A 57,428-nucleotide genomic window follows, 5' to 3' on the forward strand; every position below is an offset into this window, starting at 1 on the left:
GGTTGGGTGGTGGGGAGGTGGAGTGGTTTCCAGGTTTCTTGGTAGGTCCAGGTGTTGATGCGGGCGTGGTCGCGTTGTTGCTGGTGCCAGGTGGAGAGTGCGGGGAGGACGGTGCCCAGCGTCGCGGACGCTTGGAGATCCAGGGTGGCGGCCACAGCGTCCACGTCCTGACGCGACACCGCCTGCCAGAACTCCGCTTCCGGAACGGTGAGTTCGGATGAACTGCGGTTCCCCGTCGCTCCGGCGGCCGTACCACCCCCGCCCCCGGTGTTCGGCCGCGCGGCCTCCAGCCAGTAGCGCTCCCGCTGGAAGGCGTACGTCGGCAGGTCTGCATGTCGCGGCGTGTGCCCGAGCCGGGTGTAGTGGTGGCGCCATACCTCCGTGCCGACGATGCCACTGACGTGCAGGTGGGCGAGAGAAGTCAGGAACCGCTCGGTGTCGTTGTCGTGGCGATGCAGGGTGCCGATCGCGGTGAGGTGGTCGCTGTGGTCGGCGATGGCGGGGATGAGGGTCGGGTGCGGGCCGACCTCGATGAACGTGTCGTGGTCCGCGGCTGTAAGGGCGCTGACGGCCTGGGTGAAGCGGACGGGTGAGCGGAGGTTGCGGTACCAGTAGTGGCTGTTCAGGTGGGTGGTGTCCAGCCAGGCGTCCTCGACCGTCGAGTAGAACGGGACCGTCGACTCACCCGGCGTGATGTCGCCCAGGACGTCGAGCAGTTCCCCTTCGATGGCTTCGGTGTGGGGGCAGTGCGAGGCGTAGTCGACGGGGATGCGGCGGGCGCGGATGTCGGTGTCGGTGTAGTGGGTGAGGAGTTCGTCGAGGGCGTCGGTGTCGCCGGAGACGGTGGTGGCCTGCGGGCTGTTGAACGCCGCGACCCACAGCCGGCCCTCCCACCGCTCACCGATCAACTCGGCTACCTGTTCGGCTGGTTGGCTGATCGAGGCCATGCCGCCGAGGCCGCGCAGTGCGGCCAGGGCGCGGCTGCGCAGCGCGACGACCTTGGCCGCATCGGGGAGGGAGAGCGCGCCGCAGACGTGCGCGGCCGCGATCTCGCCCTGGGAGTGCCCGACGACCGCGTCGGGTTCGACGCCGTACGAGCGCCACAGTGCCGCCAGTGACACCATGACCGAGAACAGCACGGGCTGGACGACGTCCGCCTGTTCCCATACCGGGTCCTCGGCGTCGCGGTGCAGCATCCCGGTCAGCGACCAGGGCACCCACTGCGCCAGTGCCTTCTCACACGCCTCGATCCGCTCCGCGAACACCGGCGAGGTACGCAGCAGGTCCAGGCCCATGCCCGCCCACTGCCCACCCTGCCCGGGGAACACGAACACCACGCCACCATCGTCACGTTGGGTGGCCGCACGGCCGTCGACCACGCACGGGTGTGACTGACCCGAAGCGACCGCTTCCAGCGCCCCCGCGAACACCCCGCGCTCCGAGGCGACGACCACCGCACGGTGCTCCAGCGCCGCCCGCCCCCGAGCCAACCCCGCACCGATGTCGGCGAGTTCCACATCGCCGACCGCTCCCCTGGCGAGGCCCGCAGCCTCGTCCCCGGCCTGAACGAAGTCGGCCAGCGCCTTCGCCTGTGCGCGCAGCCCCACCTCCGACTGCCCGGACACCACCCACGGCAATGGCAACGGCGACTCGTCATCCGCCAGAGGCGCTTCGTCGTCCGAGACGGACGCCTCCCTTACGGGCGCCTCTTCGAGAATCAGGTGTGCGTTCGTCCCGCTCACCCCGAAAGACGACACGCCGGCCCGCCGTGGCTCACCGCCCGCCACCGCCGGCCACGGCCGTGCCTCCGTCAGCAGCTGAACGGCGCCCGCCGACCAGTCCACCTGCGGCGACGGCTCGTCCACGTGCAGAGTGCGCGGCAGCACGCCGTTGCGCAGCGCCATCACCATCTTGATGACTCCGCCCACACCCGCCGCGGCCTGCGCGTGCCCGATGTTCGACTTCAAGGAGCCCAGCCACAACGGCCGCTCCGCACCATGCTCTTGCCCGTACGTGGCGAGGAGGGCCTGCGCCTCGATCGGATCTCCCAGCGTGGTGCCCGTCCCGTGCCCCTCCACCGCGTCCACGTCCCCGGCCGACAGTCCCGCAGCAGACAGGGCGTCGCGGATCACGCGTTCCTGCGCCGGCCCGCTGGGCGCTGTCAGGCCGTTCGACGCTCCGTCCTGGTTGACCGCGCTCCCGCGCACTACCGCCAGCACCCGGTGCCCCAGCCGCCGTGCGTCAGACGGCCGTTCGACGAGCAGCAGGCCCACGCCCTCGCCCATGCCGGTGCCGTCGGCCGCCGCCGCGTATGCCTTGCACCGTCCGTCCGCCGAAAGGCCCCGCTGGCGTGAGAACTGGAGGAACGTGCGCGGCGTGGACATCACGGAAACGCCGCCCGCCACGGCGAGATCACACTCGCGCGTGCGCAGCGTCTGGCAGGCCATGTGCAGAGCCACCAGGGAGGAGGAGCAGGCGGTGTCGACGGTGATCGCCGCGCCTTCGAGGCCGAGACTGTAGGCGATGCGGCCGGAGGCGATGCTGCCGGCGCTCCCGTCGCCGACGTAGCCTTCCAGTTCCGCGTCGCCGCCGCGATCGGACGCGTAGTCGTGGTACATCACGCCGGTGAAGATGCCGACCCGCGATCCGTGTGCCGAGGTCGGGTCGATTCCGGCCCGCTCGAAGGCCTCCCAGGAGGTCTCCAGCAGGAGCCGCTGCTGAGGATCCATGGCGAGGGCCTCGCGTGGGGAGATCCCGAAGAAGCCGGCATCGAAGTCCGCGGCGTCGTACAGGAAGCCGCCGTGGCGGGTGTAGGAGGTGCCCGGGTGGTCGGGGTCGGGGTCGTACAGCTCGTCCAGGTCCCACCCGCGGTCGGTCGGGAACTCCCCGATCGCGTCTCGGCCCGAGGCGACCAGTTCCCACAGCTCCTCGGGCGACCGCACCCCGCCGGGGAAGCGGCAGGCCATCCCGACGATCGCGATCGGCTCCCGGCTCGCCGTCTCCAGCTCGGTGACGCGTTCGCGCGAGCGGTGCAGATCGGCGGTGACCCATTTGAGATAGTCCAGGAGCTTTTCCTCATTCTCCACGGGAGTCCGCCTTGTCTGTCGGGTCGGTGGGGGGCTGGGCCAGGGGCGAGGAGGAGCCGGCCACGGAGTCGCGTCCGAGTTCGCCGTCGATGAAGGCGAAGAGCTCGTCGCGGGAGGCGCCGGCCAGCCTGGTGGCGGCCGTGCCCTCGACGGACTGCCGAGCGGCGGGCACCACGGCCGGTGCGGGTGCCGAGGCCGCGAGTGACAGCAGCCGAGCTGCCACCCCAGCCGCCGCCAGCTCTGCGGCGGGAATCCCGCGCAGAGCGGCCTCCAGCCGGTCCAGGGCGGTGATCGCCGACGAGATCGCAGCTCCCCGGGAACGGTCCGGGGAGCAGCTGTCGACCAGGTGCCGCACAAGGGCCGAGGGCGTGGGGTGGTCGAAGACCAGGGTGGCCGGGAGACGTACTCCGGCTGAGGTGTTGAGCAGGTTGCGCAGCTCGACAGCCATGAGCGAGTCGAAGCCGAGGTCGCGGAAGCTGCGACCGGCGTCCACCGCTTCGGGTCCGGCGGCGCCGAGGACCCGCGCCACAAGCCGGCGGACGAGCCGGGAGACGGTGGTGATGCGCTGCTTGTCGTCCAGGCCGGCCAGCGTGTCCCGCAGGGGTACGGTCTCGTCGCGGGGTTCCTTGCGCCGGCCCGCTCGGGCCGCTCCGGGGAGGTCGAGGAGCCGGCGCAGGACGGGCGGGACGTCCGCGGCCTGGCGCAGCGCGGGCAGGTCGAGGCGTGCCGGCACCAGGACGGCGCGGTTCAGGGCGAGCGCCGTGTCGAACATGCCGAGGCCGGTGTCGGCGGGGAGGGCGAGCAGGCCGTTGCGGGCCATCCGCCGCAGGTCGACGGAGCCGAGGTGCCCGGTCAGGCCGCCGCTCTGCTCCCAGAGGCCCCACGCCAGCGAGGTGGCGGGGAGGCCTTCGGTGCGCCGGTGTTGGGCGAGGGCGTCGAGGAAGGCGTTGGCGGCGGCATAGTTGGCCTGGCCGGGAGTGCCGAGGGTCGCGACGGCGGAGGAGAAGAGTACGAAGGCGGCGAGCGGCAGGCCGCGGGTGAGGTCGTGCAGGTGGAGTGCGGCATCGGCCTTGGCCCGCAGGACGTGGTCGAGCCGGTGGGGGGTGAGCGAGGTGAGCACACCGTCGTCCAGGACTCCGGCGGTGTGCACGACGGCGGTGAGCGGGTGTTCGGCGGGTACGGTGGCGACGACGGCGGCGAGAGCTGACCGGTCGGCGGCATCGCAGGCGGTGACGGTGACGGTGGCGCCGAGGGCGGCCAGTTCGGTCCGCAGCTCGGCAGCGCCGGGGGCGGCGGGGCCGCTGCGGCTGATGAGGAGCAGGTGGCGGACACCGTGCGCGGTGACGAGGTGCCGGGCGAGCAGCCCACCGAGGCTTCCGGTACCGCCGGTGACGAGAACCGTCCCGACCGGGTCCCATTCCGGCCCCCTCGCCGCGCCCACCGTGGCACGGGAGAGCCGGGGAACGCGCAGGTCACCGTCACGCAGCGCGACTTGTGGCTCGCCGGTGACCAGTGCCCGCTCCACCAGACGGGCCGGGAAGGGGTGCTCCTCAGCCGTGCCGTCGAGGTCCAGCAGCACGAGCCGACCGGGATGCTCGCTCTGTGCGGAGCGCACCAGCCCCCAGAGCGCCGCCCCGACGGGGTCGGTGACCGGCTCGTCCGGGGCACAGCTGACCGCGCCGCGCGTCAGGAGAACGAGCCGGGTCTCCGCCGGCCGGTCCTCGCTGAGCCAGGCTTGTACGAGGTCCAGCCCGTGTCGGCAGGTCTCGTGCAGGTTTGCCGCGTCAAGCGGCCGGTCGCCGCCGCCGACCGGGGCGAGGACGGACTCGGGGGCGGGCGCGCCCTCGGCGAGGGCCTGCGCCAGTGCCGCGACGGACTCGTACGGACGGTAGGGCGGCGCGGTGGTGCCCACAACGGCGATGGCGTCCGCGCCGGGCGGGGGAGCGGTGGCCGCCGGCAGTGGGAGCCAGTCGAGCTGGTAGAGCGCATCGCGCGAGCTCGCCGCGGAGCGTGCCGCCGTGTGCAGCTGCTCCGTGGAGGCGGGGCGCAGCGCCAGCGCGGCGACGGACAGAACCGGCTCCCCGGTGACCGTCGCTGCGGCGATGGTGACGGCCCCGTCCGCGGCGGGCGCGAGACGTACCCTCAGGGCGCCGCTCGCGGATGCGTGGAGCGTCACGCCGGTCCACGAGAAGGGCAGGGGGCGGGCTGGTACGTGCTCGACCAGCCCGAGGACCACGGGGTGGAGCGCGGCGTCCAGCAGCGCCGGATGCACGCGGAACGCCGAGTCGTCCCCGGGCAGGGCGACCTCGGCGAAGATCTCCGCCCCACGTCGCCACACCGCGTGCAGCCCCTGGAACGACGGCCCGTACCGGAACCCGTCCCCGACCAGTCGCGCGTAGCACTGCGCGGGATCGCCCAGTTCGCCGGGCAGCACGGGCGAGGCGCCTGGCGGAGGCCAGGCGCCGGCGAGGTCGGCGAGCGGAGTGCCGGTGGTGTCGGGCGCGGGAGCGGCGGTACCCAGGAGGCCGGTGGCGTGGTGCTGCCAGGGGGCGTCGAGGTGGGCGTTCTCAGCGCGGGAGGAGACGGTCAGCGACCGGAGGCCGGTGTCGTCGGACGGGGTGACGCGGACTTGGAGTTCGAGGGCACCGTCCTCGGGGAGGATGAGGGGAGTCTCCAGCGTGAGTTCCCGGACGTCTCCCAAGTCGCCGATGAAGAGACCGAGTTCCAGAAACGCTGTGCCGGGGACGAGGGCGACACCGTCGACGGCGTGGTCGGCGAGCCAGGGATGGGTGCGCAGGGAGAGGCGGCCGGTGTGGAGCAGGCCGCCGCCGTCGGCGAGTTCGATGACCGCGCCCAGAAGGGGGTGGTCGGCGGGACGCAGACCGGCGCTGGTGACGTCTCCGGGCCCGGCGGGCGAGCCGAACCAGTAGTGCTCCGGCTGGAAGGCGTAGGTGGGAAGGTCCACATGCCGTGGTGTGTGCCCGAGCCGGGAGTAGTGACGGCGCCAGACGTCCACACCGGCTGTGCCGCTGACATGGAGCCGGGCGAGGGAGGTGAGCAGGCGGTGGGTGTCGTTGTCGTGGCGGCGCAGGGTGCCGATCGCGGTGAGGTGGTCGCCGTGGTCGGCGATGGCGGGGGTGAGGGTGGGGTGGGGGCTGGTTTCGATGAACGTGTGATGGCCGTCGGAGGCGAGAGCGGTGATGGCCTGGGTGAAGCGGACGGGTGAGCGGAGGTTTCGGTACCAGTAGTGGCTGTTCAGGTGGGTGGTGTCCAGCCAGGCGTCCTCGACCGTCGAGTAGAACGGGACCGTCGACTCACCCGGGGTGATGTCGCCCAGGACATCGAGCAGTTCCCCTTCGATGGCTTCGGTGTGGGGGCAGTGCGAGGCGTAGTCGACGGGGATGCGTCGGGCGCGGATGTCGGTGTCGGTGTAGTGGGTGAGGAGTTCGCCGAGGGCGTCGGTGTCGCCGGAGACGGTGGTGGCCTGCGGGCTGTTGAACGCCGCGACCCACAACCGGCCCTCCCACCGCTCACCGATCAACTCCGCTACCCGTTCGGCTGGTTGGTGGACCGATGCCATACCGCCCCGGCCGCGCAGTGCGGCCAGAGCGCGGCTGCGCAGCGCGACGACCTTGGCCGCATCGGGGAGGGAGAGCGCGCCGCAGACGTGCGCGGCCGCGATCTCGCCCTGGGAGTGCCCGACGACCGCGTCGGGTTCGACGCCGTACGAGCGCCACAGTGCCGCCAGTGACACCATGATGGAGAACAGCACGGGCTGGACGACGTCCGCCTGTTCCCATACCGGGTCCTCGGCGTCGCGGTGCAGCATCCCGGTCAGCGACCAGGGCACCCACGGTGCCAGTGCCTTCTCACACGCCTCGATCCGCTCCGCGAACACCGGCGAGGTACGCAGCAGGTCCAGGCCCATGCCCGCCCACTGCCCGCCCTGCCCGGGGAACACGAACACCACACCACCGCGCCGGTCTTCCGCCCTTCCTTGGGTGACGGCCGGGTGGGGTTCGCCCGAAGCGACCGCTTCCAGTGCCCGTGCGAACTCCTCGCGTTCGGAGGCGACGATCACCGCACGGTGCTCCAGAACCGCCCGCCCGCAGGCCAACTCGGCTCCCACGACCGTGAGATCGGCTCGGGAGTCCGCCGTGACGAAGTCCCGCAAAGCCCCCGCCTGCGCCCGAAGAGCGGCCTCGGAGCGAGCCGACACCACCCACGGCACCGGCGCCCTGTCATCGACCACGGGCGCCTCGCCGTCCGTCACCGGGACTTCCTCGCCCGAACCGGGGGCCTCCTCCAGAATCGCGTGCGCGTTGGTCCCGCTGATGCCGAACGACGACACCCCCGCCCGACGTACCCGGCCCTGCGCACCCGGCCATGGCCGCGCGTCCGTGAGCAGCCGTACGGCACCCGCCGACCACTCCACCTGCCGCGACGGCTCATCCACATGCAGGGTGCGCGGCAGCATCCCGTGACGCAGCGCCATCACCGTCTTGATGACCCCACCCACGCCCGCCGCGGCCATGCTGTGTCCGATGTTGGACTTGAGCGACCCGAGCCACAACGGCTCTTCTTCCGGCCGGTCCTGACCGTAGGCGGCGAGCAGTGCCTGCGCCTCGATGGGGTCGCCAAGCGTGGTGCCCGTCCCGTGCCCCTCCACCGCGTCCACGTCGGCCGCCGAAAGGCCCGCATCGGCGAGGGCTTCGCGCACCACGCGCTCCTGTGCCGCCCCGCTGGGCGCTGTCAGGCCGTTCGACGCTCCGTCCTGATTCACCGCGCTCCCGCGCACCAAGGCGAGTACCCGGTGCCCCAACCGCCGTGCGTCCGAGAGCCGTTCGACGACCAGCAGGCCCACGCCCTCGCTCCAGGCGGTCCCGTCGGCCGCCGTCGCGTACGCCTTGCACCGGCCGTCCGCCGACAGGCCCTGCTGCCGCGAGAATTCCATGAACATGCCGGGGCCGGACATCACGGTGGCTCCGCCTGCCAGCGCGAGGTCGCACTCGCCCGTGCGCAGTGACCGGCAGGCGAGGTGCAGCGCCACCAGCGACGACGAGCACGCCGTCTCCACCGACACCGCCGGGCCCTCCAGCCCGAGGGTGTAGGCGATGCGGCCCGAGGCGACACTGGGCAGAGTGCCGGTGAGGACGTGCCCTTGCAGGTCGGTGGGGCCGTGGGCGGCGTCGTCCATGCGGGGGCCGTAGCCGAGCGGCATGAGCCCGGCGAAGACGCCTGTCCGTGATCCGTGCAGCCCCGTCGGGTCGATCCCGGCGCGTTCCAGGGCCTCCCAGGAGGTGGTGAGCAGGAGACGCTGCTGAGGGTCCATGGCGAGCGCCTCGCGCGGCGAGATGCCGAAGAAGCCGGCGTCGAACTCCCCGGCGTCGTAGAGGAATCCGCCGTGCCGGGTGTAGGAGGTCCCGGAACGCTGCGGGTCCGGGTGGAAGATCTTCTCGATGTCCCAGCCGCGATCCGTCGGAAACTCCCCGATCGCGTCCCCACCCGACGCCACCAGCTGCCACAGCTCCTCCGGCGAGCGAACCCCGCCCGGGAACCGGCAGGCCATCCCGACGATGGCGATCGGTTCGTGATCCGCACCCGCGCGGGCGGTCCCCCTGGCGGGTGCGGGAGCCACGCTCCGGCCGGAATCACCGAGCGCGAGGTCGCGCAGCCGTGCGGCGAGCGCGGCTGGGGTCGGGTGGTCGAAGATCGTCGTCACGGGCAGCCGCAACCCGGTCGAGGCGCGGAGCCGGTTGACGAGGGCGACGGCGCCGGCGGAGTCGCAGCCGAGGTCGGCGAAGGCGGCGGACGGCTGCACGGGCGCCGTCGGGCGACCGCCGTCGCGGTCGAGGAGCGTGCCGAGTTCGACGCGGATCATGCCTAGGAGAAGTTGCTCCTGCTGAGCCGGGGAGAGCGGGGCCAGCCGGTCGCGCAGGAGGGTGGCGCTCGACGCCTCGGGCGGTCGGGGGCCCGTGGCGGTGGTGAGTCGGCCGAGTGCCGCGCGGAACTCTCGTATCCCCCCGTGGCCGCGGCGCAGTGTGCCCGTCACGAGGGCGTCGGCACCGTCCGGAGTTTCGTCGGCGAGTGCTTGCAGGTCGAGAGTGAGCACCGGGTGGGGGCTGTGTTCGACGAACCGCCGGTGCCCGGATGCCAGGAGTCGCCGGGCGGCGGTCGCGAAGCGGACGGTCCGGGTGATGTTGCGGTACCAGTAGGCGGCGCCCAACTCGCTGGTGTCGAGGGGCCCTCCGGTGAGGGAGGAATGGAAGGGGACATCGGAGGTGCGCGGGCGCAGTGGGGCCAGCTCGGTGAGGATCTGTTCCCGCAGGGTGTGCATCCTGGGGGAGTGGGCGGGCAGGTCGACCGCGACCTGGCGGGTTCGGACGCCCGCCTCGGCGAGGTCGGCCGCGAGCGCGGCGACCGCCTTCGCGTCTCCCGAAACGACGGTGCTGCGCGGCCCGTTGACGGCGGCGACGGTGGGGCCGTCGTGGTGCCACCGCTCCAGGTACGGCGCCAGTTCCTCGGGTGCGGCAGTGACCGCGAGGAGGGCACCGGTACCGGAGAGGGTGGCCTGGGCCTGGCTCCACCGGGCGGCCAGCCGTGCTGCATCGGGCAGGGAGAGACCGCCCGCCACGTGGGCGGCCACGACTTCGCCGAGGCTGTGTCCGAGGACGGCGCCGGGTTCGACCCCGTGCGCGCGCCAGAGCTGGGCGAGCGACACCATGAGGGTGAACAGCGCCGGCTGTACGACGTCGGCGCGGTCCGGTGACGGGGTTCCCGGGGCGCCGAGCAGAACGTCGGTGACCGACCAGTCGACGTACGGGGCGAGCGCGGCCTCGCAGGCACGCACGCTGTCGCGGAACACCGGGGAGGCGTCCCAGAGTTCCGCTCCCATGCCGGGCCACTGGGGGCCTTGGCCGGGGAAGACGAACACCACGCCGTCCCCGGCCTCTTGAGCCGGCGTTCCCTCGCCGTACGCCTGCGCGTCGTGCACGTGTCGTCTCCTCACCGCTCGGCTCGGGTGGGCGGCCGAAATGACATGGCGAAATCCGCCGAAGGAATTCCGGGCAGGGTAAATCCCGGGACGGAGAGAGCCATCGATGGCGGCCGCGCGATCGAGTCCTGGGGTTTCTTAAGCTAATGATCACGGAGCGACTTTCGAACCCCTATCCACCCCTGGGTTACTCGGGGAGATACTTCAACCGCCGTTAAGGGGTGCTCGTACGGTAATCGATTTCGCTCTTGCCACTCCCGTGTGACGCCCGGACTCTGGCACAGTGATCGGCGAGAGCGTGACCTCGGTTGGGGAGTTCATGCCGCGGTTCGACGTCAGCCGAAATGCCAATCATACTTTTGGGAAGGGAATTCGCCATGCTGGATCTCGACGACAGGACGGCCCTGGTCACCGGTGCCTCGCGCGGCATCGGCAAGGCCATCGCCCTGAGGCTCGCCGCCGAGGGCGTCCGGGTCGCGGTGCACTACGGGAGTCAGGAGAAGGCCGCAGAGGAGACGGTGGCGGCCATCGAACGCGTGGGCGGCCGGGCCTTCCCGGTCCGGGCCGACCTCTCGAGCGAGGACGCCGTCGACACGCTCTTCGCCGGGCTTCGGGAGGGCCTGGACGGGCGACCGCTGCACATCCTGGTGAACAACGCGGCCGTCGCCGCCGCCCCCACCGACCCGGCCGTGGCGGCACAGCCCGGCCATGTCCCCGGCCTGTCGGACGTCACGCCCGAGGAGTTCGACCGCCTCTACCGGATCAACGTCCGGGCACCGTTCTTCGTGACCCAGCGCGCCCTGCCGCTGATGGCCGACGGCGGACGCATCGTCAACGTGTCCTCGGCCGTCACCCGGATCGCCTGGCCGCTGCTGCCCTACGCCATGACCAAGGGTGCGCTGGAGATGATGGCCCCTCGGCTCGCCAACGAGCTGGGCGAGCGCGGGATCACGGTCAACACGGTGTCACCCGGCATCACGGACACCGACATGAACCGCTGGGTGCACGAGATCCCGGGTGCGGAGGAGAGCATCTCCGCCCTCACGGCGCTGCGCCGGCTCGGCCGGCCGAACGACATCGCCGACATCGTCGCCTTCCTGGTCTCGCGCGACGCCCGCTGGATCACCGGTCAGCTCCTGGATGCCAGCGGCGGCATGGCCCTCGCGCCCGCCCTGATGTGAGGGCGTGGCGCGGGCGGCGCTCCGTGCCGGGTCGCTCCGGACGCCGTAGCGCGAGCGGAACGACCCGGTCGTCGGGTCGAGGGCCTTTACGTCCCCGGTTCGTCGGGTCGAGGGCTCTGTCCGCCCCCGGTCGGTCGGACCCGGGGGCCCGGCCCTTTACGCCGGATCGGCGCAGGCCGCCCGGTCCGCCCGTAGGCGGGCGGTGACGGCGTCCACCACCGCGTCGTGGTTGGCGTCGAGGAAGAAGTGCCCGCCCGGAAAGGCCAGCACTTCGGTCTCCGCCGTGCTGTGCCTGCTCCAGGCGTGGGCGTCGGCGAGGCTGGTCCTGGGGTCCGCGTCCCCGACCAGTACCGTGATCGGGCAGCCGACCGCGGCGTCCTCGGCGGCACGGTAGCGGCCGATCGCGCCGTAGTCGGCACGAAGGGCGGGCAGTGCGGCGGTCAGCAGCTCCTCGTCATGGAGCACGCGCAGGTCGGTCCCACCGAGGCTGCGCAGTTCGGCGAGCATCGCGGCGTCGCTGGCGGCCGGGCCGGAGTCGTCCCGGAACCGGGCCGGCGCCCGGCGGCCGGAGGCGAACAGCCGGGCGCAGCGGACACCCGCGTCCCGTTCCAGGCGTCTGGCCAGCTCGAAGGCGAGCACTGCGCCCATGCTGTGTCCGAACAGGGCGGTGGACGCGTCCACGCGGTGCCGGACGGCCGTGAACAGCGCATCCGTCAGCGCCTCGACCGAGTCGGCGCAGGGTTCGGCGCGACGATCCTGGCGGCCGGGGTACTGGACGGCCAGGACTTCCACCTCCGGGGCGAGGGAGCGGGCGAGGCGTACGTAGGCGCTGGCGGATCCGCCGGCGTGCGGGAAACAGAGCAGCCGGATCGGAGCTTGTGGGGCCGGTTGAAAACACCGGAGCCAGAGGGATCCGTCGTCGTCCGGGTGGGACATCGTCATATCCTCTCCATATGTGTGAATATCGCATTACGGGTGTCCGCATAACCTGAGGTCCGTCTCGTAGTTTCGCGGAGATCGACCATCCTGTCAGCCTGCGGTTCCCGGTGACTTCGCGCAGCGGCGCATTCTCGCCGTCGTGTTCTCGCCGTCGGGTCGGATGTGTGTGGTGTGCCCATGGGGATGGGCAGTATGTTGTCGAGTTGTTCTCTTGTCGTATTCGCGAGCATCCCGGTTAATCGGGGGAGGGAGACAGATGGCGGTTATGCGGGGCGTTTGCTCTCCGAGCCATGAGCGCGGGCCGGCAGGGCCCGTGCTCGTCGATCTGGGTGCGCAGTTCCACGCACTGAGAGCGGCGCTCGAAGACTGCGCGGCCGGCCGGACGCAGGTGCTGGCCGTCGAGGGAGGAGCGGGCTGCGGGAAGAGCGCGTTCCTGGCCGAAGCGCTCCGGCAGGCCGCCGCCTCGGGCTTTCTGGTCCTCCGGGCAGCCGGCTGTCCCGCGGCGAGGCAGGGTCCCTTCGGTCTGCTGTGGCAGTTGGCGAACGACCTCGCGATCCCGGACGCCCCACGCTCGCGGCTACGGGACGCCCTGGGGCACCGGACGGCATGGACGGGTGCGTTGCACAAGCCGCCGGCGTCCCCGACGGTGCAGCGGGTCTGTGCGGCCCTCCAGCAACTCACCGAGGCCGCGCCGGTCGTGATCGGCGTCGACGACCTGCACCACGCGGATGCGGAGTCCCTGCACTGCTTGTTGCAGACCGCCGGCCATCCCGGCACCGCCCGCCTCATGCTGGTCTGCACCGCGCTGCCGTCCAGCCTGGCCGTCGACCCGGCGCTGGCCGCCGAACTGCTGCGGCAACCGGCCTTCCAGCGCGTCGTCCTGGACCGTCTCTCCGTCCACGGGGTGTCCCGGCTGCGCGCGTCCCACCCTGGGCCCACGGCCGCGGCACCGCCCGCGGACGACCTCCTGACCGTCACCGGCGGCAACCCGCTGCTGGTGCGCGCCTTGTTGGAGGAATACGCCGAAGGGCAGGCCGGTGAGCAGCCGGGCGTGACGCGACACGCGCCGTACCCCGCCATCGGCGGCCGGTTCTACCAGGCCGTCCTTGCCTGCCTGACTCGCACGGTGACCGTCATCAGGCACACCGCGGGCGCCCTCTCCGTCCTCGGCGAGGCCGGCTGCGTCGAGTTGGTCGCCCGGCTGCTCGGCGTCGGGCGCGCCACGGCGGCACACGGGATGCGCGCGCTGGAGCTGACCGGCCTCACCGTCTCCGGCCGTCTCCGGCACCCCGTGGTGGAGGCTGCCGCCCTGGACGCCTTGGACCAAGGTCACCGCGCTCACCTCCACCGTCGTGCCGCAGCGCTGCTGTTCGACGTCGGTGCCGAGCCGGGCGAGGTCGCCCCGCATCTGCTCGCCGCCCGGCACGCGGCCGGGCCGTGGGCGGTGTCCGTCCTGCGCGACGCCGCCGAAGAGCTGCTGGCCCGGGACAAGGTCCCGGTCGCGATCTCCTGCCTGGAACTGGCCCTCGGGTCCTGCGCCGGGCTGGAGCAGCGCGCCGAGATCAGGCTGCGGCTCGTCGTGGCCGCCCGCCGCACCGACCTCGCCGCGGCGGAGGACCACCTGGCCGAGCTCGTCGGCGAGCTGCGCACCGGCAAGCTGACTGCGAGTCAGGTGGAAAGACTGGCCCAACTGTTACTCGGAGCGGGACGTTTGGAGGAGGCGGTGGAAGCCATGGGGCGGCTTCACCGGCTCGGTGAGTCGGGCGACCCGCGTCCCGAAACGGGTTTCCACGCGTCCGCCCTGTGGGAGTCACCGGTCCGCCCCCGCGCGGAGCGGGCACCTGCGCCCGAGGAGATTCCCCGGCCGTGGACCCCGGTGGCCGCTGTCTGGGACCTTCCCGGTGACGGGACGAGCACCTCCGCCGCCGAGGTGGCGGGGGCCATCCTGAAGAGCCTGCCGCTCACCGACACCACCCTGGTGGTCGTCGCCAACGCCGTCCGGGTGCTCTGCCGCACCGGTGGCTGCGACGCCGCCGCACTCTGGTGCAGCCGTCTGCTCGCCGAAACCGCCCGCCGCGAACTCCCCGGCTGGGAGGCGCAGTTCCTCGCTCTCCAGGCCGAACTCTCGCTCTGCCGCGGCCTGCTCGCCGACGCCGAGGAGTACGCCGGCCGGGCGTTGGCCTGCGTACCCGGCCGCAGCCGCAGCGTCTTCGTCGGCGGACCGCTGGCCAGCCGGGTGCTCGCCGCCACCGCGATGGGGCGCTACGACGACGCCACCCGGCAGCTGGACCACCCGGTCCCCGAGGCGCTCTTCCACAGTGTGTACGGGCCACCCTATCTGCGTGCCCGCGGTCACTACTACCTGGCCATGGACCGGCCCGTGGCCGCCGTCGCCGACTTCCTCAACGCCGGGCGCCTGCTGCGGCGCTGGCGGCTCGACCGGCCGGCGCTTCAACCCTGGCGCTCCGAGGCGGCGGAGGCGTTCCTGAGGCTCGGCGAGCCGAAGAAGGCCGACCAGCTGCTTCGCGAGCAACTCGCCCGGACCGCCGACGGCCACCCGCACGTGCGCGGCGTCTCGCTGCGGCTGCGCGCGCAGATCGCCGGACCCGAGGAACGGCTGGGCCTGCTGATCCAGGCCGTGGACGACCTGAAGAGCAGTGGCGATCGGCTGGCCCTGGCCAGGGCCCTGGCCGATCTCGGCGCGCACTACCAGCAGCGAGGCGAGCCGGTCAAGGCGAGCGCCGCGATCCGCCGCGCCTGGCGCCTGGCCAACGACTGCGGTGCCCGGGCGCTGTGCGACAGCATCCTGCCGCAAGGCCCCGGGCGGAAGCCGCCCCGGGAGGCGGCGGCACGGGCCAGGACCGTGCTGAGCGGTTCGGAGCTGCGGGTCGCGGAGCTCGCCGCGACCGGGCACACCAACCGCGAGATCTCCGCGAAGCTCTGCATCACCGTCAGCACCGTCGAGCAGCATCTGACCCGTGTCTACAAGAAGTTGAAGATCAGCCGCCGTCAGGATCTGCACGCCGGCTTGCGCACCGAGGCCGGCAGCCCCGCCTGAGCGAGGCCGTCGGTCCTTCACCCCCACGTCAGCGGGCGGTGACCCGCATGGGATACCCCAGCGCCGCCCGCTGCGTCCGGGGCATCGGCCGTACCCGGACCGGACGGGCCGGCGCGAGCTGCCAGCGGCCGGCGATGACAGCGAGCGCCAGGGTGCCCTCGACCGTACCGAAGACGTCGCCGATGCACTTGCGGCCGCCGCCGCCGAAGGAGAGGAACCCGCCGCGGGGGAGCCGCGGATCGGCCCAGCGGTCGGGGTCGAAGACCGTCGGCCGCGGATACAGGTCGGCCCGCTGGTGGACGGCGTAGCCGCTGAACGCGACGATGCTTCCGGCCGGCAGGGCGCGCCCTGCGAGCCGGGTGTCCTCGGTGGTGACCCGGGTGAGCAGCCAGTCCGAGGGGAACAGCCGCAGTGCCTCGCGGAACACCCGGCCGGTCAGCTCCAGCGAGGGAAGATCCGCCCAGGTCGGTGCACGGCCGTCGAGCACCCGGTCGATCTCGGCGTGCAGCCGCCGCTCGATCTCGGGGTGCCGGTACAGCAGGCGGAAGGCCCAGTCGAGGGTGGAGGCGACGGTCTCGACGCCCGCGATGGCCATCCCGACGACCTCGGTGAAGACCTCCTCGTCCGTGAGCCGGTCGCCGTCGTGCTCCGCCAGCAGGATCGACAGCAGGTCACCCCGGTCGACGCCGTCCCGGCGGTACCGGTCGATCGCCCCCAGCACGGCCGTACGCAGGTCCGCGGTCCGCCGGGCGAAGCGACGCTTGGCGGGGGTGGGTACCGACCTCAAGGCCGTGGGCGTGAGGAGGTGGGCGGTCAGGCCGCTCGTGATCGTCTGCGCGAACGGGACCGCGGCGGCCACGGCATCCGCGCAGTGCTCGGCGGTGAAGATCGTGCCGGCCAGGGAACGGGCGCTGACCGCCAGCAACTGATCGTGCAGATCCACGACTTGGCCGTGGCGCCAGCGCTGCGTCACCGCGAGCGTCTGCGAGGTCATCACCTCGGCGTAGCCGGGAAACCGGTCGGCGTGGAAGGCCGGCTGGATGAGCCGCCGCAGGCGGCGGTGCCGGGCGTGCGGACAGGACGCCAGCCCGTCGCCCACCAGATCGCGCAGCTTGCTGAACATCGGGCCGCCCTTGTCGAAGACGCGGTCCGAGGTCAGGACGTGATGGGCGAGTTCGGGGTGGCAGACCACGTGGAACGGCATCGGCCCCACCCGGACCTCCACCAGATCCCCGTGGGAGGGCAGCGACGCGAGGAACGGCAGTGGCCGGCGCAGCAGTATGGGGCCGTGCCCCAGCAGCGGGACCCGTCCGGGCGCTGCGCCCGCCACGAAGGCCGCGTCGGGCTTCCGCGTCTGCGCTCCGGTCCCGCCCGGTTCGGGCCGTCCCGCCGGAGGCTCCGGTCCGGCCCCGGCCTGGCCGGTCTCGGTCATCGTGCCTCTTCCTTCGCCGTCGTCATCGCGGGCCGCCTCACGCGTCAGGGAGGTGCTTGCGCAGCCACGGGGTGTCCTCGTAGAGCCGCAGGACCGCCGCCTCGGTGTCGTCCGCCCGTCGGCACCGGACCCCGTCCTCGTCGGTCTCGGACCCGACCGCCTCCCGGGCCGCCCGCGCCGCCTCGACGGCCGCCTCGGCGATCATGGCGGCCTCGGCGGACGCCTGCCTGGTGTGCGCTGCCGCGGCGGCCATCATGTCCGCTGTACCGGTGCCGGCGGCGGCCTCCGCGGCGGCGACCGTGGCCGCCTCGGTGATGCGGGCCGCCTGGGCTCCCGCCGCGGCGGCGTCGGCGGCGGCCGCGGACGTATCGGCGGCTGCCTCCCGCGCGCGCTCGGCGGTCGAGGCCCGGGCGGCGGACAACGCCGCCGCTCCGGCGTCCTCGGCGGCGGCGCTTGTACGCCGGGAGGCGTCGGTCAGCGCCTTTCCGAGTTCGGCGGCGGCCGCCGCGTTGTCCGTTCCGGCCGCAGCCTCGACCGCACGCTCGGTTTCGGCGGCGGCCGCCGCCATCGCGGACGCCAACGCCCGCGCCCGTCGGGCCGCGCTCAGCGCCCGCCGCGCCGGTCCCGTCCTGCTGCTGTCCTGATCGACATAGGTCACCGCGACATCACCTCCAGGGGAACGACCCCGCCGCCGGTACCGGGTCGCGGACCCTTCACGCGACTCCCGGCGGCACGGCGTCCATTGGATCGGCCGCACACATCGCTGTACAGGCGAGGCGACCCCTGACTTGGGTCACACCCCTATTCCGCGCCTACGCAACCCCAGACGATCGCGACCGTTTCGGTGTCCCTCCGCTCGCGGTGGGATCGTCGCGAGATAGCACCACCGTCAACTCGCCGAGACATAGGGTGAATGGGGTTATTCGCCTCATTGCACCGCCGGTCGGGTGGGTACGAACACGATCGTGTTGGCTGATCGTCGACGCCAACGCGCCCCACAGTCGAACCCCCCACAGGAGTTTCCATGCGCTTTCTCAAGGCGGCCGGAATCGGATCGACCGTCGCCCTCGCCACCTTCACCGCGCTGCTCACCTGCACCTCCACCGCCGGCGCCGCCGAACCGGCCCAGGCGCGCGGCGAGGCGGACCTCACGCTCGTCGCCAAGATGACCGGGCAGCACGTCGTCGACGTCAACAAGGCGCACGCCGGACGGCGTGCGCCTCCCTATGTACCGTTCCGTCCGAGTGCACCATGCGACACCAAGCGTTCAGGGCGTGAGCATCCGGTCCTGATCCACCGGGGGTGTGCCGGCGTGCCAGTCCAGGGCCTTGCCGAAGCGCACCAACTCGCCGTACAGGGCGGGTTCGACGCCTTCGGCGAAGACCAGATCGAGCACGGCCGCGGCGGCCTGGGATGATCTTTCCTCGTGGCACGCGGAGATCTGACGGATGCGCAGTGCGCCAGGCGGCAGCTGATCGGCGGCATATGGTGGCGGACGCGGACCGGGGCGCCGTGGCGGGTTGTCCCGGAACGGTACGGGCCCTGGGGTCGGGCGTGCGATCTGTTCCGCCGCTGGCAGCGGAACGGCGCCTGGCATCGGACCTTCGCTGACGAAACTCGCCGTCCGCTACGAAGCGACCGTCCTGGTCGCCGCCATCGACGAGTGGCTGTGACCAGCACCGCGGAGGGACCGTCAGCGGTGGCCCAGTACGTTGACCACCCGTCCGCTGGGGTCGCGAACGAAGAACCGCCGCACGCCCCACTCCTCGTCCTGCAAGGGGTGAATGATCTCCGCACCGCTCTCCCGCATGACCTCATAAGCCGCATCCACGTCGTCCACCTCGACGCTCATGTCGGGGGCGACAGGCGCGGACTTGTCGCTGGTCATGACGCTGACCTGCGCTGCCGGGCTGGACGGTGAGGCGAGCGTCATGATCCAGCCGTGGTTCATGACCTCCTCGAAGCCCAGCAGACCATAAAACTCCCGGCTCTTCTGCACGGCCTCCGACCGGATGTTGGGCACGACACGGCGAACGGCCATCGATGACTCCAAACGAGAACGAACCTGTCTTTGTGTCTCCCCAGGAGTACTACGGCCCGTTCGCCGCCGCACCCACTTTCGATACACGCCTCAGCCCCCTCATGACGACGGGCCTCGCCCCCTCATGACCACGGAACAACACGCGCGGCGGCGCCCATGACGGTCCAGGGCTGTGGCGTTCCGGGGAGTCGGTAACCGCCCGACCCCGTCACGCCGACCGGGCGCGGGAACCGGCGGCCGAGGCCGGTGTGCCCCTGCCCGGCGTCCGTTCCCGGGGCCCGTACCATGTCCCCGATGACCGGCACCGGACCGCACGCCCCGCGACCGCCCCAGCGGCGGCATCGCGCGCTGCTCGTGCTGGCTGTGCTGGCCGGGCTGTTCGGCATGCACGCGCTGGCCCCCGGCGGGGGCCTGGGACACGCGGACCACGCCCGGCCCGCACACGGTGTGGTCGCCGTCACCGCACCGGACGACTGTCCCGGCGGTGACGGGCACTGCGGTGGCCACCGGCCGCACCACGCCGACCCCAGCTGCGCCTCGGGCGCGGTCGGCGGCGGCCCGCAGCCGCCCGCACTGGTCCCCGACCCGGTGGCCGCCCTGGCGGCGGCCGCCTGCCCGCGCTCCGGCCCGGCCACCGCGCCCGACGGCGCCCGTGCGCCGCCCGACCTGGCCGAACTCCAGCTCCTGCGGATCTAGAGGCCGCCACGGCCGCCCGCCCTGCCGTACGCAGGTGCCGCGGTCGTGCCCACGCGTGCCCGAAATCCCTTCACAGCAGCAGGAGTTCCCGCATGACCACCCGTACCCTGACGCGCCGCGCCGCCCTCGCCACGGTCGCCGTGACCAGCGCCCTTGTCCTGGCCGCCTGCGGCAGCGGCGACAGCGACAGCGGCGGCCACACCGGCCACGGCACCTCCGCCACCCCGAGCGCGTCCGCCGCCGCGCACAACGCCCAGGACGTCGCCTTCGTGCAGGGCATGATCCCGCACCACCGGCAGGCCCTGGAGATGGCGCGGCTCGCCGACGACCGGGCCGCCTCGGTCCGGGTGAAGGACCTCGCCTCGCGTATCGAGAAGGCGCAGGACCCGGAGATCCGCACCATGACCGGCTGGCTGAAGAGCTGGGGCGAGCAGGTGCCCATGGCCGGCATGGACCACTCGGGTCACTCCGGCATGTCCGGGATGATGAGCGACGCCGACATGACGGCCCTGGAGAAGGCCACCGGCAAGGACTTCGACACGAAGTTCCTGTCCCTGATGGTCGAGCACCACCAGGGCGCCGTCGAGATGGCCACCACCGAGAAGGGGAAGGGCAAGGACAGCGCCGCCAAGGCCATGGCGGACGCCATCGTCGCCGCCCAGAACGCCGAGATCAAGGAGATGAAGCAGCTCCTCGGCACGAGCTGACCGTACGACGGGCGGGGGCCGGTGCCGCCACCGCCCCCCGCCCGCCCGTCCCTCAGCCCAGCACCTTCGCCAGGGCCGCCAGCGCGGACCGCAGCTCCTCCGCCGTGATGGTCAGCGGCGGCGCCAGCCGGATCGTGGACCCGTGGGTGTCCTTGACCAGGATCCCCTCGCGCATGAGGCGCTCGCTGATCTCACGGCCGGTGCCGAGGGCCGGGTCGACGTCCACGCCGGCCCACAGCCCGCGCGCGCGGAAGCCGGTCACGCCCCTGCCGACCAGCTCGGTCAGCCCGTCCCGAAGGATCACCCCCAGCTCCGCCGCCCGGCGCTGGAACTCACCGGTCTCCAGCAGCTCGACCACGGCCGTACCGACCGCCGCCGCGAGCGGGTTGCCGCCGAACGTCGAGCCGTGCTCGCCCGGGCGCAGCACGCCCAGCACCTCGCGCCGGGCCACCACCGCCGACACCGGCACGATGCCGCCGCCCAGCGCCTTGCCGAGCAGCAGCACGTCCGGGACGACGTCCTCGTGCTCGACGGCGAGGGTACGGCCCGTGCGGCCGAGGCCCGACTGGATCTCGTCCGCGATGAACAGGCAGCCCTTGCGGCGGGTCAGCTCCCGCACCCCGGCGAGATAGCCCTCGTCCGGGATGATCACGCCCGCCTCGCCCTGGATGGGCTCGAGCAGCACCGCCGCCGTCGTGTCGTCCACCGCCGCCTCCAGCGCGGCCAGGTCGTTGTACGGCACGATCCGGAAGCCGGGCGTGAAGGGGCCGAAGCCGGCGCGGGCCGTCTCGTCCGTGGAGAAGCTGACGATGGTCGTCGTACGGCCGTGGAAGTTCTCCGCCGCGACCACGATGGTCGCCCGGTCGGCCGGGACGCCCTTCACGTCGTACGCCCACTTGCGGGCCACCTTGATGCCGCTCTCCACCGCCTCCGCGCCGGTGTTCATCGGCAGCACCATGTCCAGGCCGGTCAGCTCCGCGAGCCGCTCGGCGAACTCGGCCAGCCGGTCGTTGTGGAAGGCGCGGGAGGTGAGGGTGAGCCGGTCGAGCTGGCGGTGGGCGGCCTCGATCAGCGCCGGGTGCCGGTGGCCGAAGTTGAGGGCGGAGTAGCCGGCCAGCATGTCGAGGTAGCGGTTGCCCTCGACGTCCTCCACCCAGGTGCCCTCGGCCCGGGCCACGACCACGGGCAGCGGGTGGTAGTTGTGCGCGAGAACCGGATCCTCCGCGCGGATCAGGTCGTCGGACGTACGGGTGCGCGCGGGTGCGGTCATCAGCGGATCTCCTGGGTGCAGCACTTGATGCCACCGCCGGCCTTGTGGAACTCCGACAGGTCGACGGGGACGGGGACGTAACCGTGGTCGGCGAGGCGTTCGGCCAGCGCCTCGGCCTTGGGGGCGATGTACACGTGCCGGCCGTCGGAGACGGAGTTCAGGCCGAACGCCATGGCGTCCTCGCGAGTGGCGAGCACCGCGTCCGGATACAGGCGCTGCAGCACCTCCCGGCTGCCCGGTGAGAACGCCTCCGGGTAGTAGCAGACGTTGTCGTCGTCGAGGACGAACAGCGCCGTGTCCAGGTGGTAGAAGTACGGGTCCACCAGCGTCAGGCCGATCACCGGGTGGCCGAGGAACTCCTGTGCCTCCCGGTGCGCCTCGCGCGTGGTGCGGAACCCGGTGCCGGCGAGCACGTACCGGCCCGTCCACACGAGGTCGCCCTCGCCCTCGGTCACCGACTCCGGGCGGTACACGTCGTAGCCCGCCGCCTTGAACCAGGTGTCGTAGTGCTCCGACTCCGGGCGCCGCTCGGGGGCGTGGAACAGGGAGCCGAAGACCCGGCCGCCGACCACGAACGCCGCGTTGGCGGCGAACACCATGTCGGGCAGGCCCGGGACCGGATCGACGGAGTCGACGGTGTGGCCGTGGGCCCGGTAGGCGCGGATCAGCGCCTGCCACTGCTCCTGGGCCAGGTCCACGTCGACCGGCTTGTCGGGATGCATCCAGGGGTTGATCGCGTACTGGACGGCGAAGTGTCTGGGTTCACAGACGAGGAAGCGCCGGGAACGCGGCACACGGCTTTCGGACACAGAGGGTTTCCTCCGCTTTCCTGTGTGTCACTGAGGGGTGACACCACGGTAGGAAGGGAGGCAGACGCGCGACAAGCGCGAAAAGCTGCGTAGATGCGCAGCATCGCTGCGTTGTTTCTCGTGGTGACGCACGAGTCCTGCGCGCTCTCCGGGTCACTCGGGGGCCGGGTGGGTGGCTCCCGCTTCCGGACTGTCCGGGAGAAGGTGGGACAGCACCATCACGCTGATCGTCTTCCGGATGAACGGCTCGGCGCGGATCCGCTCCAGCACCTCCTCGAAGTGCTCCACGTCCCGGGCCCGCACGTGCAGCAGCGCGTCGGCGCCGCCGGTCACCGTCATCGCCGCCGCGATCTCCGGATGGTTGCGGACCACCTCCGCCAGGCGCCGGGGCGGGGCCGCGCCCTCGCAGTACACCTCGACGTACGCCTCCGTGCGCCAGCCCAGCGCGGAGGGCTTGACCGTCGCCGTGAACCCGGTGATCACCCCGGTCTCGCGCAGCCGGTCCACGCGCCGCTTGACCGCCGTGGCGGACAGCCCGACGCCCGCGCCGATCTCGGCGAAACTGGTCCGGGCGTTCGCCATGAGCGCGGTGATGATCTTGCCGTCGAGGTCGTCGAAGGACGCAGCCCTGCTGTTCATGCGGGCACTGTAATCAGCCACGCCCGCGCGGGCGGCGCTACGACTGGGTGACGACCGTGGCGAGCGTCAGCAGCCCCAGCACCACCCAGCCGAACCACAGCCAGCCGTTGCTGCCGAGCGCGACCGTGTAGGCCGTCACGAGGACGAGCCCGCCGACGGTCATCGCCCCCATCGCCTTGGTGGAACCGTTCGTGGAACCGGGCATCGCGACACCCTCCTCATGGTCCGTCCCCGACCATGGTGCCCTGATTCCCGCCCGGACGGGATACGGCGGACCGGCTCAGGTGCGCAGCCCCCGCGCGCAGCCCCCCCCGCGTTCAGCCCTCGCGCGCGTTGAGCGAGGCCAGATAGGCGTTGTACGCCTCCAGCTCGTTGTCGCCGTCCCGGTCGGCGGCCCGGTCCTTGCGCTTGGCCTGCCGCTGCTCGGAGCCGTACCACTGGAACAGCAGGGCGATCAGTACCAGCACCGACGGGATCTCGCTGAACGCCCAGGCGATGCCGCCCGCCGCGCTCTGGTCGGACAGCGCATCGATGCCGAGCGAGGCGGGCGGGTGCTTGAAGGTGTCCACCATCGGCGTCGACGCCATCATCAGGGCGATGCCGAAGAACGCGTGGAACGGCATGCCCGCGAACAGCTCCAGCATCCGCATCAGATGGCCCGGCCGGTGCGGACCGGGGTCGATGCCGATGATCGGCCAGAAGAAAACGACACCGACCGCGAGGAAGTGCACCATCATCGCGATGTGCCCGGCCCTGGAGCCCATCAGGAAGTCGAACAGCGGGGAGAAGTACAAGGCGTACAGGCTCGCGATGAACAGCGGGATGGTGAACGCCGGATGGGTGATGATCCGCATGTACCGGCTGTGCAGCAGCATCAGCAGCAGCTCGCGCGGACCCTTGCGGCCCTGGCCGGTGGTCGGCAGCGCGCGCAGCGCCAGCGTGACCGGCGCGCCGAGCAGGATCAGGATCGGCGACAGCATGCTGATCACCATGTGCTGCACCATGTGCACGCTGAACATGACCATGCCGTAGTCGTTCAGCTTGGTGCACATCACCAGCGCGATGGTGAGCACGCCGACGACGTACGAGACGGTCCGCGAGAGGGGCCAGGCATCACCGCGACGCCGCAACCGCAGCACGCCCCAGCCGTACAGGGCCAGGCCGGCCACACAGGCCACGAGGAAGAACGGGTCCGCCGACCACTGGAGCCCCCGCCCCAGCGTGAACGGCGGCAGATCCGTCATCATGCCGTGGCCGCTGTGATCCATCCGATGGCTCCTGGTTCGTGCGGTTGTGCGGTGTCTGTCCACAGCTGTCTGTGTCCGCACCAAGAGTAGAACCGGCCCCGGTCACCACTGTGACCGGGGCCGGTTTGTTCTCGCCTGGACTACCGCCTCACAGGACGCACTCCGCCTCGTCGTACCGCTGCGCCGGCACCGTCTTCAGGGTCTCCACGGCCTGCGCCAGCGGCACCATCACGATGTCCGTCCCGCGCAGGGCCGTCATCTTGCCGAACTCGCCCCGGTGCACGGCCTCCACCGCGTACCAGCCGAACCGGGTCGCGAGCACCCGGTCGTACGCCGTCGGCGTGCCGCCCCGCTGGACATGCCCGAGGATCACCGGCCGGGCCTCCTTGCCGAGCCGCTGCTCCAGCTCGACCGACAGCTGCCGGGCGATCCCGGCGAAGCGCTCGTGGCCATAGACGTCCTTGCCGCCCTCGTCGAACTCCATGGAGCCGGGCCGCGGCTTGGCGCCCTCCGCGGCGACGACGATGGCGAACCGCTTGCCCGCCTCGAACCGCTCGCCGACCTTCTTCGTCAACTCCTCGATGTCGAAGGGCCGCTCGGGTACGACGATGGCGTGGGCGCCGGCCGCCATGCCGGAGTGCAGCGCGATCCAGCCGGTGTGCCGGCCCATGACCTCCACGATCAGCACGCGCTGGTGCGACTCGGCGGTGGTCTTCAGCCGGTCCAGGGCCTCGGTCGCCACGGTCACCGCGGTGTCGAAGCCGAAGGTGACGTCCGTGACGGCGATGTCGTTGTCGATGGTCTTGGGCACGCCCACGATGGGCAGCCCGTTGTCCGACAGCAGACGGGCCGCCTTCAGCGTGCCCTCACCGCCGATCGGGATGATCGCGTCGAGGCCGAGTTCCGCGACATGGCCCTTGGCCCGCTCCACCCCGTCCCGCAGATGCTCCGGGCGGACCCGGGAGGAACCGAGGATGGTGCCGCCGCGGGCCAGGATGCCGCCCACGGCGTCGAGGTCGAGCTTCAGATATTCGCACTCCAGGAGGCCCTTCCAGCCGTCCCGGAAACCGATGACCTCGTCGCCGTGGTCGGCGACGGCACGGTGCACGACGGACCGGATGACGGCGTTCAGGCCGGGGCAGTCGCCGCCGGACGTGAGGACACCAATGCGCATAGCCCGTAATACCTTCTCAACGTGGGCCGGGTAACCGGACCACGTTGTCCGGCGGATTCCGGGTCACCCTACCGGCGAGAGGGGGTGGCTCCGTAGCGGGCGTCCGCCTGCTGGACGCGCCCGCACATGTGAGCGGACGGACCGTCAGGCGGGCCCGCCACGAGCCTGCCGGACCACGGTGAAACCCCGCCGAATCCCGCCGGAAAAGCGGGTCCCGCAGGCTGCTGCGCAGCGCTATCTATGCAGGCTGCTGCGCAGCAGCTGTACGTACGCAGGCTGCTGCGCAGCTGTCCCTACGCAGGCTGCTGCGCAGCCGCGATGCGCTCGTTGCGCAGCGCCTCGTACCAGCGGTCGTCGATCGGCGGGAGTGCGTTGACGTCGAGCGCCAGCTTCAGCAGCAGGTCGGCGATCAGCGGGTTACGGGCGAGGACCGGGCCGTGCATGTACGTGCCGAAGACCGTCCCGTTGTACGCGCCCTCCGTGCCGTCCCCGGTTCCGTTGCCCTTGCCGATCTTGACCCGGGCGAAGGGGCGGGCCGTGGGACCGAGGTGGGTGACACCCTGGTGGTTCTCGAAGCCGGTCAGCGGGGGCAGCCCGAGCTGCGGGTCGATGTCGCCCAGCACGTCACCGACGCACCGCTCGCCCTCGCCGCGCACCGAGACCACGTCGAGCAGGCCGAGGCCCGGCTCCCGCTGGCCGAGGTCGTTGATGAACTCGTGGCCGAGGATCTGGTAGCCGGCGCAGACGGAGAAGACGATCGCGCCGTTCTCCACCGCCCGGTGCAGATGGCCGTCGCGACGCAGCCGCTCGGCCGCGAGCCGCTGCGGCCGGTCCTCGCCGCCGCCGATCAGGTAGATGTCGCCGGAGGTCGGGATCGGCTGGTCGCTGCGCACGTCCAGCCGGGCCACGTCCAGGCCGCGCTGCCGGGCCCGCCGCTCCACGACGAGCGCGTTGCCCTGGTCGCCGTAGGTGCTCAGCAGGTCCGGGTAGATCCACACCAGCCGCAGTTGGTTGTCGCTCATGAATGATCGCCCTTCGAAGATCAGTTGCCGACGCGGCGGCGCAGGTCCTGGAACGCGGTGTAGTTCGCGATGACCTCGATCCGGCCCGGCGGGCACATCTGCACGGCCTGGTCGATGTTGTCGCAGACCTGGAAGTGCTGGTTCGCGACCTCCAGACGGACGGCCAGGTCCAGCTTCCGGTCGCCGATGACGAAGATCGGGTGGCCGGTCAGCCGGGTGTAGTCGACGTCCCACAGCCAGGAGGTGTCGGTGCCGTCGGCGCCGCGGGCGTTCACGGACAGGATCACCGGCGCGGGCGGCGGGTCGATCAGGGAGAACGTCTCCAGCCAGCCGGCCGGGTTCTTCGCCAGCAGCAGCCGCAGATCGCGGTTCTGGAACTGGACGACGTCGTACCGCCCGGCCACTGCCTGCACCTGGTACATCCGCTCCAGGGCGACCTGCGGCGGCACCCCGAAGACGGCGGCGACGGCCGCGGAGCTGGCCGCGTTCGCCTTGTTGGCGCGGCCCGGCAGCTGGAGGTGGATCGGCCAGGCGGAGCCGTGCGGATCCAGCACGTGGTCCCCGGACAGCGCCCAGGTCGGCGTGGGCCGGCGGAAGCCGCACTGGCCGCAGTACCAGTCGTCGCCGGGGCGCTGCATCACGCCACCGCACGACGGGCAGGACCAGGCGTCCTCCTGCCACATCTGCCCGGCCGCGACCCAGATCACATTCGCGGAGGAGGACGCGGCCCACACAACCAGCGGGTCGTCGCAGTTGGCGACGACGACCGCCTTGGACCCGGCCAGGCCCTCACGCCAGTTCTCCGCGAGCATGCGGGTCTCGGCGGCGCGGTCCAGCTGGTCGCGGGAGAGGTTCAGCAGGGCGATGCACTTCGGGTCGGTGTCCCGGGCCACACCGGCCAGGTACTTCTCGTCGACCTCGATGACGCCGAACTTGGCGTCCGAGCCGCCCGCCAGCGCCGAGGTGATGCCGGCCGGCATGTTGGCGCCGAGCGCGTTGGACACGACCGGGCCCGCGGCGCGCAGCGCCTCGGCGATGAGCCGGGTGGTCGTGGTCTTGCCGTTGGTGGCGGAGACCAGGACGACGTCCAGGTTCTGGGCGAGCCGCCCGAGCAGGTCGGGGTCGAGTTTCAGTGCGACCCGGCCACCGATCACCGACCCGCTGCCGCGCCCTGCGGCGCGGGATGCCGCAGCGACCGCCTTACCCGCGGTCACGGCCAGCTTGGCCCGCGGCGAGAGCGGGTCCGAGTTGCCTGCCATCAGTTCTCGATCCTCCTTGCGTACGCGCCGCGCCTGGGGCCATCCGGCAACGTGGTGTGGGCCTCAGCCTATCGAGATCCATTCGCACACCCGAATCCCGGCCCACGTCTTCGGCGACGGGCATGAGCTGAACGAACCGTACCCTTGCCGCCATGCGACACGGATCCATTCCGGGCGCCCACGGGCGCGTCCGGCCTCTCACCCTGCTCGGCGAGGCACCGCTCGGCGAGCCGTGCCGGGACGTCACCGACTTCGGTCCCGAGCTGGCGGTCCTCGTGGAGGACCTGTTCGCCACGATGTACGCGGCGCAGGGGGTGGGCCTGGCCGCGAACCAAATCGGAGTGCCTTTGCGGGTGTTCGTGTACGACTGTCCGGACGACGAGGACGTCCGGCACCTCGGCCATGTGGTGAACCCCCGCCTGGTGCAGACCGACGGCGTGGTGATCCGGGGCCCGGAGGGCTGCCTCTCCCTGCCGGGTCTGGAGGCGGGGACCGAGCGCTACGACCACGCGGTGGTCGAGGGCTTCACGGTGACCGGGGACCCGGTCACCGTGCACGGCACCGGCTTCTTTGCCAGATGCTTGCAACACGAATGTGATCACTTGGCGGGCCGCGTGTACGCGGACCACCTCACGGGCTGGCGCAAGCGACGACTGATGAGGCAGATCTCCCGAGCCTCGTGGCACCGGGCGAGTGGTCCGGCTCGGCCTCCACACACCCGCGCCTGAAGGCACGACTCTCAGAACCCCGGACCGCCCACCCTGTCTCCCGCGGCAGCAAGGCGACCCCACAACAGGTCGGCCAGGGACCGCACCAACTCGGCGCGGGAGCAAGGGCGTTCGCCCAGCCACCAGTCACCCGCCGCATGCATCATGCCGACGATCCCGTGCCCCCACACCCGGGCCAGCTGCTGGCTCTCCGGCCCGAGGTCCACCCGCTCCTCGATGACCTGGGCCAGCTCCTCGCCCATCCTGCGCAGCAGCGGCGCGCTGTGCTTGCCGACGTCGAAGCCGTGGTCCCCGCCCGCGCCGCCCTCCGCCGGGTGCATCAGGAACCGGTACACCTGAGGTCGCGCCTCGATGGCGGCGAGGTACGTGTCGAGCGTGGACTCGACCCGCTCGCGCCGGTCGGCGGGCGCGTCCAGCGCTGCCCGCAGGGAATCGAGCAGTGCGTCGGTGTGCCGCTTGGCAAGCGCTGCGTAAAGACCGCCCTTGTCGCCGAAGTGCCGGTACAGGATCGGCTTCGTGATGCCCGCTTCCGCGGCGATGGCGTTCATCGACGCCTGCGGGCCGTCGCGCAGCACCACCCGGTCGGCGGCCTCCAGCAGCTCGCGCCGTCGGCGGTCGGCGGACCGCTGCTGATCGGTCCGCTGCGTGGTGTCCATGTGCTCTCCCCACCCGTGCTGATTCGGTGACGCCTGCGCAAACTAACACTGACTGGGCCCCTGACATCGAACGGGATGCCGAGGCGTCATCCGCGGTTGACTTTTCCTACCGATCAGTAACAGACTCCTGTTACCGTAAGTAACACCGCGCCGCGCCGCTGGAGGGGACATGGCCGAGTTCACCATGGAGCTGAACGACGAACAGAAGGAAGTCCGGGACTGGCTCCATGGCTTCGCCGCGGACGTGATCCGCCCGGCGGCGGCCGAGTGGGACGAGCGCGAGGAGACTCCCTGGCCGGTCATCCAGGAGGCCGCGAAGGTCGGCATCTACTCCCTCGACTTCTACGCGCAGCAGTACTTCGACCCCACCGGGCTCGGCATCCCGATGGCCATGGAGGAGCTGTTCTGGGGCGACGCGGGCATCGCCCTGTCCATTGTGGGCACCGGCCTGGCCGCCGTGGGCGTCCTCGCCAACGGAACCGAGGAACAGATCGGCACCTGGATCCCGCAGATGTACGGCGACCAGAACGACGTCAAGGTCGCCGCCTTCTGCTCCTCCGAGCCCGACGCCGGCTCCGACGTCGCCTCCATGCGCACGCGCGCCGTGTACGACGAGGCCAAGGACGAGTGGGTGATCAACGGCACGAAGACCTGGGCGACCAACGGCGGCATCGCCAACGTCCACGTCGTCGTCGCCGTGGTCGACCCGGAGCTGGGCTCCAAGGGCCACGCGTCCTTCATCGTCCCGCCCGGTGCGCCCGGTCTCTCCCAGGGGCAGAAGTTCAAGAAGCACGGCATCCGCGCCTCGCACACCGCCGAGGTCATCCTCGACAACGTGCGCGTCCCCGGCTCCTGCCTGCTCGGCGGCAAGGAGAAGCTGGACGAGCGGCTGGCCCGGGCCCGGGAGAGGGCGAAGGCCGGCGGTGAGCGTGTGAAGAACGCGGCGATGGCCACCTTCGAGGCCTCGCGGCCGGCCGTGGGCGCGATGGCGGTGGGCACCGCCCGGGCCGCCTACGAGGTCGCCCTCGACTACGCGAAGACCCGCGAACAGTTCGGGCGGCCGATCATCGACAACCAGGGTGTGGCCTTCCAGCTGGCCGACATGCGGACGCAGATCGACGCGGCCCGGCTGCTGGTGTGGCGTGCGTCGTGGATGGCGATCAACGGCAAGCCGTTCACCGCGGCCGAGGGGTCGATGTCGAAGCTGTTCGCGAGCGAGACGGCGAAGAAGGTCACGGCCCAGGCCATCCAGATCCTCGGCGGTAACGGCTACACCAGGGAGTACCCCGTCGAGCGCATGCACAGGGACGCGGCCATCTACACGATCTTCGAGGGCACGAGCGAGATCCAGCGGCTGGTGATCGCCCGCACCCTCTCGGGCATGCCCCTGCGCTAACGATGCCTGAGCGGCGTCAGCTGCTCGATGTCGTACTTGGCCCGCAGCGCCTCGATGGCCTCCTGGTCCGGGGGGCCGCCGTTGCCGAGGATCTCCAGCAGCTCCTCGAAATAGCGCTCGTGGTCCGGCGGCGGAGAGGCCTGGAAGAACATCTTCGCCGGGCTCTCCGTCGGGTTCGCGAAGGCGTGCGGGCAGCCCGGGGGTACGACGATGACCGTGCCCGGTGTCGCCCGCACCACCCGGCTGCCGGAACGCGACTCCCACGACCGCCAGTTGTCGGGGGTGCGGACGCGTGGCTCGAAGGCGAGCACGTCCAGTTCGCCTTCGAGGACGTAGAACAACTCCTCGCTGCGCGCGTGCACATGAGCGCCGACGTCGAAGCCCGGCGGGACCTCCACCTCGAAGGTGGAGGCCATCCGGGAGTGGGTGCCGGTGACCTTGAAGGTCACCCGCTGGGCCGGCGTCGCGACGACGCGGCCGTGGCCCGGCGGTACGTACAGTCCCTCGGTCTCCGTCATGGGCCGCTCACCAGGTCACCGGCAGTGCCTCGGGCCCACGGATCAACGCGCCCTTCTTGAAGGGGACCTGGTCCGGCGGTACGGCCAGCCTGAGGCCCGGCACGCGGTCCAGCAGGGCGTCCATCAGGAGTTCCTCCTCCAGCCGGGCCAGCATGCCGCCCGGGCAGTAGTGCGGGCCGAAGCCGAACGCCACATGCGGGTTCGGGCTGCGGGAGAGGTCGATGGTGTCCGGGGCCGGGAAGACGTCCGGGTCGCGGTTGGCGGCCAGATACGAGACGTAGACCGGATCGCCCGCGCGGATGCGGATCCCCGCGATCACCACGTCCTCCAGGGCGATCCGGGACAGGCCGACCGCGTTGCGGTGCGGGATGTAGCGCAGCAGTTCGTCGATCGCCCGGGGGCGGATCCCCGGCTCCGCGCGCAGCCGTTCCACCAGCCCGGGGCGGGTCAGCAGCAGATGGAACATCTGCCCGCTGTTGGCGGTGACCGCCTCGCCGCCGATCTGGAGGAGGACGGCGAGCCCGACGGCTTCCTCCAGCGTGATCTCGCTGCGGCCCACCGCGGCACCGAGCAGCGAGGTGACGTCCTCGCCGGTGGCGTTCTCGCGCAGCCCGATCAGGTCGGAGAAGTACGCGGCCATCTCCCGCTTGGCCTTCTCGCTGACCTCCTTGCCGTGCGAGGAGGACAGGATCACCTGGGTCCAGGTGTGCATGCCGTGCCGGTCGCCGGCCGGGACGCCCATCAGCTCGCAGATCACCGCGATCGGGAACGGGCCGAGGACCGCCGCGGTGAGATCCGCGGGCGGGCCGCCCCGCAGCAGCTCGTCCACCAGCTCGTCCAGCAGGGCGCGCGCCGTCAGCCGCACCCGCTCCACGCCCTTGGCGGTGAACGCGGCGGCCACCGAGCGGCGCAGCCGGGTGTGGTCGGGCGGATCGAGGAAGCCCACGGCGTCCCGGTCCGGGATGAAGTGCGGGGCGAGCCGGGTGACCTGCCGGTCCATGACCGCCGCACGGCTGAAGCGAGGGTCGTTGGTCACGGCGCGCACGTCGTCGTACCGGGTGACCAGCCAGGCCCAGCCCTCGCCGTTGGGCAGCTGGACGCGGGTGACCGGGCCCTCGGCCATCAGCTCGCTCAGCACCGGGTCGAACTCCGTCCCGGGGAGGTCGAGCGCCGGCCAGTGCCGGATCGGCGGCAGCGTCTCGGTGAGGGTCGCCGTCTCCTCGGTCATCGACGGTCTCCGCCCGAGCTGACCCAGCGGCCCACCGTCATCTCGGCGGTGATGCCGGGGCCGAACCCGGCGAGGAGTCCACGGGCCCGGTCCCCGGCGCCGCCCTCGTCGAACAGCCGGCGCAGCGCGTCCAGGACGACGGCGCTGGCGATGTTGCCGTACTCGGTGAGCGTGGCCCGGCTGAACCGGAACGCGTGCGGGTCGACCTGGAGGAAGGTGCTCAGGTCGTCGAGTATTCGCGGGCCGCCCGCGTGGATGATGTAGAAGTCCAGGTCGGAGGCGTCCCAGCCGTGGTCGCCTGCCAGGTCCTTCAGCGCCGGGGCGAGCGGCTCCATCGTCGTCGGCACCCGCTTGTCGAGCAGGAAGTGGAAGCCGGTCGCCCGGACGTCGTAGGCGATCCAGTCCTCCGTCTTCGGGATCAGATACGAGCCGTTGCGCTCCAGCCGGACGCCCGTACCACCGCTCCCGCGCACCACCGCCGCGGCGATGCCGTCGCCGAACAGGCCGTTGGAGAGCAGCGAGCCGACACCGAGGTCGGTGGGCTGATAGCACAGCGAGCAGAACTCGCAGGCCACGATCAGCGCGTTGGCGTTCGGGTAGGCCGAGCAGAAGTCGTGGGCCCGGTTGATCGCCGCACCGCCGGCCGCACAGCCCAGCTGGGCTATGGGGAGCTGGCGGGTGGTGCTGTCGAAGTCCATCTCGTTGATCAGCCAGGCCGTCAGCGAGGGCATCATGAAGCCCGTGCACGACACGTAGATGATCACATCGATGTCGCTGGTCAGCAGCTCCGCGTCGTCCAGCGCACACTGGATCACCGCGGGGACCCGAGCCTTGGCCTCGGCCTCGTAGAGCTTGTTGCGCTCCTCGAAGCCCGGGTGCTTCAGGGTCTCCTCGATGGGCTGCACGATGTGCCGCGTCCTGACGCCGGTGTTCTCGATCAGCCTGAGCGCCAGTGGCAGTTGGGGGTGGTCCGGGTGGCGGGAGCGCGCCAGCTCCAGCGTCTCCTCCATCGTGATCACGTGCTCCGGGACCGACACCGAGGGTCTGCACAAAGTCGCCATGAACCGTCCCTGCTTTCCGCTGTCCGGAAGGTGGTCCACACCTCTTGGGTGCTCCACCCACCGTCACCCGGGAGGACGACGATCTCGCGCTGGATTACTCCGAACCGGGGACCCCGAGGTCCGGCGCGAAGGGCGATTCATGCCGCCGGACGAGGGAAAACGCGGTGACGACCGTTACGGCGCCCCACTGCTGTGCGCGATGCACGCCACGTCGATACGGTCGGCCAGCTTCGCCAGCTCGATGGTCAGTGCGGCGACGGTGTCCTCGTCCAGCCCCTGCTCCCCGGCTTCGACAAGATGCAGCCACCGCGCCCCCACGGTCCGCAACAACTTACTCACGTCGGCCGCGGACACCTGCAAGGCACCGCGGTCGTCGACGATCAGAGGCAGGGTCACTTCGCGGTTCACAAAACGGGATGGTAGCCGCGCAGCGCTCACGCACCCTGCCAAACCGTGGTGATGTTGCAGAACTCCCGGATTCCGTGCCCGGACAGCTCACGCCCGTACCCGGACCGCTTCACACCGCCGAACGGGAACGCCGGATGCGAGGCGGTCATCCCGTTGACGTACACCGCACCGGCCTCCAGGTCCCGGGCGAACCGCTCCACCTCGTTCTCGTCCCGCGTCCACACGTTCGAACTCAGTCCGAACGGCGAGTCGTTGGCGATGAGGACCGCCTCGTCCAGGTCGTCCGCCCGGTAGAGCGTGGCCACCGGCCCGAACGCCTCCTCGCGGTGGATGCGCATCTCCCGCGTGATGCCGGCGAGGACGGTCGGCGGGTAGTACCAGCCGGGTCCGTCCGGCCGCTGCCCGCCGCACAGCACCTCGGCCCCGCTCCGCCTGGCGTCGTCCACCAGCTCTTCCAGATCGTTCCTGCCCTGCTCGCTGGCCAGCGGCCCGATCTCGGTGTCCTCCGCCAGCGGGTCGCCGATCTTGAGCGCCTTCATGCCGGCGACGAACTTCTCGGCGAACGCGTCGTAGACGTCGGTGTGCACGATGAACCGCTTGGCGGCGATGCAGGACTGCCCGTTGTTCTGCACGCGGGCGGTCACCGCGACCTGGGCCGCGCGGTCCAGGTCCGCGGAGGGCATGACGACGTACGGGTCGCTGCCACCCAGCTCCAGCACCGTCTTCTTGATCATCTCCCCGGAGGTGGAGGCGACCGCCCGGCCCGCCGGTTCGCTGCCGGTGAGGGTGGCGGCCTTCACGCGCTCGTCGCGCAGGATGTCGTCCACCGCGCCGGAACCGATCAGCAGCGTCTGGAAACAGCCCTCGCGGAAACCGGCCCGGTGGTACAGGTCCTCCAGGTACAGGGCCGTCTGGGGAACGTTGGAAGCGTGTTTGAGCAGGCCCACGTTGCCCGCCATCAGCGCGGGCGCGGCGAACCGGACGACCTGCCAGAGGGGGAAGTTCCAGGGCATCACCGCGAGCACCGGGCCGAGCGGCCGGTACCGCACCCGTACCCGCGAGGCCCCGGAGTCCTGCACATCGGCCTCGGCGGGCTCCTCGTCGGCCAGCAGCGCCTCCGCGTGCCCGGCGTACCACCGCATCGCCTTGGCGCACTTCGCGGCCTCCGCACGGGCCTGCTTGACGGGCTTGCCCATCTCGGTGGTCATGACGCGGCCGATCTCCCGCTGGTCCTCGTCCAGCAGGTCGGCGGCCTTGTCCAGCAGCTGGGCGCGGTCGGCGAACGAGGTCGTCCGGTACGTGCGGAAGGTGGCCTCGGCGAGCTGGAGCCGGCGTTCCAGCTCCTCCTCGTCCATGGGCTCGTACGTCTTGAGCGTCTCGCCGTTCGCCGGGTTCACCGTCGCGATGGGCATGGCTGACCTCCCTGGGAGCGGGCTTGTCTCGACCTTCGCGCGCGGCCCGGCAAGTCGCAACGCGACAGGTCTGCGGTCAGCCCGAGTGCTCCGCCAGCCGGTCGAGAAACGCGGCCTGCGCCGTGATGATCACCTCACGGGCCCGGTCCAGCCCGAACCACGCCACCCGGTCCAGCTCCGGGAACTCCTGGATGCGGCCGGACCGCGGTGGCCACTCCATGGTGAAGGTCCCGGGGTTGATCGTCGCCGGGTCGAGATCCGCCTCCACCGCCCACGCCGTGACGATCTTGCCGTTGCGCTGGACGACCTCGCCCAGCGGTACGGCCTCCCCGTCCGGCGGCGTCAGCCCCAGCTCCTCCTGGAACTCCCGCCGGGCCGCCTCCCAGGCCGGCTCGTCCGGCTCGTACTCGCCCTTGGGCACGGTCCACGCGCCCGCTTCCTTCTTCGCCCAGAGCGGGCCTCCCATATGGCCCAGCAACACCTCAGGCCCACGATCGGTAGGGCGGAACAACAGCAGTCCGGCACTGCGCTTCGTCGTGCGCACCGTCACGGTGTGACCTCCGGGTGGGCCGCCAGCAGGGCCTCCACGGTATCGGCTTCCTCGGGGCGCTTGTCCTCGCGGTAGCGGACCACGCGGGCGAAGCGGAGGGTGACGCCGGCCGGGTAGCGGGAGGAGCGCTGGAGGCCGTCGTAGGCGATCTCCACGACGAGTTCGGGGCGCACCCTGACCACCCAGCCGTTGTCCTCGACGGCCAGCTCCTGGAGCTTCTCGGTCTGCCAGGCGAGCATCGCGTCCGTCATGCCCTTGAAGGTCTTGCCGAGCATCGCGAAGCCGCCGTCCGGGTCGCGGGCGCCGAGGTGGAGGTTGGACAGCTTGCCGGTGCGGCGGCCGTGGCCCCACTCGGCGGCCAGCACCACCAGGTCGAGCGTGTGGACGGGCTTGACCTTCAGCCAGGACGCGCCGCGCCGGCCCGCGCTGTACGGCGCGTCCAGCGCCTTGACCACCACGCCCTCGTGGCCGCGGGCCAGGGTCTCGGCGAGGAACCGTTCCGCCTCCGGGGTGTCCGCCGGGCCCGCGGCCACCGCGCGCCGGACCCGCATCGGCTCGGGCACCAGCCGGGCAAGCTCCGCGTGCCGCTCGACGAAGGGCAGGTCGAGCAGGTCACGGCCGTCGACCGAGAGGGCGTCGAAGAAGACGGGGGAGACCGGAGTCTCCTCGGCGGCCTTCGCCACGTCCGTCCGGGAGCCGACGCGGCCCGCCGTCTCCTGGAAGGACCGGGGCCGGCCGGCGGCGTCGAAGGAGATCACCTCGCCGTCCAGGATGAACCGCTCGCCCCGCAACCCCAGCGCGGCGGCCGTCACCTCGGGCAGCCGGTCGGTGATGTCGTCCAGGGTGCGGGTGTGGATCCGTACCGTGTCGCCGTCCCGGTGGACCTGGACCCGGATGCCGTCCAGCTTCTCCTCCACCGCGCACGCGCCCAGCTTCTGCACCGCCTCGGCGACCGAGGACGCGCTGTGCGCCAGCATCGGCAGCACCGGGCGGCCCACGGTGAGCCGGAACCGCTCCAGCGCCGCCGACCCCTCGCCGAGCAGGGCCTGGGCCACCGTCTGGAGCGACCCCGCGAGCATCACCGCCCGCCGTACGTCCGCCGGGCCCGCGCCGGTGGCCTGGGCGAGGCCTTCCACGGCGACCGCGTCCAGGGCGCCCTGCCGGACCTCACCGGTGAGCAGGCCGAGCAGGAAGCGCTGCTCCTCCTCGGTCGCCGCGCCCATCAGCTCGCCGACGATCCGGGTTCGCTCCGCCTGTGAGCCGGGCCCGGACACCTTGCCCAGCTCGGTGAGCCGGGTGTCGACCTCGCGCACGGTGAGGGAGGGCTCGGCGGCCGGCCGGACCGGGCGGCTCAGCACCTTCCAGCCGACGCCGAGCCGGCCCTGCGGCAGCCGTCCGGCCAGATAGGGGATGACGATCGGCACGTCGTCCGCCTCCGCGTCCCGGAACAGCTCCGCGAGCAACGCGATCTTCCGGGACCGCGCCGCTGTCGCGGCGACCTCCCGGGACACCTGGGCCAACCGGGTCAGCAGCATGCAGTCATCGTGCCTCAGCGCTCTGCCGGGTGCGCGGTTCCGTTCCGTGCGCGTGCGTGGTGATCTGCGCGTGCATGGTGATCTGCGGGTGCATGGTGGTCGATCGCGCCCGCGCGGCGGCAGCCGCACATCGGACACAACCCCGCGCCTCTTACGGGGCGCTGCCGTCGAGGTCGGCCATCAGGAGCTCTCCGTTGATCGCCGCCCCCGCGCGGTAACCCCGGCTCGCCGCGTTGATCACCTGCTCGGCGAAGCCGCTCGCGTTGCCCGCCGCCCACAGGCCGGGCACGCTCGTCAGGCCCCGTTCGTCGATCACCGGGTAGCTGCCGAACGGCGTCTCGGTCATCTCCGCGCCCAGCCGCAGGAGCAGGTCGCCCGCGGGGACGGCGCGCGGGGCGGCGTACAGCACCTCGCGGTCGTGGACCGTGCCGTCCGCGAGCCGGACCCCGGTGAGCCGGTCGCCGGTGACCAGGAGCTGCGTCACCTCACCGGGGACGACCGCGACCCCGGCGGTGGCCAGCCGGCGCAGGTCCTGGTCGGTCAGCTCCGACTCGCCGACCTGGTGCAGGAAGAGCCGTACGTCCTTCGACCACTGGGTGACCATCAGCGCCTGGTGCACGCTGAGCGGCGAGGTGGCGAGGACGCCGGTCGGCAGGTCGCGCACCTCCCAGCCGTGGCAGTACGGGCAGTGGAGCACGTCCCGGCCGAACCGCTCGGCGAGCCCCGGGACCGGCGGCAGTTCGTCCTTCAGGCCGGTGGCGACCACCAGCTGCCGGGCCCGTACGGTCCGGCCGCCGGCCAGGACGACGGTGAAGCCCTCCTCCCGGGCCGCGTCCACCACCCGGTCCCGGACCAGCTCCACCCCGTACCGGGCGATCTCCTCGCGCCCCACGGCCAGGAACTCGGCCGGGGACATGCCGTCCCGGGAGAGATAGCCCTGCATGTGCGCGGACGGCGCGTTGCGCGGCTCGCCCGCGTCGACGACCAGGGTGCGGCGCCGGGCCCGGCCCAGCACCAGCGCGGCGGACAGACCGGCCGCGCCGCCCCCGACGACGACGACTTCGTAGTCCTCGGTCATTCCGTGGTTCTCGGTCATGGTGACCACCTCCGCCCCCGACGGTCGCCCAGGGCCTGCGGTATTGACAAACATCTTTGCCGAACCTGCAATACGGGTATGAGTACCGACGACGTTCTCGCCGAGGTGGGCCCGCGGCTGCGGCGGATCCGGAAGGAGCGGGAGGTGACCCTGTCGGCGCTGTCCGAGGCCACCGGCATCTCCGTCAGCACCCTCTCCCGGCTGGAGTCCGGCCTGCGCAGGCCCAGCCTGGAACTGCTGCTGCCCATCGCCCAGGCCCACCAGGTCCCGCTGGACGAGCTGGTCGGCGCCCCGCCGGTCGGCGACCCCCGGGTGCGGGCCAAGCCGATCGTGCGGCAGGGGCGGACGATGTACCCGCTGACCCGGCAGCCGGGCGGGCTGCAGGCCTACAAGGTGATCGAGCCGCAACGCGCGACGGAGCCCGACCCCCGCACCCACGAGGGGTACGAGTGGCTGTACGTGCTCTCCGGGCGGCTCCGGCTCGTGCTCGGACAGCACGACGTCGTGCTGGCGGCGGGCGAGGCGGCCGAGTTCGACACCCGCGTGCCGCACTGGTTCGGGTCGACCGGGCAGGGGCCGGTGGAATTCCTGAGCCTGTTCGGGCCGCAGGGGGAGCGGATGCACGTACGGGCGCGGCCGGCGTCCCGGAAATGAGGGGAGCGGAGAGCGGCCAGGTGTTCCCTGATGGGCAAGCGACCGCTTAGTATGCGATCCGACCCGGTCAGACGAAGCAGTCCCGTGGAGGCTCCGCATGCAGGCATGGCAAGTGCACGAGAACGGCGAGCCGGGCGAGGTGATGCGCCTGACGGAGGTGGAGCGCCCCGTACCCGGTGACGGCCAGGTGCTGCTGCGGGTGCGCGCCGCCAACATCAACTTCCCCGACGCGCTGCTGTGTCGGGGCCAGTACCAGGTCCGCCCGCCGCTGCCCTTCACGCCGGGCGTGGAGATCTGCGGCGAGACCGAGGACGGCCGCCGGGTGATCGCCAACCCCGCGCTGCCGTACGGCGGTTTCGCCGAGTACGCCCTCGCCGACGCCCGCGCCCTGCTCCCCGCGCCCGAGTCCCTGGACGACGCCGAGGCCGCCGCCCTGCACATCGGCTACCAGACCGGCTGGTTCGGCCTGCACCGCCGCGCTCACCTCCAGGCGGGGGAGACCCTGCTGGTGCACGCCGCCGCCGGTGGCGTGGGCAGCGCCGCCGTCCAGCTCGGCAAGGCGGCCGGCGCCAGGGTCATCGGTGTCGTCGGCGGTGCCGACAAGGCCGTCGTCGCCCGCGAGCTGGGTTGTGACGTGGTGGTCGACCGGCGCGTCGAGGACGTCGTCGCCGCCGTCAAGGAGGCCACCGGCGGCCGGGGCGCCGACGTGATCTACGACCCCGTCGGCGGCGAGGCCTACGCGCAGTCCGCGAAGCTGGTCGCCTTCGAGGGCCGGATCGTCGTCGTCGGCTTCGCCAGCGGCACCATCCCGAGCCCGGCCCTCAACCACGCCCTGGTCAAGAACTACGCCATCCTCGGCCTGCACTGGGGTCTGTACAACACCAAGAACCCGAAGCTGGTCCAGCACTGCCACGAGCAGCTCACCGAGCTGGCCGCCCAGGGCGCCGTCAAGCCGCTGGTGAGCGAGCGCGTGCCGCTCACCGAGGCGGCCGGCGCCGTGCAGCGGGTCGCCGACGGAGTGACCACCGGCCGGGTCGCCGTCATGCTGGAGAACGGAGCCGCCGCATGACCGACGCCGAAGAACTGCGCCGCCGCACCCGCGAGTTGCTCGCGCAGTACCCACCCGCGACCACCGACCGCCTGGACTTCCTCAGGGCCCGCTTCGACGCCGGACTCGCCTGGGTGTACTACCCGGAGGGCCTCGGCGGACTGGGCGCCCCGCGCTCCCTCCAGGGCGTGGTGGACGCCGAACTGGCGGCGGCCGGTGCCCCCGACAACGACCCCCGACGCAACGGCATCGGCCTCGGCATGGCCGCGCCGACGATCCTGAAGTACGGCACCGAGGAGCAGAAGCGGCGCTATCTGCGGCCCCTGTGGACCGGGGAGGAGGTCTGGTGCCAGCTGTTCAGTGAGCCCGGCGCCGGCTCCGACCTGGCCGCGCTCGGCACCCGGGCCGTGCGCGAGGGCGCGGACTGGGTGGTCAACGGGCAGAAGGTGTGGACCTCCAGCGCCCACCTCGCCCGCTGGGCCATCCTCATCGCCCGCACCGACCCCGACGTGCCCAAGCACCAGGGCATCACCTACTTCCTCTGCGACATGACCGACCCGGGCGTCGAGGTGCGGCCGCTGCGCCAGATCACCGGCGAGGCCGAGTTCAACGAGGTCTTCCTCACCGACGTGCGCATCCCCGACGCCCGCCGCCTCGGCGCGGTCGGTGACGGCTGGCGGGTCGCCCAGACCACGCTCAACAACGAACGCGTCGCCATCGGCGGCATGGCCCTGCCCCGCGAGGGCGGCATGATCGCCCCGGTCGCGAAGATCTGGCGGGAACGCCCGGAGCTGCGCACCCACGAGCTGCACCAGCGGCTGCTGAAGCTGTGGGTCGAGGCCGAGGTCGCCCGGTTCACCGGCGAGCGGCTGCGCCAGCAGCTCGTCGCCGGCCAGCCCGGACCCGAGGGCGCCGGCATGAAGCTCTCCTTCGCCCGCCTCAACCAGGAGATCAGCGGCCTGGAGGTGGAACTCCGCGGCGAGGAGGGGCTGCTCTACGACGAGTGGACGATGAGGCGCCCCGAACTGGTGGACTTCACGGGCCGCGACGCCGGCTACCGCTACCTGCGCGCCAAGGGCAACAGCATCGAGGGCGGGACCAGCGAGGTCCTGCTGAACATCGTCGCCGAGCGCGTCCTGGGCCTGCCCGCCGAGCCGCGCACCGACAAGGACGTCGCCTGGAAGGACCTCGCCCGATGAGCACACAGCCGGACCTGCTCTACACCGAGGAGGAAGCGGCGCTGCGCGCCGCCGTCCGCGACCTGCTCACGGACCACTGCGCACCGGCCGACGTGCTCGCCCGCACCGAGTCCGACGCTCCGCACGACCGCGCCCTGTGGAAGTCCCTCGCCGACGGCATGGGCCTGGCCGGCCTCCTGATCCCCGAGGAGCAGGGCGGCCACGGCGCCTCCCACCGTGAAGTCGCCGTCGTCCTGGAGGAACTGGGGCGGGCCGTCGCCCCCGTGCCGTACCTCACGAGCGCGGTCGTGGCCACCGAGGCCCTGCTCGCCTGCGGTGACCGGGAGCTGCTCGGTCAGCTGGCCGCCGGGCGCACCGTCGGCGCCCTCGCGGTGGGTCTGCACACGGCGCCCGGTGCCGACGTCAAGACCGTCCGCGTGGAGAACGGCACCCTGCACGGCGAGTTGACCGGCATCGCGGACGCGGCCGTCGCCGACGTCCTGCTCGTCCCGGCCGACGACGGCGGCCTGTACGCCGTCGCCGCCGACGCCGTGACGGTCACCCCGCAGGTCTCCCTGGACCTGACCCGCCCGCTCGCCACCGTCACCCTCACCGGCGCGGCCGGCCGCCGCGTCGGTGACGCCGAACCCGCCGTACGCCGGGCCCTGCGCGCCGCCGCCGGACTCCTCGCCTCCGAGCAACTCGGCGTCGCCGACTGGGCTTTGACCGAGACGGTCCGGTATCTGAAGGAGCGCAAGCAGTTCAACCGGCCGGTCGGCGGCTTCCAGGCACTCAAGCACCGGCTCGCCCAGCTGTGGCTGGAGGTGGTCAACCTCCGGGCCGCAGCGCGCGCAGCGGCGGACTCCCTTGCCACCGGCGAGGACACCGACATCACGGTGGCCGTCGCCCAGGCCTACGCCGGCCCCGTCGCCGTGCGCACCACCGAGGAGGCGCTTCAGCTCCACGCCGGGATCGGCATGACCTGGGAACACCCGGTCCACCTGTATCTGAAGCGGGCCAAGGCCGACTCGATCGCCTACGGCACGGCGGGCGCGCACCGCGCGGCACTGGCCGGACTGGTCGACCTCCAGGGACCCTGACGCACCACGGTGAAGCCCGCCCCGATCCGGGGCGGGCTTTGTCACGCGCGCCGGCCGGCGAAGTGAACAGAGAGCCAACTCCCTGCCCAACGGGGGTTCTTGAGTGGCGCGTGCACGCATACTCTCCCCGGTCACATCACCCCCAGGGAGGCAGCGCATGGCCCTCACCACCCGTCGCAGAGCCCTCGCCACCCTCGGCGCCGCCCTCGCGGGCGCGGTCGCCCTGCCCGCGCGTCGCGCGTCGGCAGCACCCGAGCGCCACCCACGTCCGCTGTGGCAGGCCCACGCCCACAACGACTACGAGCACCCCCGGCCCCTGTTCGACGCCCTCGACCACCGCTTCGGCAGCGTCGAAGCCGACATCTTCCTCGTCGGCGACCAGCTCCTCATCGGTCACGAGCCGTCCGACCTCGACCCGTCCCGCACCCTGGAGTCGCTCTACCTCGCCCCGCTCGCCGCCCGCGTCCGGGCCAACCACGGCTCGGTCTATGGGAGATGGCGCCAACCACTCCAGCTCCTCATCGACATCAAGACCGAGGGCTCGTCGGCCTACCTCGCACTCGACCGCCACCTGCGCCGCTACCCGCACCTGTTCACCCGGTACGCACACGGCCGCGTCCACCCCGGCCCGGTCACCGCGGTCGTCTCCGGCGACCGTGCGGCCCGTACCCCCATGGAGGCGCAGACCGAACGCCGCGCCTTCTACGACGGCCGGCTCAGCGACCTCGGCGGCCCCACCCCGGCCTCCTTCATCTCGCTCATCAGCGACAACTGGACACAGAACTTCACCTGGACGGGGGCGGGGGCGTTCCCGGACGCCGAGCGGCGAAAGCTGCGGAGCATCACCGGCGCCGCCCACGCGCGCGGGCAGCAGGTCCGGTTCTGGGCCACCCCCGACACCGCGGGCCCGGCCCGGGACGCGCTGTGGACGGAGCTGCTCGCCGCCGGGGTGGACTACCTCAACACCGACGACCTCGCCGGCCTGGAGGCATTCCTCGACGTTCACACCTTCGCGTAACACCACACGATCGGAGGACACGTCAGCCGCCCGGACGAACCCTCCGCTACGCCACACTTGCGGCCGAACGCCGCACATGGGGCGTGGCGGAGGAGGTTCCGATGGCCATTTCCATCTCTGTGGTGCTGCTGCTGCTGATCCTGGCCGTGATCTTCATGCGCAACGGCGCGCTGAAGGTCTCCCACGCCCTGGTCTGCATGCTGCTCGGCTTCTATCTCGCCAGCACGAGCATGGCACCCACCATCCACAGCGGGCTCACCGCGACCGCCGACCTGGTGAGCAGCCTGCGGCCCTGATCAGCCGGTCGAGAAGACGCCGATGCCGTTGGACACCGGGCGTTCGGCGCCGCCGCTCGGATGGTTGCGCACCGTCACGGCGGTGTCGTCCGTGTCGCGGGTCACCATCTCCGTCGAGCCGCCGCCGTCGAGGTTGAACGCGTCGGTGGCCCCCAGCGACCGCATGGCGGCCGCCTCCTCCGCCACGGTCAGGCCGGTGCGGTAGTCCGCGGACCCGTCCAGCGCCAGGAGCAGCAGCTGCCGGCCGCCGCCCTTGACGCCCACGACCGTGCGCACCGCCGAGGTCTCGTCGTCCAGGCCGGACAGCGGGGCGCCGCCGCGCAGCACCGGGAAGCCGCCGATCGCGAACGTGTACGGCACCCCGGAGGAGGCCGTCACCAGCGTGTGCGTGATGTCCACGGCGTCGCCGGCCGACAGCTTGCGCAGCTGCTGCGCGCCCTGCTCGCGGCCCACCAGGACCGTGGTGTCCGCGGTGATCGCACCGCTGCCCGGCGTGTCGGAGGCGGAGACCACCCGGCCGCCCCGCACCTTCACCTCGTAGGTGTCGCTGCTGCACGGCGCCGACCGCTGGGTGTCGGTGCCGCAGACGGCACGCATCCGCGAGGCGCTTCCCCAGCGCGAGGTGAAGGCGCCGACGGAGTTCACCGGCAGCGCGTACTGGTTGAGGCCCTTGAGGGGCAGCTGCCCCTGAGGCGTGCCGACCGTGCCGACGAGGGAGAGGCGGTCGAGCCGCGCCCGCCCGTCGGTGCCCACACCGATCACGTCCTGGGTGCTGGTGCCCGACGGCAGCGCGGGCCCGAACCGCTGCCCCTTGGGCACCGCCGCCTTGAGCACCTGCCCGGCCGCCACGGCCGGTCCGACGGCCGCGCCGGTGACCTCAACGCCCGGGTGCTGCGTCTCGGTGATGTTGAAGAAGTCACCGTTCACCCCGGCGACCGCCCCGGCCGAGTCGGCCAGCCGCGAGACGGTCGCGCGGGCGGCCACCGCGCCCGGGTACAGCAGGTCGACGCGGACGTGCGGATCGGCCAGGTCGACCGTGAGCAGGTGGGCACGGGCCGTCCCCGCCGCCCCGTCGATATCGAACTGCCGGTAGGTGACGCCCGGCACGAGGTGTCTGCCCGCCGGTGCGGCACCGGCCGGTGCCGCACCCGCCAGGGCTGCACCGGCGAGCACACCGAACGCCGTGACAACCGTGAGAACCGCTCTGCCCGCTGCAGTACGCCTGCGACGTCTGGTCACCGTGCCCCCTGATGTCTCGTCAACTGCCGTTTGCGGGGCAGTGCAGCAGACGGGGGCGGCCGGTGGGTCGACTAGGCGTCCATGACGCGAGAACGGGTGAGAAAACGCACCCCCTCGGGTGCCTCCAGGGAGAAGCCGCTGCCCCGTCCGGGGACGACGTCCACGATCAGCCGGGTGTGGCTCCACGCCCGGTACTGGCTCCGCGACATCCAGAACGTGACGGGCTCCGCCACGCCCTCGACCGTCAGCTCCGCGAGCAGCACGTCCGAGCCGCCGGTGCGGAACTCGCCGTCGGGGTAGCACATGGGCGCGCTGCCGTCACAGCAGCCACCGGACTGGTGGAACATCAGCGGGCCGTGCTCGGCACGCAGGCGGCGGACCAGCTCCGCGGCCCGCGGGGTGAGTTCGACGCGTGGTGTTTCCTCTTCCACGGCACCGTCCTGACAGCCGGGTCTTCGGACCCGATCAGTCTCACGGTCGGTCACGAACCCGTCCAGAAGGCCGTATTGCCCCGCGCCCCGTCTTCGGCGCGGGCTGGGACACTTGGGGCATGAACCCTCCCTTCCCGAGCCCGCCCGAGCCGCGTTTCGTACCCGCCGGTGAACACCCGCTGTGGGACGAGGCGCTGGCGGTGGTCAACCGGGACCTCGCGGCGACGCTGCCCGAGCAGCGCCCGCTGTGCCTCATGGCCTACCCGGCGGAGGAGGGCGAGGCCGAACAGGTCTACGTCGCGCTCGCCGACGGCGAAGCGCACGGCGGCTCCCTGTGGCCGGCCCGCTCCGCCGACCGGGCGCTGCGGGACGTCGCCGAGGCCGCCCAGGAGACGGTCACGGAGTGTCTCTGGCAGGTCTGGCCGGTCTGCACGCTGCACGGGCTCGGGATGCACGTGGCCAAGGAGGCCGGCCGCCCGTCCTGGTGGTGCGCCGGGGGCGGCCGGCCCGGGGAGCCGGCACATGTCCGCGCGGCGATAGGGGAACTGGACACGGTCCACCGCCCCCGCCGCCCCCACCGCAAGCGCCGCACACCGCGCCGGGCCGGCTGAGACCCGACCGCGCTGGTCACCAGGTCGCGGGGGTGCGCCGCATCAGCAGCGCGTACACCCCCGAGGTTGCCACCAGGCCGGCCGGCAGGGCAGGGCGTGGCTGTCGCCCCCGGCCCACCGGGGCCGAGCCGCGCGCCCGGACCGCCGAGGTGCCGGCCGGCCATGGCCGCGGCCGGGCTCACCGGAGGGCACGCCATCGGCGCGGGCGGCGACAGCCTCGCCGTCTCCGCCGCGCTCGAAGCCGAGGGCACCGCGCCCCTGCGGCCGCGGATCGCCCCCCGGGTGCCGGCCGAAGGCGGACGACGCCGCCGTCGCCGAGTTGGTCCGGCTCCAGGGCGCCGACGGGGACCTGTGGCGGGTGGCGGCCGGGTCAGCGCGAGGAGTCGCGCCGCTGCCGGCGGGCGCGGCGGGCCTCCGGCAGCAGCGGCAGCAGCGACAGCACGACGACCAGGGCGACCAGCGGCAGCAGATAGTCGTCGATGTGCGGAACCGACGCACCGAGGGTGTATCCGGCGAGGACCAGCGACTGCGACCACAGCACACCGCCCACGGTCTGCCAGAGCGTGAAGGTCCGCGCGGGCACGCCCAGCGCGCCGGCCACCGGGTGCAGGACCGACCGCAGCAACGGCACGAACCGGCCGATGACCAGCGCCTTACCGTAGCCGTAGCGGGCCAGCAGCCGCTCCGCCCGCGCCGCCGTGTCCTTGACCCGCCGGCGGGAGGTGCGCGCCAGCAGGGCCCGCCCACCGTGCCGCCCGATCAGGTACCCCGCCTGACCGCCCGCGACCGCGCCGACGGCCGCGCAGAGCAGCACCTGCCACAGGGCCAGCCGGGCCGGTTCCTGGGCGCTGCCCGCGCACAGCACACCGGCCGGGAACAGCAGCGTGTCCCCGGGCAGGAAGAAGCCGACGACCAGCAGGCCCGACTCGGCGAAGATCACCACCAGGACGCCCAGCGCGCCGAAGGCGGCCAGCACCGAGGCGCTGTCCATCGGGTTCACGGCGATCACCGGCAGCGCCTCCCGGCCTCCTCGCAGACCTGTCCGCTCCCCAGCATCGCCTGCCCGGCGCGCCCGTGCGCGTCGGCCGCCGAAATGCCCTCCCTGATCACTCGGCCGCCAGACCGCCCTCCCCGGTCAGTGGCCGACGCGGAAGGTGGCGTCCTGCCGGTCGGTGGCCGTGCTGACCGGGTCGATCCTCAGGACGTAGTTCGAGTGGCGCAGGTAGCGGGTGGGGTTGTTGTACGAGCGGAACGACGACCAGCTCGCGTCGGCGAGGCCCGCCGTCCGGTGGAAGGTGGCGTCGGCGGCGAACGTCGCCGTGCCGTCGTCGGAGTCCAGCCGGAGCTGGTAGTCGTAGTGCCGCAGATAGCGGGAGGGCTGGTTCACCGAGCGGAAGGACACGCCGCCGCTGTCGGCGAGGCCGGGGACGAGCTGCCACAGGGAGTCGGTGTACGGGTCGAACGGGTACGCGTCGATGCGGCCGACGAAGTCGGCGTGGCGGATGTACCGGGCCGGGTGGTTGTACGACTTGAGCCGGTTCCAGGCCGGCGCGCCCCACTTGGCCACGAGGTTGTCGTACTCGGTGGTGGTGATGGCGGCGATCCCGCAGTGTTTGGAGTTGACCGGCTGGGTGTAGGTCTTCTGGTCGAGCGCGGTCCAGGTGCCGGAGGCCAGGTCGCTGGTCTGCCAGGCGTAGAAGACGCCGTTCGGTGTGTAGGTGTCGCCCCACAGGATCCAGCTGCCGCCGTCCGGGGACCGGACCAGTGTGGGCGCCTCGGTGCCGCCGTGTGCCACGCCGGTGCTGAACTCCGCGAAGCTGCCCGGGTCGAGGCTGGTGGAGCGGGCGCCCACCAGCGTCTGGTTCTTCTTGAAGTAGAGGTAGTTGACCCCGTTCACACCCACGGCCATGTCCCCGTCGATCACGTCGTAGCCGGGGTCGAAGAAGACCTGCGGGGCGGAGGCGGTGACGAAGTCGGTGGTGTGGTTCACCATGATCACGTTGTGCCCGCTGGAGCCGACGGCGGAGTAGATGAGCGCGTACTGCTTCCGGCCCGGGTCCCAGAACGCCTCCGGTGCCCAGGCGTGGGTGTTCAGGTCGTGCACCTTCATCCGGTGGTAGCCGGTGAAGGTCCGCAGGTCGGTGGAGTTCCACACGTGCACGTACTGGCTGACGTAGTTCCAGTCGGTGCCCTTCAGATCGGTGGCGAGGACGACGAAGGTGCCGTCCCGCTTGCGCAGGACGAAGGGGTCGCGCAGCCCGAGAGCGCCCTCGGTGGGCGTGACGACGGGCTTGTTCTGGTTCAGCGGCATCCAGTTGAGCGAGTCCGTGCTGACGGCCAGGTGGAGGCCGTAATCGGTGCCGGTGCCGTTCGGTGACTCGGTGAAGTAGGTCATCACATAGGCCGTGCCGGCTGCGTGCGCGGTTCCGGTACCGGCGGCCAGGACGCCGGTGACGGCCAGTGGGGTGGTGGCGGCCAGGCCGAGGACGGTGCGCCGGGAGAGGGGGTGACCGACGGTCATACGTGCTCCAAGGGGGTGCGGGCCCTCAGGACAACGGGCGTGGGGAGTGACTGCCAGAGGCGCGTTCGGTATATCGAATGTAGGTCGGTAGATCGGTCAGACCGTAGGGGGCTCGCCATGGCCGCGTCAATCACTCCGTCGCCGCTCGCTGCCGGCCGCCGACCCGTGCCCGGGGAACCGACGGGGCGACCCGTGTCGTCACGGCTCACAACTGGCCGACACGCGGAGGCAGGCACGGAGTACGCCCAGGGGTGCGTGGTGCGTGAGTGTCGCGATGAGCCCCGTGTGGTGCGCGAATCACGGAACGCAACTCAAAATCGTGACAATACGCAGAATCGCTCGACTAACAGCACTTCGGCCGGAAAACTGTCCTCAACGGGCGTTCCCCAACGCCCTGTTGCTCGCCACATGGCGGCGTAGGGGGCGCTGTGTCATGTGCTGCGGAAACGGGACATCTCATCAGGTCGGGGGGCCGCGGGGTCGACCACCAGGTCAAGGGCGGTCGACGTCGACTGACCCGCGGTTCGGCCTGCTGCATCAGACCGGTCGGTCACAACAAGCGGGAGGGACTCATGAGGACATCTGTGCGCCATTGGGCGGCGCGAGCGGGCGGTGCGACGGCAGCGGCGCTCCTGGTGGCCGGGGCCACGGCCAGTGCCACGTACGCTGTCGACGAGCAGAGTCGGAACATCCGGATCACCGCACACTTCGCGGCGAGCGTCGCCGCGGATCCGGACGTGAACTGCGGCGGTTTCGATGTGACCGCCGTGGGAACCGCCGCCGGTTCTCCCCTCGGCGGCAAGGGAACGTGGCAGGATCAGGAGACCGCCTGCACGCGGACCCTCCCCGGCCGGTACGACATCAACGGGACCGCCGTCGTCGGTGACGTCGACGGCGACCGGATCACCCTCAGCTACCACCTCACCGCGCCGCTCTCGGAGGACCCCGTCGTGCACCCGTCCGGCACCTTCCGGGTCACGGGCGGCACCGGCGACTACGCGAACGCGACCGGGAGCGGGACGATGAACGCCGTGGTGAACCTGCAGGACACCTCCCACGTCTCCGCAGAGCTGCACGGATCCCTCTCCTAGCGACGGATACCGGACGCGGGGTCGCCCGAGCGACGGTCGCCTTCACCGCACCGCGCGCGAAGGCCGACCCGGGCGACCCCGCGTCCCGTCGCCTTCATCGCCGCATGCTCCCTGTGCGGTCCCTTGACCCGGTGTTCCCGCCCTCCTAGGTTCTGGCGCGGAACGGCAAGTGGGTCTGCAACGTCCGAAGCATCCTTCTGACCGTGCACCTCGAAGGGGCCGCACCATGAAGAGCACGATGCAGGACCGCGAGCTGCTGGTCCGCGACATCCTCGCGCACGGGCAACGCGTCTACGCGGACAGCCGGGTGGTGCGATGCGCCGACGGGCCGGCCGCACGGTCCGCACAGACCTTCGCCGACATCGCCGAACAGGCGGAGCGGCTGGCCGCGGCGCTGACCAGGCTGGGCGTGCGACCCGGCGAACGGGTCGCCACACTGGCCTGGAACACCCCCGAACACCTGGTGGCGTACCTCGCCGTACCGAGCATGGGCGCCGTGCTGCACACCCTCAACCTGCGGCTCCATCACGACCAGTTGGGCTACATCGTCGAACACGCCGAGGACGCCCTTCTCCTGGTCGACGCGACCCTGCTCGACATGCTCGCACCCCTGCGCGACCGGCTGGGCAGCGTACGCCACGTCATCGTCATCGGCGACGCACCGGAGGCGGACCTGCCCGCGCACATCGCCGTGCACCGCTGGGACGAGCTGCTCGCCGCCGAACGGCCCGGCTTCGCATGGCCCGACCTGGACGAACGGGAGGCGGCGGCGCTCTGCTACACGACCGGCACCACCGGCAACCCCAAGGGCGTGGCCTACAGCCACCGGTCGATCTTCCTGCACACCCTCGGCGTGTCGGCCAGCGCCGGCTTCGCCATGCACGACGGCGACCGGATCCTGCCGATCGTGCCGATGTTCCACGCCAACGCCTGGGGCTGGCCGTACGCGGCCTGGCTGGCGGGCTCCGACCTCATCATGAACGGGCGGCTGCTGCACACCCCGGAGCTGGCCCGGATCATCAACGAGGAGCGGCCCACCGGAGTCGCGGCCATCTGCACGATCTGGAACAGCCTGGTGCACCACGGCGAGCAGCACCCGCTGGACCTGAGCAGCGTACGGCTCGCCGGCTGCGGCGGCGCCACCCCGCCGCGTGCCCTGCTCCAGCAGCTCAAGGACCGCTACGGCGTCAGGCTGAAGCAGGGCTGGGGCCTGACCGAGACCAGCCCGCTGGCCACCTTCGCGGTCCCGCCGCACGGCACCCCGGACGAGGACGAGGTCGACTGGCTGGCCAAGAGCGGCCGGGTGATGCCCTGCGTCGAGGTCCGGGTGATCGCTCAGGACGGCACCGAGCAGCCGTGGGACGGCACCTCGGTCGGCGAACTGGAGCTGCGCGGCCCGTGGGTGACCGGCTCCTACTACAACACCGCCGACACCCAGGAGAAGTTCCACGACGGCTGGCTGCGCACCGGCGACCTCGGCGTGATCGAGCCGGGCGGCTGGGTGGTGGTCAGCGACCGGCTCAAGGACGGCATCAAGAGCGGCGGCGAGTGGATCTCCACCATCGAACTGGAGAACGCGATCATCGAGCACCCCGCGGTGCTGGAGGCGATCGTGGTCGGTGTGCCCGACCCGCGCTGGGAGGAACGGCCGCTGGCCTGCGTGTCGTTGGTGCCGGGCGCCGAGGTCGGCGTGGCCGAGCTACGGCAGTTCCTGGCCGGCCGGGTGGCCCGCTGGTGGGTGCCGGAGCGGTGGTCGTTCGTGGACGCGGTGCCGAAGACCAGCGTCGGCAAGTACGACAAGCGGTCGGTGCGGGCGATGTACGCGGACGGGACGCTGGACGTCCGTACCCCGCGCGACGCCGACCCGACGACGGGCACGGACGCGCCGCAGGTACCCGGAGGCCGGGCCGCGCCTCGGGAGTGAACGGCCGCACGGCGCCCCGGAGTATCCCGGGGCGCCGCGCGGCTCTGTCTCAGGCCGGTATTCGGCGTGCCGCCTCGGCCAGCAACTCCCGCTGCCGGTCAGGATCCAGATCCAGCTCCCGCACCAGCCGGAAGGTCAGCACCAGCCAGGCCTGGAGCGTCGTCTGGGGGTCACCGTGCCCCCCGCCGGATGCCACTGTCCCGTGCAGGCCGTCGGTGACCAGGCGTTCGAGGAACTCCGGGTCGAAGTCCTCCGCGCCGGCCTCCAGCGAGCCGAGCACACCAGCGACGTAACCGCGTATCTCCCGCGGTGTCGTGCCCTGCGGGAAGCGGCGGCGGACCGCGACCCCGAAGGCGGCGCCGACCGCCTGCCCGTACCGCGGATCGGTGGGATCGAGGGCCGCGGACTTCTGCGCGAACCCGATGAAGTCGAACGCCAACAGCGCGCCCAAGACGTCGAGTTCACTGGCGGTGACACTGGTCATGACGGCTCGCCTTCGGTCGTCGGGGAAGCGGTCGATACGCCGCGGGCGGCGTCGAGAGCCGCGGCCACGATGCGCTCGGCGTCCCGGCCGACGAAGCCGATCAGCGCCGAGCCGCGGGTACGCATCCGGTACAGGCCCAGGTAGTAGCTGCCGGGCAGCGCGCCCACGCCCGCGGTGTGCCGGGGCTGTCCGGCCTCGTCCAGCATCGCCGGGTCGAGCCAGCTCCAGTCGGTGTGGTAGCCGGTCGCCCAGATCACCGTGGACGCTTTGACGCGTTCGCCGTCCGCGGTCAGCAGCTCGGTGCCCTCGGCCGCGGTGATCCGGCCCACCGTCCGGATCCGGCCGTCCGCGACCAGCGCGGGTACCCGGTCGCCGACTATCGGGTCGGGTGCCCGCATGTCCACCGGCAGGCTCATCACGCCGATGACGCTCATCCACCAGAACATGTCCCGTCCGACAACGGTCTGCGGCAACTGCGGTGAGGCGGAGCCGCCGCAGCTGAGCACCACGCTGTGCGTCTCGGCCAGCTCCACGGCCACCTGCCGCCCGGAGTTGCCGTCGCCGACGACCACCACGTTCCCCGGCGCGACCTGGGCGGGCCCGCGGTAGTCACCGGTGTGCAGGGACGGCACGTCCGGGCTCAGCCCGGTGGCGAACTCAGGAATCCGCGGGGCGCCGAACGCACCGGTCGCGATGATCACCTGGCCGGCCCGGAAGTCGCCGTGCGCGGTGCTCAGCAGATAGCCGTCACCGTCCCTGCGCACAGCCAGCACCCGATGGCCGGGCAGCACCGGAAGGTCGAACCGCTCGGCGTAGTCGCGCAGATACGCCACGACCTCGTCCTTGCCGGGGTAGTGCGCGCCCTGGCCCGGGAAGGGCAGGCCCGGCAGCGCCGAGAACTGCGCGGACGTGAAGAGCCTCAGCGACTCCCAGCGCCGCCGCCAGGTCTCGCCGACCTCGCTCCCGGCGTCCAGCAGCACACACTCCACACCGGCCTGGCGCAGGTAGTACCCGGCCGCGAGCCCGGACTGGCCCGCGCCGACGACGGCGACCGGCACGGTGGCCGGCAGCGCGCTCATCGGGTGCCTCCCACGACGGCGTGCGGACGACGGCCGGCGGCAGGCCGGGCCGGGGCGCCGCCGCGACGGCCGGCCGGCCGCCGGCCGAACCGGTCGCCGAGGAGGCCGGCGGTGCACAGCGGCGCCGCGCAGGTGTGTGACGGGTGAGCCTGATCAGTTCGCATTCCGCATTTCCTCACTCCTTGGAGCTGGACCCGCCGGACCCGCAGGACCGGCCCGGGGTGGACCGGCCGGGCCGTTTCGCGGGTGGCCCGGCCTGCCGCGTTACTTGGCGTCGAGAGCCCGGCGCAGCTCGCCGGCCAGGATGCGCAACCGCTCACCGCGCATCACCGTGTAGTGGTCGCCCGGTACGTCGACGAGGTCGGCATCGCCCGTGAAGTACGCCATCCAGCGCGCCGCCGTCTCGGCCGTCGCGCCGCCGTCCGCGGCCCGCAGCGACAGCACCCGGCCGCCGAAACCGCTGGGCGCATAGCGCAGCAGAGCCCGGTAGTTGTTCCGGAACCGGGTGAGGATCCGGCTCAGCGTATCGACGTCGATGTCCTCGGACAACGCCCCCGCCGCGCACGCCTCGGCGTGCAGCACCTGCACCGGCGGGCGGCCGTCGAACGCCTCGGGCGGCAGCTCCCAGTCCACTCCGGCCAGGCCCGCCAGGTCCCGGGCGAACCAGGACAGCAGCACCTCGTCGCCGACGGGCGCCTCCTCGGCCGGCCCGGGCGGCACCATCAGGTCCACCACGGCCAGCAGATCCACCTCGGCGCCCGCAGCGGTGAGTTGGGCGGCCATCTCCAGCGCGATCATCCCGCCCATCGACCAGCCGCCGAGCCGGTACGGGCCGTCGGGCAGCGCCTCGCGGACCACCGCGACGTAGTGGGCGGCCATCTCCTCGATGCTGAGCAGCTCCGCGTCCGGCAGCTGGAGGGCGTAGAACGGCTGGTCGTCACCGAGGAGTCCGGCGAGTTCCGCGTAGCAGAGCACGTCACCGCCGACCGGGTGGACGAAGACCAGCGGGATCCGCGACCCGGTGGTGCGCACCGGCACCAGTGCCCGGCGGCCGTCCTCGCCGCTCTCGGCCTCCCGGACCGCCTGGGCGAGCAGCTCGATGGTCGGCCGGGCGAAGAGGGTCGACAGCGGCAGGCTGCGGCCCAGACCGCGGGCGATCCTGGCCATCAGCCGCACCGCGAGCAGCGAGTCACCGCCGAGTTCGAAGAAGCTCGCGGTCACCCCGATCTCGGTCACACCGAAGAACTCCGCCCAGATCTCCGCAAGTCGGCGTTCCACGTCGTCGCGGGGCGCGACGAAGCCGGCTTCGACCGCGACCTCGTCGGGTGCGGGCAGCGCGGCCCGGTTCACCTTCCCGTTGTCGCTGAGCGGCAGTTCGTCCAGGACGAGGATGCGCTGCGGCACCAGATACTGCGGCACCGCCCGGCGAAGCGCCTCGGTGATCTCGGCCTCGGTGTCGTCGCGCCCGTCGTCCGGGACGACGTAGGCGACGAGCCGCTTGGGGCCGTGCCGTTCACCCGCCGCGACGACCGCGGCGGCCCGCACTCCCGCGCACTGGGTCAGGGCCGCTTCGACCTCGCCCAGCTCGATGCGGTAGCCCTGGACCTTGACCTGGGAGTCCTTCCGGCCGAGGAATTCGATGGTGCCGTCGGGCAGGAAGCGTCCCAGGTCGCCGGTGCGGTAGAGGCGCTCACCGGTGACCGGGTGGGGGAAGAAGGCGGCCCGGGTCTTCTCCTCGTCGTTCAGATAGCCGCGGGCCAGACCGATGCCGGCGATGTAGAGGTCACCCGCCACCCACACCGGGCAGGGGCGCAGCGCGCCGTCGAGGACGTGGAAGCGCTGGTTACGCATCGCTGTGCCGTAGGGGATGCTCGCCCAGTCGTCCTCGACCTCGCCGATCGGGTGCCAGATCGACCAGATCGACGCCTCGGTGGCGCCGCCGAGGCTCCACAGCTCGGCGTCCGGCAGCAGCAGCCGGATCCGGCGGGGCAGCGTCACCGGAATCCAGTCCCCGCTCATCATCACCAGCCTGACCGGCAGCCGGGTGAGCCGGTTGGCGAGGGCGTGTTCGGTGAACATCTCCATCAGCGCGGGCACGCTGTTCCAGATCGTCACCCCGTGCTCGGCGACCAGCTCCGCCCAGCGGGCGGGTTCGCGGTGCGCGGACGGCTCGGGCAGGACCAGGGCGCCGCCCACCGACAGCAGTCCGAAGACGTCGTAGACCGACAGGTCGAAGTTCAACGCGGACAGGCCGAGCGCCCGGTCCGCCGCGGTGACGCCGAAGCGCTCGTTGACGTCGACCACCGTGTTCAGGGCCGCGCCGTGCTCGATCATCACGCCCTTGGGCAGCCCGGTGGAGCCCGAGGTGAAGATCACGTAGGCGAGGTCGGAGGGCCGGGCGCCGCACGGGCCGAGCGGCCGCTCGTCACCCTCGTCGGCGGCCCGCACCACGGTCCTGGCCACGCCCTGCGGCCAGTCGGCCGCGTCCTCCACCCACGGCTGGGTGACCACATGGCTGATCCCGGCGCTGTCCAGCAGCACGCGCAGCCGCTCGGCGGGCACCTTGGCGTCGATCGGGACGTACGCCGCCCCGGCCCGCAGGATGCCGAGGGCCGCCACGACCTGCTCCCAGCCCTTGTCCATGACGATCGCCACCAGGTCGCCGGGACCGGCTCCCAGCGCGCGCAGCCGGTGACCCACCTCGTTGGACCTGCGGTCGAGATCGCCGTACGTCAGGGTCAGCGCCCGAGAGATCACCGCGGGCTCCTCCGGCCGCAGCGCGGCCTGGGCGAGGAACCCGTCGTGCAGCAGTCCCTCGGGCACGGGCCCGTCGGTGGCGTTGACCGCGGCCCGTACCTCCAGGTCGGCGGCCGGTACGAGGACGGGCGCCGGCCGCTGCCAGGCCCCCGGGTCGCGGCACAGCTCGTGCAGCAACCGCTGATAGCCGGAGAACATGGCGTCGACGCAGCCCGCCGGGAACAGTTCCTCGATCACGTCCCAGTTCAGGACGAGTTCGCCGGCCTCCTCGACCGCCTGGTGGTCCAGCCACACCTGCGGGGTGCGCACGGAGCTACTGACCTGGCGGCCGTTCTCCCCGATCCCGGCCAGATACTGCACGACTCCGCGCTGCTCGGTGTCCTGCTGGCCGGTGAAGTTCACCAGGCTGGTGAAGACCACCGGCGCGGCCGCCCGCACCGAGCCGCCGCGGGCCCGGTTCAGCTCCCTGAGCACCTGCACTCCGCTGACCTGGCTGTGCTCCAGGTCGCTCCACAGCCGGCGCTGGACGCTGTCGGCGCGGGCGGCGAACGTCTCGGTGGCCGCGTCGCGGATCTCCAGCAGCAGGGTGGTGGAGAAGTTGCCGATGACGTCACCGACCTGCCGATGCAGGGGCAGGCGGTTGAAGAACAGCAGGTTCAGCGAGAAGTCGGGGGTGGCGCTCCACGCGGCGATCACCTGGGAGTACGCGGTGCACAGGGCCGCGGAGGCACTGACCCCGGCCGCCGCCGCGTGCTGCTTGAACCGGGCCCAGTCCTCCTTCGACAGGGTCGCACCGCGGTGGTTGAACACCGGCCGCTCCAGGCTCGACGGGTCGACCGCCAGCGGAAGTTGGGGCGCGGGCGGCAATGTGTCGAGCCGGTCCCGCCAGTAGGCGAGCGCCCGGTCGTACTCGGGGCCGCTCTCCAGGGCGCGGGCCTGCCGGACGTAGTCCCGGTAGGTCAGCCGCAGTTCGGGCAGCGTCTCACCACGGTAGTGCGCGGCCCACTCCCTGAACAGGATCGACGTGCTGAAACCGTCGATGATCAGGGCGTCGAAGCCCGCGTGCAGCCGGATCACCCGGTCGTCGATCCGCGTCACCCGCACGTCGAACAGCGGCCAGCGGGTGGTGTCGAAGACCTGGCGCCGCATCTCCTCGTAGACGGCGGCCAGCGCGGCCTCGCGCCCGGCCGCATCCAGCGCGGAGACGTCGGTCTCGCGGATCACATAGGCCGGGACCTCGCGCTGCACCCGCTGCTCGCCCTCGGCGGTGAAGACCGCCCGCAGCATGTCGTGCCGCTCGATCATCGCCCGGAAGGAAGTGCCGAGCCGGTCCACGTCCACGTTCTCCAGGTCCACCTCGATCTGGAAGTAGGTGGAGGTGTTGCCGAGCTCGAAGATGTCCCCGCGGCCGACGAGATACGCCTGCTGGAGATCGGTCAGCGCGAACGGCTCGTAGCGCTCGGCGTCGTCGTCGAATACGGCGGCGGCTTCCACGAGGGCCGGCGGGGCTGCCCCGGCGGGCACCGCGTCGGCCCGCGGGGCTTGCGCCCCGGCGTGCGGAGCTCCTACGTCCGCGAGCCCGGCTTCCGCTACGGCGTGCCCTGCCCCCGCTTCGGCGTGCCCGGCTTCCGCTTCCGCCCCGGTGCCGAGGGCGGAGAGGACGTCGCCGGCGATGTCGTCGGTGCTGCGGCCGTTGAGGAACGCCGTCATCGGCAGCATGACGTCGAACTGCCGGTTCAGCGTCAGCCGGATCTTCATCGCGATCAGCGAGTCCAGACCGAGCCCCTGCAGCGGCCGACGGGTGTCGACTCCGGCCGCCGTGGTGCCCAGCGCCTGGGCGACGGTCCGTATCACG

The 57,428-nt window shown here is 72.0% G+C and carries 44 protein-coding genes and 3 pseudogenes (1 of these 47 running past the window's edge); 16 read left to right on the top strand and 31 right to left on the bottom strand.

Going from position 1 to position 57,428, the window contains the following annotated elements; genetic code table 11:
• Both ACZ7DL_RS36685 and ACZ7DL_RS36690 read right to left on the bottom strand, forming a co-directional pair.
• Positions 1-3,086 (bottom strand): type I polyketide synthase (locus ACZ7DL_RS36685; RefSeq protein WP_470781061.1); only part of this gene is annotated, 3,086 nt, incomplete at its 3' end.
• Positions 3,076-10,020: pseudogene (locus tag ACZ7DL_RS36690) on the bottom strand (SDR family NAD(P)-dependent oxidoreductase); the annotation flags it as partial. The gene ACZ7DL_RS36685 and the pseudogene ACZ7DL_RS36690, both read right to left, overlap by 11 nt.
• Positions 10,021-10,457: 437 nt before the next feature.
• On the opposite strand from ACZ7DL_RS36690, the gene ACZ7DL_RS36695 reads away from it, so the two are divergent.
• Positions 10,458-11,261, top strand: coding sequence for an SDR family oxidoreductase (locus ACZ7DL_RS36695; RefSeq protein ID WP_470781063.1), 804 nt, complete (start codon positions 10,458-10,460; stop codon positions 11,259-11,261).
• Positions 11,262-11,417: 156 nt separating this feature from the next.
• Here the strand turns inward: ACZ7DL_RS36695 and ACZ7DL_RS36700 are convergent, their stop codons facing one another.
• On the bottom strand, positions 11,418-12,203 hold the full coding sequence (locus ACZ7DL_RS36700; RefSeq protein WP_470781065.1) for a thioesterase II family protein: 786 nt from the start codon (positions 12,201-12,203) through the stop codon (positions 11,418-11,420).
• Between the two features lie 310 nt (positions 12,204-12,513).
• Between ACZ7DL_RS36700 and ACZ7DL_RS36705 the strand changes: the two genes are divergently transcribed.
• Positions 12,514-15,258, top strand: coding sequence for a helix-turn-helix transcriptional regulator (locus ACZ7DL_RS36705; RefSeq protein WP_470781067.1), 2,745 nt, complete (start codon positions 12,514-12,516; stop codon positions 15,256-15,258).
• Between the two features lie 28 nt (positions 15,259-15,286).
• Here the strand turns inward: ACZ7DL_RS36705 and ACZ7DL_RS36710 are convergent, their stop codons facing one another.
• The 3 genes and pseudogenes from ACZ7DL_RS36710 to ACZ7DL_RS36720 all read right to left on the bottom strand — a co-directional run.
• Positions 15,287-16,690: a cytochrome P450 gene (locus ACZ7DL_RS36710; protein WP_470781069.1), complete on the bottom strand. Its 1,404-nt coding sequence runs from the start codon at positions 16,688-16,690 to the stop codon at positions 15,287-15,289.
• Positions 16,691-16,727: 37 nt separating this feature from the next.
• The gene (locus ACZ7DL_RS36715) at positions 16,728-17,348 is read right to left on the bottom strand and encodes a hypothetical protein (RefSeq protein ID WP_470781070.1); all 621 of its coding nucleotides are present in this window, start codon (positions 17,346-17,348) and stop codon (positions 16,728-16,730) included.
• Between the two features lie 609 nt (positions 17,349-17,957).
• Positions 17,958-18,104 (bottom strand): annotated as a pseudogene (locus tag ACZ7DL_RS36720) (carbonyl reductase); the annotation flags it as partial.
• Positions 18,105-18,116: 12 nt separating this feature from the next.
• Here ACZ7DL_RS36720 and ACZ7DL_RS36725 point away from each other — a divergent pair.
• Positions 18,117-18,281 (top strand): annotated as a pseudogene (locus ACZ7DL_RS36725) (transposase); the annotation flags it as partial.
• 102 nt (positions 18,282-18,383) lie between these two features.
• Here the strand turns inward: ACZ7DL_RS36725 and ACZ7DL_RS36730 are convergent.
• The gene (locus tag ACZ7DL_RS36730) at positions 18,384-18,731 is read right to left on the bottom strand and encodes a VOC family protein (RefSeq protein WP_470781072.1); all 348 of its coding nucleotides are present in this window, start codon (positions 18,729-18,731) and stop codon (positions 18,384-18,386) included.
• Positions 18,732-19,025: 294 nt separating this feature from the next.
• Here ACZ7DL_RS36730 and ACZ7DL_RS36735 point away from each other — a divergent pair, with 294 nt between their 5' ends.
• Together ACZ7DL_RS36735 and ACZ7DL_RS36740 are read left to right on the top strand one after the other, a co-directional pair.
• A complete protein-coding gene (locus ACZ7DL_RS36735) occupies positions 19,026-19,427 on the top strand; it encodes a DUF6153 family protein (RefSeq protein WP_470781074.1) in 402 nt (133 codons plus the stop codon).
• A gap of 92 nt (positions 19,428-19,519) precedes the next feature.
• Positions 19,520-20,134, top strand: coding sequence for a DUF305 domain-containing protein (locus tag ACZ7DL_RS36740; RefSeq protein ID WP_470781076.1), 615 nt, complete (start codon positions 19,520-19,522; stop codon positions 20,132-20,134).
• Between the two features lie 52 nt (positions 20,135-20,186).
• On the opposite strand, the gene rocD is transcribed toward ACZ7DL_RS36740, so the two are convergent.
• From rocD to ACZ7DL_RS36780, 8 genes are all read right to left on the bottom strand, one after another.
• Entirely contained in the window at positions 20,187-21,404 is a 1,218-nt protein-coding gene (rocD, locus tag ACZ7DL_RS36745; protein ID WP_470781080.1) for an ornithine--oxo-acid transaminase, read from the bottom strand.
• Positions 21,404-22,213, bottom strand: a complete 810-nt coding sequence (ddaH, locus tag ACZ7DL_RS36750) for a dimethylargininase (protein WP_470781082.1) — start codon at positions 22,211-22,213, stop codon at positions 21,404-21,406. Before ddaH ends, rocD begins: the two co-directional genes overlap by 1 nt.
• Positions 22,214-22,366: 153 nt before the next feature.
• Positions 22,367-22,852: an Lrp/AsnC family transcriptional regulator gene (locus ACZ7DL_RS36755; protein ID WP_470781084.1), complete on the bottom strand. Its 486-nt coding sequence runs from the start codon at positions 22,850-22,852 to the stop codon at positions 22,367-22,369.
• A 37-nt stretch (positions 22,853-22,889) separates the two neighbouring features.
• The gene (locus ACZ7DL_RS36760) at positions 22,890-23,057 is read right to left on the bottom strand and encodes a hypothetical protein (protein ID WP_361694189.1); all 168 of its coding nucleotides are present in this window, start codon (positions 23,055-23,057) and stop codon (positions 22,890-22,892) included.
• Positions 23,058-23,169: 112 nt separating this feature from the next.
• Entirely contained in the window at positions 23,170-24,120 is a 951-nt protein-coding gene (locus ACZ7DL_RS36765; protein WP_470781087.1) for a cytochrome c oxidase assembly protein, read from the bottom strand.
• 127 nt (positions 24,121-24,247) lie between these two features.
• Complete coding sequence (locus ACZ7DL_RS36770) at positions 24,248-25,273, bottom strand: 6-phosphofructokinase (RefSeq protein WP_470781089.1); 1,026 nt, start codon at positions 25,271-25,273, stop codon at positions 24,248-24,250.
• Positions 25,274-25,566: 293 nt separating this feature from the next.
• On the bottom strand, positions 25,567-26,295 hold the full coding sequence (locus ACZ7DL_RS36775; protein WP_030775198.1) for a type 1 glutamine amidotransferase: 729 nt from the start codon (positions 26,293-26,295) through the stop codon (positions 25,567-25,569).
• A gap of 20 nt (positions 26,296-26,315) precedes the next feature.
• Positions 26,316-27,554 (bottom strand): MurT ligase domain-containing protein, encoded by a 1,239-nt coding sequence (locus ACZ7DL_RS36780; protein WP_470781092.1) that lies wholly within the window; start codon positions 27,552-27,554, stop codon positions 26,316-26,318.
• A gap of 152 nt (positions 27,555-27,706) precedes the next feature.
• Between ACZ7DL_RS36780 and def the strand changes: the two genes are divergently transcribed.
• On the top strand, positions 27,707-28,282 hold the full coding sequence (def, locus tag ACZ7DL_RS36785; RefSeq protein ID WP_470781094.1) for a peptide deformylase: 576 nt from the start codon (positions 27,707-27,709) through the stop codon (positions 28,280-28,282).
• Positions 28,283-28,293: 11 nt separating this feature from the next.
• Here the strand turns inward: def and ACZ7DL_RS36790 are convergent, their stop codons facing one another.
• Complete coding sequence (locus tag ACZ7DL_RS36790; protein ID WP_470781096.1) at positions 28,294-28,938, bottom strand: TetR/AcrR family transcriptional regulator; 645 nt, start codon at positions 28,936-28,938, stop codon at positions 28,294-28,296.
• Positions 28,939-29,107: 169 nt separating this feature from the next.
• On the opposite strand from ACZ7DL_RS36790, the gene ACZ7DL_RS36795 reads away from it, so the two are divergent.
• A complete protein-coding gene (locus ACZ7DL_RS36795) occupies positions 29,108-30,334 on the top strand; it encodes an acyl-CoA dehydrogenase family protein (RefSeq protein ID WP_470781099.1) in 1,227 nt (408 codons plus the stop codon).
• Here ACZ7DL_RS36795 and ACZ7DL_RS36800 read toward each other — a convergent pair.
• The 8 genes from ACZ7DL_RS36800 to ACZ7DL_RS36835 all read right to left on the bottom strand — a co-directional run bounded on the left by ACZ7DL_RS36800 (position 30,331) and on the right by ACZ7DL_RS36835 (position 38,142).
• Entirely contained in the window at positions 30,331-30,852 is a 522-nt protein-coding gene (locus ACZ7DL_RS36800; RefSeq protein ID WP_470781102.1) for a cupin domain-containing protein, read from the bottom strand. The genes ACZ7DL_RS36795 and ACZ7DL_RS36800 overlap by 4 nt on opposite strands.
• Positions 30,853-30,859: 7 nt before the next feature.
• A complete protein-coding gene (locus ACZ7DL_RS36805; RefSeq protein WP_470781104.1) occupies positions 30,860-32,080 on the bottom strand; it encodes a cytochrome P450 in 1,221 nt (406 codons plus the stop codon).
• Positions 32,077-33,141, bottom strand: a complete 1,065-nt coding sequence (locus ACZ7DL_RS36810) for a type III polyketide synthase (RefSeq protein ID WP_470781105.1) — start codon at positions 33,139-33,141, stop codon at positions 32,077-32,079. The genes ACZ7DL_RS36805 and ACZ7DL_RS36810 overlap by 4 nt, the downstream gene beginning before the upstream one ends.
• A 174-nt stretch (positions 33,142-33,315) precedes the next feature.
• On the bottom strand, positions 33,316-33,549 hold the full coding sequence (locus ACZ7DL_RS36815; RefSeq protein WP_360749383.1) for a DUF6213 family protein: 234 nt from the start codon (positions 33,547-33,549) through the stop codon (positions 33,316-33,318).
• A 26-nt stretch (positions 33,550-33,575) separates the two neighbouring features.
• Complete coding sequence (locus ACZ7DL_RS36820) at positions 33,576-34,961, bottom strand: NADP-dependent succinic semialdehyde dehydrogenase (protein ID WP_470781107.1); 1,386 nt, start codon at positions 34,959-34,961, stop codon at positions 33,576-33,578.
• A gap of 76 nt (positions 34,962-35,037) precedes the next feature.
• Positions 35,038-35,511, bottom strand: a complete 474-nt coding sequence (locus ACZ7DL_RS36825) for an NUDIX hydrolase (protein ID WP_470781110.1) — start codon at positions 35,509-35,511, stop codon at positions 35,038-35,040.
• Complete coding sequence (locus ACZ7DL_RS36830) at positions 35,508-37,046, bottom strand: ATP-dependent DNA ligase (RefSeq protein WP_470781113.1); 1,539 nt, start codon at positions 37,044-37,046, stop codon at positions 35,508-35,510. Before ACZ7DL_RS36830 ends, ACZ7DL_RS36825 begins: the two co-directional genes overlap by 4 nt.
• A 151-nt stretch (positions 37,047-37,197) precedes the next feature.
• Complete coding sequence (locus tag ACZ7DL_RS36835) at positions 37,198-38,142, bottom strand: NAD(P)/FAD-dependent oxidoreductase (RefSeq protein WP_470781116.1); 945 nt, start codon at positions 38,140-38,142, stop codon at positions 37,198-37,200.
• A 78-nt stretch (positions 38,143-38,220) separates the two neighbouring features.
• Here ACZ7DL_RS36835 and ACZ7DL_RS36840 point away from each other — a divergent pair, with 78 nt between their 5' ends.
• The 6 genes from ACZ7DL_RS36840 (at position 38,221) to ACZ7DL_RS36865 (ending at position 43,436) form a co-directional block, all read left to right on the top strand.
• Positions 38,221-38,796, top strand: coding sequence for a helix-turn-helix domain-containing protein (locus tag ACZ7DL_RS36840; protein ID WP_470781118.1), 576 nt, complete (start codon positions 38,221-38,223; stop codon positions 38,794-38,796).
• Positions 38,797-38,893: 97 nt separating this feature from the next.
• Positions 38,894-39,865, top strand: a complete 972-nt coding sequence (locus ACZ7DL_RS36845; protein WP_470781120.1) for an NADPH:quinone oxidoreductase family protein — start codon at positions 38,894-38,896, stop codon at positions 39,863-39,865.
• A complete protein-coding gene (locus ACZ7DL_RS36850; protein WP_470781122.1) occupies positions 39,862-41,043 on the top strand; it encodes an acyl-CoA dehydrogenase family protein in 1,182 nt (393 codons plus the stop codon). Before ACZ7DL_RS36845 ends, ACZ7DL_RS36850 begins: the two co-directional genes overlap by 4 nt.
• Positions 41,040-42,122, top strand: coding sequence for an acyl-CoA dehydrogenase family protein (locus ACZ7DL_RS36855; RefSeq protein WP_470781124.1), 1,083 nt, complete (start codon positions 41,040-41,042; stop codon positions 42,120-42,122). Before ACZ7DL_RS36850 ends, ACZ7DL_RS36855 begins: the two co-directional genes overlap by 4 nt.
• A 157-nt stretch (positions 42,123-42,279) precedes the next feature.
• Positions 42,280-43,140 carry a phosphatidylinositol-specific phospholipase C/glycerophosphodiester phosphodiesterase family protein gene (locus ACZ7DL_RS36860; protein WP_470781125.1) on the top strand — a complete coding sequence of 287 codons (861 nt, stop codon included), beginning with the start codon at positions 42,280-42,282 and terminating at the stop codon, positions 43,138-43,140.
• 101 nt (positions 43,141-43,241) lie between these two features.
• Positions 43,242-43,436 carry a hypothetical protein gene (locus ACZ7DL_RS36865; protein ID WP_059247976.1) on the top strand — a complete coding sequence of 65 codons (195 nt, stop codon included), beginning with the start codon at positions 43,242-43,244 and terminating at the stop codon, positions 43,434-43,436.
• Here ACZ7DL_RS36865 and ACZ7DL_RS36870 read toward each other — a convergent pair whose 3' ends face one another.
• Positions 43,437-44,609 (bottom strand): phosphodiester glycosidase family protein, encoded by a 1,173-nt coding sequence (locus ACZ7DL_RS36870; RefSeq protein WP_470781128.1) that lies wholly within the window; start codon positions 44,607-44,609, stop codon positions 43,437-43,439.
• A gap of 137 nt (positions 44,610-44,746) precedes the next feature.
• Positions 44,747-45,106, bottom strand: a complete 360-nt coding sequence (locus ACZ7DL_RS36875) for a DUF779 domain-containing protein (protein WP_470781129.1) — start codon at positions 45,104-45,106, stop codon at positions 44,747-44,749.
• Between the two features lie 119 nt (positions 45,107-45,225).
• On the opposite strand from ACZ7DL_RS36875, the gene ACZ7DL_RS36880 reads away from it, so the two are divergent.
• Positions 45,226-45,717, top strand: a complete 492-nt coding sequence (locus ACZ7DL_RS36880; RefSeq protein ID WP_470781136.1) for a hypothetical protein — start codon at positions 45,226-45,228, stop codon at positions 45,715-45,717.
• Positions 45,718-46,087: 370 nt separating this feature from the next.
• Here ACZ7DL_RS36880 and ACZ7DL_RS36885 read toward each other — a convergent pair whose 3' ends face one another.
• On the bottom strand, positions 46,088-46,726 hold the full coding sequence (locus ACZ7DL_RS36885) for a DedA family protein (RefSeq protein ID WP_470781138.1): 639 nt from the start codon (positions 46,724-46,726) through the stop codon (positions 46,088-46,090).
• A 126-nt stretch (positions 46,727-46,852) separates the two neighbouring features.
• Positions 46,853-48,238: a glycoside hydrolase family 43 protein gene (locus tag ACZ7DL_RS36890; RefSeq protein ID WP_470781139.1), complete on the bottom strand. Its 1,386-nt coding sequence runs from the start codon at positions 48,236-48,238 to the stop codon at positions 46,853-46,855.
• Positions 48,239-48,810: 572 nt separating this feature from the next.
• Here ACZ7DL_RS36890 and ACZ7DL_RS36895 point away from each other — a divergent pair.
• Entirely contained in the window at positions 48,811-49,329 is a 519-nt protein-coding gene (locus tag ACZ7DL_RS36895; protein WP_470781141.1) for a hypothetical protein, read from the top strand.
• A 226-nt stretch (positions 49,330-49,555) separates the two neighbouring features.
• Entirely contained in the window at positions 49,556-51,253 is a 1,698-nt protein-coding gene (locus ACZ7DL_RS36900) for a long-chain fatty acid--CoA ligase (protein WP_470781143.1), read from the top strand.
• 49 nt (positions 51,254-51,302) lie between these two features.
• Here the strand turns inward: ACZ7DL_RS36900 and ACZ7DL_RS36905 are convergent, their stop codons facing one another.
• From ACZ7DL_RS36905 to ACZ7DL_RS36915, 3 genes are all read right to left on the bottom strand, one after another.
• Complete coding sequence (locus tag ACZ7DL_RS36905; RefSeq protein WP_470781144.1) at positions 51,303-51,737, bottom strand: hypothetical protein; 435 nt, start codon at positions 51,735-51,737, stop codon at positions 51,303-51,305.
• Positions 51,734-52,816 carry a flavin-containing monooxygenase gene (locus tag ACZ7DL_RS36910; protein WP_470781146.1) on the bottom strand — a complete coding sequence of 361 codons (1,083 nt, stop codon included), beginning with the start codon at positions 52,814-52,816 and terminating at the stop codon, positions 51,734-51,736. The genes ACZ7DL_RS36905 and ACZ7DL_RS36910 overlap by 4 nt, the downstream gene beginning before the upstream one ends.
• Positions 52,817-53,080: 264 nt before the next feature.
• A protein-coding gene (locus ACZ7DL_RS36915) for an amino acid adenylation domain-containing protein (RefSeq protein ID WP_470781148.1) crosses the window boundary here: on the bottom strand, positions 53,081-57,428 show its 3' portion. It continues 947 nt past the right edge of the window; only the last 4,348 of its 5,295 coding nucleotides appear in the window; its start codon lies off the right edge, out of view; its stop codon occupies positions 53,081-53,083.

Source organism: Streptomyces sp. NPDC036984 (genome assembly GCF_055607665.1).

Bases quoted from the DNA above. Each gene is read 5' to 3' on its own strand.
- ACZ7DL_RS36695 (WP_470781063.1), top strand. From the start codon at position 10,458: ATGCTGGATCTCGACGACAGGACGGCCCTGGTCACCGGTGCCTCGCGC.
- ACZ7DL_RS36700 (WP_470781065.1), bottom strand. From the start codon at position 12,203: ATGACGATGTCCCACCCGGACGACGACGGATCCCTCTGGCTCCGGTGT.
- ACZ7DL_RS36710 (WP_470781069.1), bottom strand. From the start codon at position 16,690: ATGACCGAGACCGGCCAGGCCGGGGCCGGACCGGAGCCTCCGGCGGGA.
- ACZ7DL_RS36730 (WP_470781072.1), bottom strand. From the start codon at position 18,731: ATGGCCGTTCGCCGTGTCGTGCCCAACATCCGGTCGGAGGCCGTGCAG.
- ACZ7DL_RS36735 (WP_470781074.1), top strand. From the start codon at position 19,026: ATGACCGGCACCGGACCGCACGCCCCGCGACCGCCCCAGCGGCGGCAT.
- ACZ7DL_RS36740 (WP_470781076.1), top strand. From the start codon at position 19,520: ATGACCACCCGTACCCTGACGCGCCGCGCCGCCCTCGCCACGGTCGCC.
- rocD (WP_470781080.1), bottom strand. From the start codon at position 21,404: ATGACCGCACCCGCGCGCACCCGTACGTCCGACGACCTGATCCGCGCG.
- ACZ7DL_RS36755 (WP_470781084.1), bottom strand. From the start codon at position 22,852: ATGAACAGCAGGGCTGCGTCCTTCGACGACCTCGACGGCAAGATCATC.
- ACZ7DL_RS36760 (WP_361694189.1), bottom strand. From the start codon at position 23,057: ATGCCCGGTTCCACGAACGGTTCCACCAAGGCGATGGGGGCGATGACC.
- ACZ7DL_RS36765 (WP_470781087.1), bottom strand. From the start codon at position 24,120: ATGGATCACAGCGGCCACGGCATGATGACGGATCTGCCGCCGTTCACG.
- ACZ7DL_RS36770 (WP_470781089.1), bottom strand. From the start codon at position 25,273: ATGCGCATTGGTGTCCTCACGTCCGGCGGCGACTGCCCCGGCCTGAAC.
- ACZ7DL_RS36775 (WP_030775198.1), bottom strand. From the start codon at position 26,295: ATGAGCGACAACCAACTGCGGCTGGTGTGGATCTACCCGGACCTGCTG.
- ACZ7DL_RS36780 (WP_470781092.1), bottom strand. From the start codon at position 27,554: ATGGCAGGCAACTCGGACCCGCTCTCGCCGCGGGCCAAGCTGGCCGTG.
- def (WP_470781094.1), top strand. From the start codon at position 27,707: ATGCGACACGGATCCATTCCGGGCGCCCACGGGCGCGTCCGGCCTCTC.
- ACZ7DL_RS36790 (WP_470781096.1), bottom strand. From the start codon at position 28,938: ATGGACACCACGCAGCGGACCGATCAGCAGCGGTCCGCCGACCGCCGA.
- ACZ7DL_RS36795 (WP_470781099.1), top strand. From the start codon at position 29,108: ATGGCCGAGTTCACCATGGAGCTGAACGACGAACAGAAGGAAGTCCGG.
- ACZ7DL_RS36800 (WP_470781102.1), bottom strand. From the start codon at position 30,852: ATGACGGAGACCGAGGGACTGTACGTACCGCCGGGCCACGGCCGCGTC.
- ACZ7DL_RS36805 (WP_470781104.1), bottom strand. From the start codon at position 32,080: ATGACCGAGGAGACGGCGACCCTCACCGAGACGCTGCCGCCGATCCGG.
- ACZ7DL_RS36810 (WP_470781105.1), bottom strand. From the start codon at position 33,141: ATGGCGACTTTGTGCAGACCCTCGGTGTCGGTCCCGGAGCACGTGATC.
- ACZ7DL_RS36820 (WP_470781107.1), bottom strand. From the start codon at position 34,961: ATGCCCATCGCGACGGTGAACCCGGCGAACGGCGAGACGCTCAAGACG.
- ACZ7DL_RS36830 (WP_470781113.1), bottom strand. From the start codon at position 37,046: ATGCTGCTGACCCGGTTGGCCCAGGTGTCCCGGGAGGTCGCCGCGACA.
- ACZ7DL_RS36835 (WP_470781116.1), bottom strand. From the start codon at position 38,142: ATGACCGAGAACCACGGAATGACCGAGGACTACGAAGTCGTCGTCGTC.
- ACZ7DL_RS36840 (WP_470781118.1), top strand. From the start codon at position 38,221: ATGAGTACCGACGACGTTCTCGCCGAGGTGGGCCCGCGGCTGCGGCGG.
- ACZ7DL_RS36845 (WP_470781120.1), top strand. From the start codon at position 38,894: ATGCAGGCATGGCAAGTGCACGAGAACGGCGAGCCGGGCGAGGTGATG.
- ACZ7DL_RS36850 (WP_470781122.1), top strand. From the start codon at position 39,862: ATGACCGACGCCGAAGAACTGCGCCGCCGCACCCGCGAGTTGCTCGCG.
- ACZ7DL_RS36855 (WP_470781124.1), top strand. From the start codon at position 41,040: ATGAGCACACAGCCGGACCTGCTCTACACCGAGGAGGAAGCGGCGCTG.
- ACZ7DL_RS36860 (WP_470781125.1), top strand. From the start codon at position 42,280: ATGGCCCTCACCACCCGTCGCAGAGCCCTCGCCACCCTCGGCGCCGCC.
- ACZ7DL_RS36865 (WP_059247976.1), top strand. From the start codon at position 43,242: ATGGCCATTTCCATCTCTGTGGTGCTGCTGCTGCTGATCCTGGCCGTG.
- ACZ7DL_RS36880 (WP_470781136.1), top strand. From the start codon at position 45,226: ATGAACCCTCCCTTCCCGAGCCCGCCCGAGCCGCGTTTCGTACCCGCC.
- ACZ7DL_RS36890 (WP_470781139.1), bottom strand. From the start codon at position 48,238: ATGACCGTCGGTCACCCCCTCTCCCGGCGCACCGTCCTCGGCCTGGCC.
- ACZ7DL_RS36895 (WP_470781141.1), top strand. From the start codon at position 48,811: ATGAGGACATCTGTGCGCCATTGGGCGGCGCGAGCGGGCGGTGCGACG.
- ACZ7DL_RS36900 (WP_470781143.1), top strand. From the start codon at position 49,556: ATGAAGAGCACGATGCAGGACCGCGAGCTGCTGGTCCGCGACATCCTC.
- ACZ7DL_RS36905 (WP_470781144.1), bottom strand. From the start codon at position 51,737: ATGACCAGTGTCACCGCCAGTGAACTCGACGTCTTGGGCGCGCTGTTG.
- ACZ7DL_RS36910 (WP_470781146.1), bottom strand. From the start codon at position 52,816: ATGAGCGCGCTGCCGGCCACCGTGCCGGTCGCCGTCGTCGGCGCGGGC.